This window comes from Chrysiogenes arsenatis DSM 11915 (genome assembly GCF_000469585.1).
In the GTDB taxonomy this organism is placed as follows: Bacteria; Chrysiogenota; Chrysiogenetes; order Chrysiogenales; family Chrysiogenaceae; genus Chrysiogenes; species Chrysiogenes arsenatis.
Map to the genome: position 1 here is coordinate 1 of NZ_AWNK01000014.1, position 48,585 is coordinate 48,585.

General features: G+C 50.1%; 37 protein-coding genes and 1 pseudogene. 10 read left to right on the forward strand and 28 right to left on the reverse strand.

The window, feature by feature from the left end; genetic code table 11:
- Positions 1-65: 65 nt before the first annotated feature.
- The 4 genes and pseudogenes from P304_RS0110100 to P304_RS0110115 form a co-directional block, all read right to left on the reverse strand.
- Positions 66-578, reverse strand: coding sequence for a response regulator (locus tag P304_RS0110100; RefSeq protein ID WP_027390445.1), 513 nt, complete (start codon positions 576-578; stop codon positions 66-68).
- Positions 551-1,462, reverse strand: a complete 912-nt coding sequence (locus tag P304_RS15095; protein WP_051321594.1) for a CofH family radical SAM protein — start codon at positions 1,460-1,462, stop codon at positions 551-553. The genes P304_RS0110100 and P304_RS15095 overlap by 28 nt, the downstream gene beginning before the upstream one ends.
- A 12-nt stretch (positions 1,463-1,474) precedes the next feature.
- Positions 1,475-2,781 (reverse strand): annotated as a pseudogene (gene trmFO, locus P304_RS17635) (methylenetetrahydrofolate--tRNA-(uracil(54)-C(5))-methyltransferase (FADH(2)-oxidizing) TrmFO).
- Positions 2,778-4,346 (reverse strand): tetratricopeptide repeat protein, encoded by a 1,569-nt coding sequence (locus P304_RS0110115; RefSeq protein ID WP_027390446.1) that lies wholly within the window; start codon positions 4,344-4,346, stop codon positions 2,778-2,780. The pseudogene trmFO and the gene P304_RS0110115 overlap by 4 nt, the downstream one beginning before the upstream one ends.
- A 90-nt stretch (positions 4,347-4,436) precedes the next feature.
- Between P304_RS0110115 and secA the strand changes: the two genes are divergently transcribed.
- Positions 4,437-6,956, forward strand: coding sequence for a preprotein translocase subunit SecA (gene secA, locus P304_RS0110120; RefSeq protein ID WP_027390447.1), 2,520 nt, complete (start codon positions 4,437-4,439; stop codon positions 6,954-6,956).
- 33 nt (positions 6,957-6,989) lie between these two features.
- Positions 6,990-7,298: an ArsR/SmtB family transcription factor gene (locus tag P304_RS15105; protein ID WP_034765167.1), complete on the forward strand. Its 309-nt coding sequence runs from the start codon at positions 6,990-6,992 to the stop codon at positions 7,296-7,298.
- A gap of 28 nt (positions 7,299-7,326) precedes the next feature.
- On the opposite strand, the gene surE is transcribed toward P304_RS15105, so the two are convergent.
- The 10 genes from surE to murA all read right to left on the reverse strand — a co-directional run bounded on the left by surE (position 7,327) and on the right by murA (position 19,278).
- Positions 7,327-8,076 (reverse strand): 5'/3'-nucleotidase SurE, encoded by a 750-nt coding sequence (gene surE / locus P304_RS0110130; RefSeq protein WP_027390448.1) that lies wholly within the window; start codon positions 8,074-8,076, stop codon positions 7,327-7,329.
- Positions 8,077-8,177: 101 nt separating this feature from the next.
- Positions 8,178-8,834, reverse strand: a complete 657-nt coding sequence (locus tag P304_RS0110135) for an HNH endonuclease family protein (protein ID WP_027390449.1) — start codon at positions 8,832-8,834, stop codon at positions 8,178-8,180.
- Positions 8,818-10,185 carry an AAA family ATPase gene (locus P304_RS0110140; protein ID WP_027390450.1) on the reverse strand — a complete coding sequence of 456 codons (1,368 nt, stop codon included), beginning with the start codon at positions 10,183-10,185 and terminating at the stop codon, positions 8,818-8,820. Before P304_RS0110140 ends, P304_RS0110135 begins: the two co-directional genes overlap by 17 nt.
- 97 nt (positions 10,186-10,282) lie before the next feature.
- Positions 10,283-12,097, reverse strand: coding sequence for a glutamine--fructose-6-phosphate transaminase (isomerizing) (glmS, locus tag P304_RS0110145; RefSeq protein ID WP_027390451.1), 1,815 nt, complete (start codon positions 12,095-12,097; stop codon positions 10,283-10,285).
- Positions 12,098-12,148: 51 nt separating this feature from the next.
- Positions 12,149-12,886 carry a hypothetical protein gene (locus tag P304_RS0110150; RefSeq protein ID WP_027390452.1) on the reverse strand — a complete coding sequence of 246 codons (738 nt, stop codon included), beginning with the start codon at positions 12,884-12,886 and terminating at the stop codon, positions 12,149-12,151.
- Positions 12,883-14,064: an aminotransferase class I/II-fold pyridoxal phosphate-dependent enzyme gene (locus P304_RS15110; protein ID WP_051321595.1), complete on the reverse strand. Its 1,182-nt coding sequence runs from the start codon at positions 14,062-14,064 to the stop codon at positions 12,883-12,885. The genes P304_RS0110150 and P304_RS15110 overlap by 4 nt, the downstream gene beginning before the upstream one ends.
- Positions 14,065-14,067: 3 nt before the next feature.
- Positions 14,068-15,462 (reverse strand): chromosomal replication initiator protein DnaA, encoded by a 1,395-nt coding sequence (gene dnaA, locus P304_RS0110160; protein ID WP_027390453.1) that lies wholly within the window; start codon positions 15,460-15,462, stop codon positions 14,068-14,070.
- Between the two features lie 41 nt (positions 15,463-15,503).
- Positions 15,504-17,294: a chloride channel protein gene (locus P304_RS0110165; RefSeq protein ID WP_051321597.1), complete on the reverse strand. Its 1,791-nt coding sequence runs from the start codon at positions 17,292-17,294 to the stop codon at positions 15,504-15,506.
- Between the two features lie 74 nt (positions 17,295-17,368).
- Positions 17,369-18,022: an ATP phosphoribosyltransferase gene (gene hisG, locus P304_RS0110170; RefSeq protein WP_027390455.1), complete on the reverse strand. Its 654-nt coding sequence runs from the start codon at positions 18,020-18,022 to the stop codon at positions 17,369-17,371.
- Positions 18,022-19,278, reverse strand: a complete 1,257-nt coding sequence (gene murA / locus P304_RS0110175; protein ID WP_027390456.1) for a UDP-N-acetylglucosamine 1-carboxyvinyltransferase — start codon at positions 19,276-19,278, stop codon at positions 18,022-18,024. The genes hisG and murA overlap by 1 nt, the downstream gene beginning before the upstream one ends.
- Positions 19,279-19,472: 194 nt before the next feature.
- Here murA and dnaE point away from each other — a divergent pair, with 194 nt between their 5' ends.
- Positions 19,473-22,955, forward strand: coding sequence for a DNA polymerase III subunit alpha (dnaE, locus tag P304_RS0110180; protein ID WP_027390457.1), 3,483 nt, complete (start codon positions 19,473-19,475; stop codon positions 22,953-22,955).
- A 91-nt stretch (positions 22,956-23,046) separates the two neighbouring features.
- Here the strand turns inward: dnaE and rpoC are convergent, their stop codons facing one another.
- From rpoC to tuf, 10 genes are all read right to left on the reverse strand, one after another.
- Positions 23,047-27,090 (reverse strand): DNA-directed RNA polymerase subunit beta', encoded by a 4,044-nt coding sequence (gene rpoC, locus P304_RS15115; RefSeq protein ID WP_084417671.1) that lies wholly within the window; start codon positions 27,088-27,090, stop codon positions 23,047-23,049.
- Between the two features lie 43 nt (positions 27,091-27,133).
- On the reverse strand, positions 27,134-31,222 hold the full coding sequence (gene rpoB / locus P304_RS15120; protein ID WP_084417670.1) for a DNA-directed RNA polymerase subunit beta: 4,089 nt from the start codon (positions 31,220-31,222) through the stop codon (positions 27,134-27,136).
- Positions 31,223-31,378: 156 nt separating this feature from the next.
- On the reverse strand, positions 31,379-31,750 hold the full coding sequence (gene rplL / locus P304_RS0110195; RefSeq protein ID WP_027390458.1) for a 50S ribosomal protein L7/L12: 372 nt from the start codon (positions 31,748-31,750) through the stop codon (positions 31,379-31,381).
- A gap of 71 nt (positions 31,751-31,821) precedes the next feature.
- Positions 31,822-32,352, reverse strand: coding sequence for a 50S ribosomal protein L10 (gene rplJ, locus P304_RS0110200; protein WP_027390459.1), 531 nt, complete (start codon positions 32,350-32,352; stop codon positions 31,822-31,824).
- 139 nt (positions 32,353-32,491) lie between these two features.
- A complete protein-coding gene (gene rplA / locus P304_RS0110205; protein WP_027390460.1) occupies positions 32,492-33,193 on the reverse strand; it encodes a 50S ribosomal protein L1 in 702 nt (233 codons plus the stop codon).
- A gap of 10 nt (positions 33,194-33,203) precedes the next feature.
- Positions 33,204-33,629, reverse strand: coding sequence for a 50S ribosomal protein L11 (rplK, locus tag P304_RS0110210; RefSeq protein WP_027390461.1), 426 nt, complete (start codon positions 33,627-33,629; stop codon positions 33,204-33,206).
- A 29-nt stretch (positions 33,630-33,658) separates the two neighbouring features.
- Complete coding sequence (nusG, locus tag P304_RS0110215) at positions 33,659-34,177, reverse strand: transcription termination/antitermination protein NusG (RefSeq protein ID WP_027390462.1); 519 nt, start codon at positions 34,175-34,177, stop codon at positions 33,659-33,661.
- An 11-nt stretch (positions 34,178-34,188) separates the two neighbouring features.
- Positions 34,189-34,368: a preprotein translocase subunit SecE gene (gene secE / locus P304_RS17705; protein ID WP_027390463.1), complete on the reverse strand. Its 180-nt coding sequence runs from the start codon at positions 34,366-34,368 to the stop codon at positions 34,189-34,191.
- A gap of 43 nt (positions 34,369-34,411) precedes the next feature.
- Positions 34,412-34,561: a 50S ribosomal protein L33 gene (gene rpmG / locus P304_RS0110225; protein ID WP_027390464.1), complete on the reverse strand. Its 150-nt coding sequence runs from the start codon at positions 34,559-34,561 to the stop codon at positions 34,412-34,414.
- An 84-nt stretch (positions 34,562-34,645) separates the two neighbouring features.
- Positions 34,646-35,836 (reverse strand): elongation factor Tu, encoded by a 1,191-nt coding sequence (gene tuf, locus P304_RS0110230; RefSeq protein WP_027390465.1) that lies wholly within the window; start codon positions 35,834-35,836, stop codon positions 34,646-34,648.
- 299 nt (positions 35,837-36,135) lie between these two features.
- On the opposite strand from tuf, the gene leuS reads away from it, so the two are divergent.
- The 7 genes from leuS to P304_RS0110275 all read left to right on the forward strand — a co-directional run bounded on the left by leuS (position 36,136) and on the right by P304_RS0110275 (position 44,507).
- The gene (leuS, locus tag P304_RS0110240) at positions 36,136-38,601 is read left to right on the forward strand and encodes a leucine--tRNA ligase (protein WP_027390466.1); all 2,466 of its coding nucleotides are present in this window, start codon (positions 36,136-36,138) and stop codon (positions 38,599-38,601) included.
- Complete coding sequence (locus P304_RS0110245) at positions 38,598-39,065, forward strand: hypothetical protein (protein ID WP_027390467.1); 468 nt, start codon at positions 38,598-38,600, stop codon at positions 39,063-39,065. Before leuS ends, P304_RS0110245 begins: the two co-directional genes overlap by 4 nt.
- Positions 39,066-39,613: 548 nt before the next feature.
- Complete coding sequence (locus P304_RS0110255; RefSeq protein WP_027390469.1) at positions 39,614-39,967, forward strand: DNA polymerase III subunit delta; 354 nt, start codon at positions 39,614-39,616, stop codon at positions 39,965-39,967.
- Positions 39,964-41,304, forward strand: coding sequence for a ribosome biogenesis GTPase Der (der, locus tag P304_RS0110260; protein WP_027390470.1), 1,341 nt, complete (start codon positions 39,964-39,966; stop codon positions 41,302-41,304). The genes P304_RS0110255 and der overlap by 4 nt, the downstream gene beginning before the upstream one ends.
- On the forward strand, positions 41,294-42,964 hold the full coding sequence (locus P304_RS16300) for a lytic transglycosylase domain-containing protein (RefSeq protein WP_051321599.1): 1,671 nt from the start codon (positions 41,294-41,296) through the stop codon (positions 42,962-42,964). Before der ends, P304_RS16300 begins: the two co-directional genes overlap by 11 nt.
- Positions 42,965-42,976: 12 nt before the next feature.
- Positions 42,977-43,828, forward strand: coding sequence for a hypothetical protein (locus tag P304_RS0110270; protein WP_027390471.1), 852 nt, complete (start codon positions 42,977-42,979; stop codon positions 43,826-43,828).
- 10 nt (positions 43,829-43,838) lie between these two features.
- Entirely contained in the window at positions 43,839-44,507 is a 669-nt protein-coding gene (locus P304_RS0110275; protein ID WP_034765175.1) for a protein-L-isoaspartate(D-aspartate) O-methyltransferase, read from the forward strand.
- 68 nt (positions 44,508-44,575) lie between these two features.
- Here the strand turns inward: P304_RS0110275 and P304_RS0110280 are convergent, their stop codons facing one another.
- The 4 genes from P304_RS0110280 to glgP form a co-directional block, all read right to left on the reverse strand.
- The gene (locus P304_RS0110280; RefSeq protein ID WP_269077612.1) at positions 44,576-45,043 is read right to left on the reverse strand and encodes a nucleoside deaminase; all 468 of its coding nucleotides are present in this window, start codon (positions 45,041-45,043) and stop codon (positions 44,576-44,578) included.
- Positions 45,033-46,361 carry a 30S ribosomal protein S12 methylthiotransferase RimO gene (gene rimO, locus P304_RS0110285; RefSeq protein WP_027390474.1) on the reverse strand — a complete coding sequence of 443 codons (1,329 nt, stop codon included), beginning with the start codon at positions 46,359-46,361 and terminating at the stop codon, positions 45,033-45,035. Before rimO ends, P304_RS0110280 begins: the two co-directional genes overlap by 11 nt.
- Before the next feature lie 13 nt (positions 46,362-46,374).
- Complete coding sequence (locus P304_RS15130; protein WP_051321600.1) at positions 46,375-47,238, reverse strand: glucosaminidase domain-containing protein; 864 nt, start codon at positions 47,236-47,238, stop codon at positions 46,375-46,377.
- Positions 47,239-47,244: 6 nt separating this feature from the next.
- Positions 47,245-48,585: alpha-glucan family phosphorylase (glgP, locus tag P304_RS15135; protein ID WP_034765178.1), on the reverse strand; the 1,341-nt coding region annotated here is incomplete at its 5' end.

A 48,585-nucleotide genomic window follows, 5' to 3' on the forward strand; every position in this document is an offset into this window, starting at 1 on the left:
ACAACGGGGTCGATGCGAAAAAACTGGATGATGTCGAATTGACGCTGAGCGTGCGGTAACGTTGATCAGATAAGTTCCGGCCAACGACGGGCGACTTCCCGTGTATAAGCAAGCTCCTGCTGTATAGCTTCAAGCTCGCGCAGCGTCATGGATTCCCCCCGCCGCGCTTTCTGCTCTAGTGCACGCACTTTTTCAAAGGCTTGTGGCGCCTGAAACAGCCCTACCAACCCTTTGAGGCGGTGTAGCTGGAGCGCAACTTCTTCTTGATTACCGTCTGCTATCGCTTGCTGAAGTGCTTGCACTAATGCGGGATAGGTTTCCTGAAAAAATCGCTCCAGCATGGAGTGCCACAGTTCGTAGTCTCCCTCAAAATTATCACTGATCCACTTCCAGTTAAAGACCGACTGTGAGGCAAAATCGCCTGCCGCTGGACGTGAGCAAGCGGGTTGCGGTGCTTGATGCGGCGTATCTGGCCCAAAAAGCGCCCCCAACGTATGCAGCAGATCGACCTTGCGAACGGGTTTGGCCAGATGAGCAGTCATGCCAGCGGCTAAAAATCGCGAGATATCTTCTTCCATAGCGTGACCCAACTGGCCTGAATGTTTTTGAAGTTGTCGAGATAGATACGGCTGACGGCTAAAAGGCGCAAATATTCGTGTGAGGTTTTTTTGATAAAGGCTCCGCCCCGCTGGCGCGAAAACTCGGTATTGTCGGGCTGAAATGGCCATGGAATAAAGGCGGTATAACCTCCGGTCGCCTGCTGGGAAAGACGTAAGCGTTCAAAATGTTCGATCAGGTCGGCGTTGCTTTCGCCAGCGCCGAACATCATCGTGGCGGTGGTGCGAATGCCGGCGTGGTGCGCCGCTTCCATGACGGCAATCCAACGATCCGCACTGATTTTATTCGGTGAAATCGCGCTGCGGAAGTGGTTGACTAAAACCTCTGCCCCTCCGCCGGGAATGGTTCCCAATCCAGCCGCTTTCAGTCGCAGCAGTGTTGCTTCGAGCGAAAGTTGACTCACTTTAGCGATATGATCCACCTCGGGCGCGCCAAAGCCGTGAATATGCAGCGCCGGAAAATCTTCTTTCATCCCCCGCAGCATTGCTTCATAGGCTTCAATCCCCTTGTCGGGATGCAGTCCGCCTTGGAGGAGAATCTGATTGCCGCCCGCGGCGATGGTTTCGCGAATTTTCTGGCGAAACGTTTCGCGATCCAGCCAGTAAGCATTTGGTGCATCAAGATCGGTGTAAAATGCGCAGAATGAGCATTTACACTCGCAGATATTGGTGTAATTGATGTTGCGGTCGATGACGTAGGTGACGTGTTCGGGCGATGCGGCAGCCAGTCGCCGCTGGTGTGCCAGTGCGCCCAGTGTGAGCAAATCACCCTGCTCTAGCAGAGCAATCCCTTCTTCCGGCGTAATTCGTTCGCCCGCGTCAATTTTGTCATATATTTTCTGCATGAAATCTCCTTGTTATCGCAGTGGCTGTTTTGCAAGCCACGCCGGAAACTCTTCCTGCGCACGTTTGCCGTACAGATTTTTGCGATCAAGCTTGCGGTGGCGCGGGAGCGTTTCGAAAAGGCCGAAATTGATATTCATCGGCTGAAAGTTTTTACTCGGCGTCACAATGTGCTGACAAAGGGCGCCTATCGCAGTTGATGGTGGTGGTGGAGTAAACGACTGGTCGTGTACGGCTGAAAGTACCGACCACGCCGCTACGAGTCCGCTGGCGATCGATTCGATATACCCTTCCACGCCGCTGATTTGACCGGCCAGCCACAGGTTTGGCTGCTGCCGCACGCGAAAGTCACTCGTCAAATACATCGGTGCATTGATATACGTATTGCGGTGCATGCTCCCCAAGCGGAAAAACTCAACCTGTTCCAGCCCTGGAATCAGGCGGAAGACGCGCTGCTGCTCGGCATAGGTCAGTTTCGTCTGAAAGCCAACGAGGTTATACATGTTTCCCGTGGCGGTCTCTTTGCGCAATTGCACGACGGCGTAATAGGCTTCGCCGGTGATGGGATGATCTAAGCCAACGGGCTTGAGTGGCCCATAGCGCAAGGTATCGACGCCACGGTCGGCCATTTCTTCGACGGGCATGCACCCTTCGAAGTGGATTTCCTTCTCAAAGTCGCGCGGCTTGACGCGCTCTCCCGTCACTAATGCCTGATGGAAATGGCGGTATTCTTCCTGATTCATGGGGCAATTCAGATAATCAGCGTCCCCTTTTCCGTAGCGTGCAGCGAAAAATGCTTTCGTCATATCGACGGTCGNACGATGGGGGCGATGGCGTCATAAAAGTAGAGGTGTTTGCCAAAAAGTGTTTCCAGCTCAGCGGCGAGAGCGGGTGATGCCAGCGGCCCCGGAGCGAGAATGGTTGGAGCGTTGGGAAGTGCGGCAAGGGTGCGAACTTCTTCGCGTTTGACGGTGATATTGGGGTGTGCCTCTATCTGCGCGGTAATGTCGTCCGCCAGCGCGACACGATCGACGGCTAAGGCGCCGCCAGCCGGAACTTGATGGCGCAGTGCGGCGGCAAAAATGTGAGATCGACCCTGTTCCAGCTCCCATTTCAAAATGCCGGGCGCGCATTCCATGCCTGTTCCACGCAACGAATTCGAGCAGAGCAGTTCGCAGAACTTATCTGTTGTGTGCGCTTCGGTCTGGACGCTGGGGCGCATTTCGTACAGGGTGACGGAGCAACCGGCGTGCGCGAGTGTGAGTGCGGCTTCGCTCCCTGCCAGCCCTGCGCCGACTACCGTAACGGCATAGCTTTTCAAAGTGATGCTCCAGCGTCGCTTTCGCGCAGTTCTTCAAGAAAGGTTGCCAATAAGCCCATCGTGCCATTGCCGCCGAGAACAATCAGGCGGCATTCGGCGGAGGCTTCAGGGCGAAGGTTTTCGCCATGCGCCCAACAGTTGCGGTAGTTAATCGCCAGTTCATTCACCTTTTCGGGAAAGTCGCTATTAATAAGGGCAAGTCCCGATTTAAATCGCTGTATAATGAATTTTCGGAAGGCTTCCATTGATCCCATGAGTTCATGTGGATTGCTTTCTTTCAATGCTTCGAGCACGTTGGCCATCTGTCCGAGCGAAAGGTTGATTTTTCCGGTCATGAAATTTGCCATGATTTTGAATTTTTCGTACTTCGTATCGACATCACCATACTGTTCTTTAAACGGGTAAAATAGGTGTGCTTTCAATTCTTTTTCGAGGACAAAGCAGTATTGAATTCCGGTTAAGCCAGTCGAAAAGTTGGCTTTTTCATATTTGCTTTCAAGGTACAGTGCTTGCAAAAGGAGTTCACGGCTTTCGCTTGCCAGCCGATCCCAATAGATACCCACAATATCGCGTGCGCTCCCTTCGATTTCCTGAAGGACTTGCGAATGGGTTTTGAAGTGCGGTAACAGGCGTTGCATTAAATCGTCAGCCAGATTATCCATTTCGTCTGGCGTTTGTGTCTGCGAGCCGATGCTGCGCAGCGCTTTTTGAAATTCTTTTTGCGAATTTTTTACGATCTTTCCTGCGCTTGTTACATCGTCACTTTGCACAAGATTAAATTCGCGCGCCATTTGCGCGGTGCGCCGTGAGAGTCTAAAAATCAGATTTTCTGCGATATCAACTTGTTGTTCGTAGCGTTGAATTTGCGCCATTGCTTCGTCTAAACCGCCTTGCATCCGTTGGCACCCTGCCAGATACCCCATGAGTTGGTGTGTGTGCACGGCATCTGGAGTTTGTTCGAGCGCTTGCTGCAGCAAGTCTTCTGCTTCTTGATAGTGGCTGGTTTCGATATAAATCAATGCCAGTTTTTGCTTGAGATCAAGGCTGGTTTCGCCATGCGCAATCGCTTGCAAGTAGTGCTCGATGGCACGGGTATCCTCTTCTATCATCATCAGACAGTTGCCAATGGCCTTATGAATTTGAGCCTGGATAGCGTCGTGGTTGATCGCAACTTGTTCGATACTTGTGCCATATCGTGCCAAAAGTGTAATTGCTGTTTGGTATTCGTTGATCGCTAATTCAAATTCATCAAGATTCAGGTAACAATCCCCAAGGAACATATGCAAAATGGGGGAATTGGGGATGGCACGGAGTGCCCGGATCATATGGCGACGACATTCGTCAAAGCGCCCTTGCGCCAAGAGTATCGTCCCCATCCCCATCCATGAACGTATCCAGGAAGGATTGACGCGCGTTTCCTGCGAAAAATACTCTAACGCCACATCATACGATTTTTGCGCGTACGCTGCTTCGCCAAGGGCAAAATACGAAGAGCCTTGAGGTAAAGTATTCTTTGTCGCTAAAACAGTTGCGTCAGTTATTTTATTTGATAGGTGAGTATCCATTTGTTATAACTCCATAAGCCCGATGTTTGGTTTTGTGCACCACAATAACCGCCTCGGGAGAAACTGTCCATCACCAGAGGTTTTACACGAATGCTAAAATATATCGCCAAGAAGATTTTGGGAACTAAAAATGACCGTGAAATAAAACGAATTCAACCCATTGTTGCTCAAGTTGCGGCATTTGAACCAGCACTCCTGACTCTTTCAGATGCCGAACTGGCAGCCAAAACCGTTGAATTCCGTTCCCGCTATCAAAATGGCGAATCGCTCGATGCGCTCCTCCCTGAAGCCTTTGCGGTTGTCCGCGAAGCATCGCGCCGCGTTCTTGATATGCGCCACTACGATGTGCAGATCATTGGCGGTATGGTACTCCACATGGGGCGGATATCGGAAATGAAAACTGGTGAAGGGAAAACACTGGTTGCGACGCTGGCTATTTACTTGAACGCCCTGAGTGGTAAAGGGGCGCATCTGGTAACTGTCAACGATTATCTGGCCAAGCGTGACGCGGAGTGGATGGGGCAGATTTACCGCTTTTTGGGGATGAGCGTTGGCATTATTGTCCATGGCTTGAGCGATGCCGAGCGCAAGGCGGCCTATGCTTGCGATATCACCTACGGCACAAATAATGAGCTTGGTTTTGACTATCTGCGTGACAATATGAAATTTGATATCCAGGACTACGTGCAACGTCCACTGCATTTTGCCATTGTCGATGAAGTTGACTCTATCTTGATTGACGAAGCGCGTACACCACTTATTATCAGTGGCCCGACCGATGATTCGACCGAATTATACTATGTTGTCGATCAGGTTGTCCGCAAGCTCACCAAAGAGGTTGATTTTACCGTCGACGAAAAAGCCCGCAACTCCGTGCTGACCGAAGACGGTGTCAAAAACGTTGAATCCCTGATGAAAATCGACAACCTCTACGATATGGGGAACGTGGCTATCTTGCACCACGTAGGGCAATCACTGCGCGCCCACTGGAACTATCAGCGCGATGTTGATTACATGGTAGATGAACAGGGCAAAGTCGTCATCGTCGACGAATTTACTGGCCGAGTGCTGGAAGGGCGTCGCTATTCAGACGGTCTGCACCAAGCTATTGAAGCCAAAGAAAAAGTGAAAATCGAACGCGAAAACCAGACACTTGCTACCATCACCTATCAGAATTTTTTCCGCCTGTACGAAAAAATCGCCGGGATGACTGGCACGGCCGATACCGAAGCCGCAGAATTCAAAAAGATTTACGACCTTGATGTTACCGTTATTCCAACCAACGTGCCCATGATTCGGAAGGATGCTTCGGATAAAGTATTTAAGACGAAAGAAGAAAAATTTGAAGCCGTGGTGGCGGAAATTAAAGAACACTACGAATCAGGCCAGCCGGTGTTAGTCGGCACCGTAGCAGTTGAAACCAGCGAGTACCTCTCAAACTTACTCAAAAAAGCCAAAATTCCACACAACGTGCTGAACGCCAAAAACCATGCCCGTGAAGCGGAAATTATCCTGAATGCTGGGCAAAAAGGGATGATCACCATTGCCACGAACATGGCCGGTCGTGGTACCGATATTAAGCTTGGCGAAGGGGTAAAAGAGCTTGGCGGCTTGCATATCATTGGTACGGAGCGTCACGAATCGCGCCGGATTGATAACCAGCTGCGTGGCCGTGCTGGTCGCCAGGGCGATCCCGGCAGCTCGCGCTTTTTCCTTTCGTTAGAAGACGACCTGATGCGCATCTTTGGTGGTGACCGCATTAAAACCATTATGGACAAGTTCGGCATGGAGCGCGGCGAACCAATTGAACACAACCTTGTTTCCAAAGCTATCGAAAATTCACAGAAAAAAGTGGAAAACTACCACTTTGAAATGCGGAAACATCTTTTGGAATATGACGATGTCATGAATCAGCAACGCTTGATTATCTACGCCTATCGTCGTGACATCCTCTCGGGTCACCATGTCGACGGAATGGTAGAAGAGCGGATTGACCAAATCCTGAATGACATCTACCAGACGCATATCCCAGACGGGGCATTTTTTGCCGACATTGACCGCAAAGCTGTGAGCGAATCATTCACTTATTTCTTTAATCTGACACCTGATTTTGGCGTGTTTGCGGATAACGAAAAAACCATTGAAGTGCGTGAACGACTTCGTCAGCAGGTGATTGACTCGCTGAAAAGCAAAGAGGACGAAGCCGGAGTGGAGCGTTTTGCGGAACTCAAGCGTCACCTGCTCCTACACATCATTGACACAACGTGGAAAGATCACCTCCTTTCAATGGATCGCATGAAAGAAGGGATCGGGCTGCGTAGTTATGGACAGAAAAACCCGTTAACTGAATACAAGCGCGAAGCCTTTGAGTTATTTGACAAAATGATGCATCGCATTAAAGAAGAAGTTGTCCGCTACATGTTCCGCGTTGAATTCCGTTATGATACGGAAGTTCCAAATGAGACGAACCCATCCGCTACGCGCCAGCAACGCCGCCAGGAAGAGCGACAAAAAGGGAAAGACTCAAAACGCAAAGGGGCAATGGATCCCAATCAGCCATGCTCTTGTGGAAGTGGTATAAAATACAAACTTTGCTGTGGTGCCAATTAGTAGCGTTTGATGAGATAAAGGAGTAAAAAGCCCATGAGTATTGTTCCCGCTAAAGATTACGAGCACATCGCCTGGGTTGCGAAAGCCCTTGCGCATCCGACTCGCTTGTTGATTCTTGAAGTCATATCGCGCGAGCGTCTCTGTGTGCAGGAACTGGTGGCACTTGTTGGGTGCGATCAGTCAACCGTCTCAAAGCACCTTTCCGTGCTCAGTTCCGTTGGCGTGATCGAATATGAAAAAGAGGGACAGAAAATATATTACTCCGTCAAAAACCGCTGTATCCTGAACTTCTTTACTTGTGCGCGGGTGTTTCTGGAAGAAGAAGGTGGCCCACGCCGCTAGGGGTGTGACCACTCTGTTGCGCTTCCACCTACAAAATCACGTTATGTAATCGATAAAAATCTTCCATGTTTGTTAAATTAAACTGGAGCGGAGTAACACTAATATACCCTTGACGCACGGCTTGCCAATCAGTGTCAGGGGATTTTTCATATTGTAAATCGTTGCCTGATAGCCACCAGTATTCTCGGTTTCGCGGACAGTGACGTTTTTCATAAAAGTCGCTGTAGTGCGATACAGCCTGTCGCGTGATTTTTGTCCCCAGAATTTCATCACCATTGCACGATGGCAAATTGATATTGAAGAGCGACGTTGTTGAATCCGCATGCGGCAAAAGCCGCTCAATCAACGGGCGCAAATGGGCATAACACGCCCCGTAATTTGGCTTAGAGTAGTCATCAACGCTGATGGCAAAGGCGCGAATGCCATCGAAAAACCCTTCCGTTGCCGCCGAAACCGTCCCCGAATAAATAACATTGCAACCACAGTTTGCACCCTTGTTGATTCCGCTGAGCACTAAATCCGGCTTAATCTGAAGGCCGCGCAACGCCAGCTTGACACAGTCAGCGGGTGTGCCAGACGTTTTGTAGGCCATAACTGTCCCGGGAAATTCGACCTCCTCCGCCCAGAGTGGCGTTGAAATCGTAATGGCATGGCCGATGGCGCTACGCTCCGTATCCGGCGCAACCACAAAAACCTCATTGTGCGGCGAAAAAATATCAACCAACGCCTTGAGGCCGGAACTGTAAATGCCATCGTCGTTAGAAATCAGTATGCGCATGAAAGCTCCTATTATGTAAAGTCGTTACAGGCCGCCAGCAGACGTTTGCCTGTAGCCTCTCATATGAATAGTCTGCCCATTCTCCTTGATCTTTTACGCTCTTATTTTATCCAATTCCTGATAATATTCACCACGACAGGAGCAAAGGGAACTAGCTTGCTATCTTTTGGAGTAAGCAAATCAGTAATCACTGACCGCAATAGTTCATCGTCTTCCAATCCTTCTTCAGGGTTGACGCCGTTTATCCACAATAAATCCGAAGAAAGTCGTTTGCGCTTTTCAACCAATGCTTTGTTGTTTTGCTCTATATCACCAAGATTCAAAACTCGAATTGCTTCTATCGCTCTGGGTGTTAGCCCTTCAACACGCCCACTGATTTTGAATTTTAACTCATTTTCACACTCTTCCATGAGAGGGGTAAGTGGCAAGGGCTGCCCGGCGTGGGCATTATCGCATCGTCCTTTATTATTGCAGCTTGCGACGATGTTCGTATGATCTAAGCTTCTATGTGGCGCAATCGCCCTTGCCTCAACATGCTCATTTTTGGTGTCAGCCTTTGTTCCCTCTATGCGGTCGCAGCAATAAGCACAGATATAAAATTGTTCTTTTGTATTGTGAAGACTCAAAGCATTTACTATATCCCAATGTTTCTGAATATAAAGTTCCTGAAACCATTGGTTTTCATCTTTACTTTTGGGCTTTTTCCTTACCCAATCACGAAAGCTTATGGGAGGTTCACCCTTATTGATTTTGCGCATTTTTAATTTCCTGCTTGCGCAAAAGAATTTGGGCTTTCACCAGTTCCAGATTATTTGAAGGCAACTCATCTTTCAATGCGTTTAATTTATTTTTTGCCTCTTCGAGTTTTCCATTCTGGATAAGATCCAGTAAATCGCCGAGTTTTTTTGCCACCGTTTCGTTTCTGATATGCGTATCCATTACATCAAGCAATACCGTATTCGCATCCTGACCGTACTGCGAAGAAACCGTTACCAACTCGCCATTTTCTAACGAATACACCATCACGTCTTTACCGTCACTAATCACCAACGGCGAATGTGTCGTCAGGATGAATTGGCAATTGGGGAACGTATCCGTCAATCTTCTAATGACACTGCGCTGCCATGATGGATGCAGATGCATATCGACTTCGTCTACCAAAACAATTCCGTCTCCATGTAATGGATTTTCAAGTCCTGGATTCATCATGGCTAAACGCCTCGCGATATCGCCCACCAACGCCATAAGAGATTTTTCGCCTTGTGATAGCTGTGACACATTGAGTGTTTGGCCATCCTTATCGATAGACATGTGCAAGCGCGGTTTACGACGAACACGCAAGTTACTAAAGCCCGGCATAAAATTGGCGATAGCAGTTCTGACCGCTGTGAGCTGACGATCACGCGAAGAGGCCATAAAATACTGCAACTTATGCCAAATATCACTCTCTATGCTCACCGAAGACAGTAGATTGTCAAGAATGTCTTGAGGTAGACCTGATTCGTTTTCAAAATCCTCTCGCTCACGAAACCACTCGAAGAAGCGCCGAAAGTCTACGCCTTGGTTAAGCGAGTTATCATAGCCATCTAATTGCAAAAAACTGTGCTTGCTTTTAATTTTTAGTGGGATATCCAATACCACCCGCTCAACAGGGTAGAAAGCAATGAGAGGAAGACTCTGGTCTTTACGAGCGGTTAATCCATTGCGGTAGTATTCCGCCAGATGAGTAGCCTCCTGCAAGGAGGAGGTAAGGCTGGCTTTTTTGCCCTTGGCCGTTTTCGCCAGCGTCCAGCAGTAGAGGTGTTCGCTTTCATCGGCATCAGGATTCCCGGACTGACCTTGTTCATCAAACACTTCGATATCAATCATAGCTGAAGCTTGGCCATTGAGTATAACTTCTTCAGGAATATGGCTGCCACTTCCTTTCTCACTACGCAAACGCGCAACAAACCAGCTTAAAATAGTTGCAAGTGAAGTCAAAACCGTTGTTTTTCCCGCTCCATTATTGCCGATAAACACGGTTACGCTCCCCTTGCCCCTTGATGCAAGGTGAGCTTTAAGCTGCTCGAACCGACCTAAATTGGTGAGGCGAAAAGATATAATTTCCATGGCACAACTCTCACTTTGCGTTATGGCAACCGAAATAGAGTTTGCTAGCACATGCACGAAGGCAGAACTGCTCACCATTGATTGCGATGTTCACCACTCACTCCACAGTTACACTCTTTGCGAGGTTACGCGGTTGATCCACGTCGCACCCTTTGAAATCGGCCACGTAATAGGCAATAAACTGCATCGGCACGGCGTTAACAATCGGGCTGAGCATTTCCGGCACTTCGGGAACGCGGAACACGGTGTGGGCTTTTTTGCCCCAGCTGGTGTCGGCATCGTTGACCAGCGCCACCACAATGCCGTCACGCGCGGCGACCTCTTCGACATTAGAAACAAGTTTATCGTACACGGCGCTGGCGGTTGCCACGACGACCACGGGCATTTGCGCGTCTATCAGGGCAATTGGGCCATGCTTCATTTCGCCGGAGGCGTACCCTTCGGCATGTATGTACGAAATTTCTTTCAGTTTCAGGGCTCCTTCCAGCGCAATGGGGAAGTTAAACGAGCGGCCAAGGAAAAGGAAATTCGGGTAATCGTGGAAGGTATGGGCAAAGTTTTTATACTCTTCTTCACGCTCCAGCACGGTTTCGATAACCGCGGGCAGGGCTTCTAGCTGGGCAATGTGTTCGGCGATAGCGGCGCTGTCAAGGCGCTTTTGTTCCTGCGCTATAAAGAGCGCCAGCAGGTAGAGGGCGGCGAGTTGGGTGGTGAAGGCTTTGGTAGATGCCACGCCAATTTCTGGCCCAGCGTTGGTGTACAGCACGCCGTGCGATTCCCGCACGATGGAGCTATCGACCACGTTGCACACGGTGATGACTTTGGCGCCTTCGCGTTTGGCGTCCTTGAGCGCGGCCAGCGTATCCGCCGTCTCGCCACTCTGCGTAATCGGCACCACAAGCGTACTGCTGTCAACGACTTTTGTGCGATAGCGGTATTCGCTGGCAATATCGACTTCCACCGGAATGCGGGCGATTTGTTCAAGGTAATACTTGCCAACCAGTCCCGCGTGCCAGCTGGTGCCACAGGCCACGAGTTGAATACGGCGGATGGAGGCGACTTCCTGCGGGGTAAGGGCTAAGTCGCTGAGTTGGAGCGTTTTGCCGTCGAATTTCCCGCGTAGCGTATCGCGCAATGCCCGCGGCTGTTCGTGGATTTCTTTGAGCATAAAGTGTTTGTAGCCACCCTTTTCGGCGGCTGATGGGCTCCATGAAACGGTTTTGATGGGGCGCTCCACGGGTTGTCCGTGATGGTAAATAGACACGGATTCTGGGGTAATCGCGGCAACGTCGCCATCTTCCAAGAAAATAAAATCGCGTGTATGCGCGAGGAGGGCGGGAATATCGCTGGCGACAAAATTTTCATTTTTGCCAAGACCAATCACCAGTGGTGATTCTTGTTTGACGCATACCAGCGTGTGTGGGTCGCGAGTATCGATGGCGGCGATGGAATACGCGCCGCGAATCATGGGGAGAATCGCAAAAAGCGTTTCCAGCAGCGTTTCACGGCGGTGTACGTGCAGCAGGTGGGCGACCGTTTCGGTGTCGGTTTCGGAGAGGAACTGACTGCCGTGCGCTTCCAGCTCTGTCCGGAGCGATTTGTAATTTTCAATAATCCCGTTATGCACGATGGCAGTGGTGCCAACAACGTGCGGGTGCGCGTTGGGAACTGATGGCTTGCCGTGCGTGGCCCAGCGGGTGTGGCCAATGCCAATCGATCCAGCCAGTGGTTCCTGCGCCAGTTGCTCTTCAAGGGCAATCAGCTTGCCAAGGGCTTTCACATGGGTGAGTTCGTTGTGGTGCAGTGTCGAGATGCCGGCAGAGTCGTATCCGCGATATTCAAGTTTTTTCAGCCCTTCCAGAATAATAGGCATCGCTGCCCGTTTGCCGGTATATCCAACGATTCCACACATACAAATTCCTCCTGAGTAGAGTATCTCGCCTTTTTATTGTGCTGCCGCTATTTATGGCAACAGGTGAATGGTCGCTTCGCCAACTTTTTCCCGTTTGTCAGCCGTTTCGACGACAAACTGAATTTTGTCGTACTGGTTTTGGTCAAAGAAGACCAGCCCAACGGTATAACTATTCGGGGGGACGCTTTCAAGCCATTGAACGCGGTTGACTTCGGTACGAACATGCGCCGGAACATCTTGATATCCCTCCATCGCGCCGTACGCACCGCCTGCCAGGGCGCCGCCTAAGGCACCAACGGCCGCACCGCGTCCCGCAGCGCGCGAGCTATCGCCGACAACGCCACCGACGGCGGTTCCTACAACCGCTCCTAACAGTGCGCCACCGGCGGCTTTGGCGGCGCCTGATTTGAGCACTTCTTTGCCGATAACTTTATCATTCAATGTTTTTATGACTTGCGCTTGGGTAAATGCAATTGCCATATCGCTTTGTGCCGTGACGGCGTACATGCTTCGATTGGAGATGACGAAAGGGGTGTTCGAACGATTGTGCGCCACCAGCTTAACGGCACTCATCCCGGCGTTTGTGATTGTCGTACCAAAAACTTTTTCCAGCTCGATAGAGTCGACAACTTGCGCGGAAACGACGAGTTGTTGCCCCAGATGGTACGCGTGCGTATTTACTCCGGGGTCGCGAAAGGTAAGTTGTGTTGTTTTCAGCTTTGGCGCACATCCAATAAGGCTTAAAGCGATCAATCCAAAAGCAAATGCACGAAAGAGTTGGCGGGTCATACGTCACCTTTTTTAGGAAGTCCTGTGTTGTTGTATTCACGAATAAGGCTAACAATCAGCCTTTCAATAGCTTCTGGCGTATGGTTGGCATTAAGGGCAATGCGCAGTCGCGCTGTGCCGCGTGCCACGGTCGGATAGCGGATAGCAGGGACAAAAAAACCTGCCTGGCGCAATCCGAGCGAAAGATCAACGGCGGTTTCTGCTTCGCCGACGACTATTGGAAAAATGGCCGTTTTCTGCTGCGAAAAATCCCAGCCAGCGCGCGTCAGTCCTTCAGCTAATGCGCGGATGTTGTGCTTGAGTGCGTCAACTTGCTCGCCTTTAGCAAGCATTTGCACCGCAGTGCGATTGACATGGGCAATGCCGGGTGGAAAGGCGGTACTAAAGATATAACCCCGCGCCATGTTGCGCAAGTAGTCAATCTGGAGTTGGGTTCCGGTCGCGTAGGCTCCCATCGAGCCGAGTGCTTTGCCAAACGTACCAAAGGTCAGGAGGTGGTCGGGATGGGAACCGAAAATTTCTGTTACCCCCTGCCCGCGCGCGCCCAGCACACCGGTAGAGTGCGCTTCGTCGACAACGAGTAACGCGTTATGGCGTTTGGCTAACTCCAGCAGCGCTACCAGTGGGGCAACATCGCCATCCATGCTGTAGACCGCATCGGTGACAATCGTCCGCAGCCCATTGCCCACATGCGCGACGAGGAGCGATTCAAGGTGCTCGATATCATTGTGTCGGTAGACGTGAACGGTGCCGCGTCCCAAACGGCAGCCATCAATAATACTGGCGTGGTTAAGGGCATCCGAAAAAACTTGATCGTGCGGGGAATGGAGCAACGCACTCATCAGCGCCACATTTCCTTGGTATCCTGCGGGGAAGAGCATGGCATCTTCCACCCCTTTCCAGTTGCATAACTCACGGACAAGCAGGTGGTGTTCTTCCCAAAACCCATTGACTAACGGGCTGGCAGTCGCTGAAGTGGCCGAACATGAGGCCGCCCGCGCTGCGGCGAGTAACGTTGGGTGAGTGGCATAGCCGAGGTAGTCGTTCGAACTGAAAAGCACCAGCGGTTCGCCATCGACTTCGGCGTGTGAACCGGTGTAGTGGCGAATTGTCCGCAGTTGGCGAAACAGCCCCGCATTGCGAAGCGTCTCAAGACGTTGCGCTAAGATATGCTGCATGGGCTAACTGAGGATTCGCGCTTCGATGGCTTGCAAGTCATTCGAGAAGGTTTCATCGCTGATAATCCGTTTGTCGATGGTTTTAATGGCATGCACAACCGTTGAGTGATCGCGTCCGCCGAATTCGCGGCCAATCTGCGGTAGTGACATATTCGTAAGTTTACGACAGAGGTACATCGCTGTGTGGCGCGCGGTTATGTATTCGCTGGAGCGGCTTTTTGATTTCATGTCGTTGACTTTCACGTGGAAAAAATTCCCGACTTCCCGTTGAATTTCGTCGCAACTAATGATTTTATCAATGTCACGCACAATATCCTTCAGCATAAGCTTGATTAAATCAAGGCTCAGGTCAACGCCTGTCAGTTTCGAATAGGCACTGACGCGAATCAGGCACCCTTCAAGTTCGCGAATGTTATTTTTGATCGCTTTTGCAATATAGAGCGCGGCGTCGTTCGGGAGGTTCACCCCTTCCGATTCGGCTTTTTTGCGTAAAATTGCGAGCTTGGTTTCTAAGTCAGGCGGTTGAATGTCGGCAATCAGTCCCCATTCAAAACGCGAGCGGAGCCGTTCTTCGAGGTTCGTAATTTCACGGGGGAATTTATCGCTGGAAATAACGATCTGTTTCTTTTCACGGTGGAGCGTGTTGAAGGTGTGAAAAAACTCTTCCTGTGTCCGCTCTTTGCCCGCAATAAATTGAATGTCGTCGATAATCAGCACGTCGACGTGCCGATAACGCTGGCGAAAGTCTTCTATCTTCCCGTTTTTCAGAGCGTTAATCAGTTCGTTGGTGAATTTTTCACTGTCGTTGTAAACAACACGGGCGTTCTGCTTCGTTTTCGAAATCATGTTGCCGATCGCCTGAATCAGGTGCGTTTTTCCGAGTCCAACCCCGCCGTATAAAAAGAGTGGGTTATACGTGATTCCCGGCACCTGCGCGACGGCCAGCGCGGCGGCGTGGGCGAATTGGTTCGAAGAGCCGACGACAAAAGCATCGAAATTATACTGTGGCGACAGCGAGTCGTTCGCCACTGGCACTTCTTTAATTGCGGACGGCGGCAATGAATTGCGTGGTTTCAGGGGGAGAGTATCTCGAGTTTCGCCTTCCGGAGTGCTGGCGTCATGGTCAGACTGCGCTTCGTTTCTGGTGGCGGCATCTTTGTCGATAACGAGGCGGACACGGCACGGCGCACTTTCAAGTTGTTCGACGGTTTCCTGGATTTGCGCCAGATAGCGTTCTTCAACGATGTCTTTCATGAACTTTGATGGCACCGCCAATTGTAGGTATTCACCATCCCAGCCTAAAAATTCAATGGTTTTGATCCAAGTATAAAAATTCTGTTCCGATATTTTGGCAGACAGCATTCCCAGAACATTTATCCAAAGATCGTTTGACGACATAAGTACCTCTTGTGTTTTATTATAGTGAATCGGCGTACGCATTATCCTTGACGAAGCGCCAGCTTTTGCACTTCCCGATTATAGGCTTGCATAATGTCGCGGCGCGATATCATTCCGTCGAGTTTTCCGTCTTTATCCACCACTGGCAGATGGTCAAAGTCGCGGATGCCAAATTTTTCCAGAGCATCCTGCAAGTTATCATCAATTGATACGGTGACAACATCGGTGGTCGCCAGATCTTTTGCGACCAGAATATCGTCAAGCCCCTCTTCAAACATTACCTTGCGGATATCTTGAAAGGAGAGGATGCCAACTAGCTTTCCATCCGTGTCGAGCACAGGAAAATCCATTTGTGAACTATGGGCAATCAGCATTTGAATTTGCTTAAATGACATAGATTCGGCAATAGCGTCGCAGTTTTTCGTTTCAACATTGGCCACTTTCAGCCGTTGCATAATCGTGAGGTCTTTGCCACCGGCTAAACGATAACCACGCCTGATCATTGGGATGGTATCGATCGATTCTTGCCCCATCATTTTCACTAGCGAGGTGCCAATCATACACGCAAACATAGTGGGGAGCACGATGTTAAAGTCCCCTGTGATTTCAAAGAGCAGGAAAATAGCCGTCAGCGGTGCGTGGCTGGCGGCGGCAACCATTGCTCCCATGCCAACCATCGCGTAGGATGGGGCGTGAATTTCAAAGGGAAAAATCATATTACACCCGATGCCAAAGGCCGATCCCAGCATCAGTCCGATAAACAGTGAAGGGCCAAATACGCCGCCAGAGAGTCCACTTCCCAGCGTGACGCCCGTCGCAACCATTTTCACGAAAACGAGCGCTAAGAGCAGGTAAATCGAGATTTCACCAAGGAGTGCATCGTTCATCCAGCGATATCCGACTCCCATCACCTGCGGAAACGCAACCCCCATCACACCAACCAGAAATGCACCAAACATTACTTTGCGCCACACTGGCCATGGTGATGCCTGAAAACGGTCGTAAATATTATAATAAACACGGATGAAAATCATCGCCACAACGCCAACCAATAAGCCCAGAATGGCGTAAAGGAAGTATTCCTGCGCGCTGGCCATTTCAAATGCGGGCGTAACTATTTCAATGTCTTTTTCAAAAATAGCGCGCGACACCACGGCTGCAACCGCTGCTGAAATAACAATCGGGCTGAAACTGAAAATCGCGAGGTCGCCCATCAGCATGATTTCCAGCGCAAACATTGATCCCGCAATGGGCGCATCAAAAGCCGCTGAAATGCCACCGGCGGCACCACAGGCCACGAGCACTTTCATGCGTGCCCCACTCATCTTGAGAAACTGACCCAGCATCGAACCAATTGCGGCACCTATCGCGACAATCGGCCCTTCGCGCCCAGCACTTCCCCCACTGCCAAGCGTAACCGCGGTGGTTATTGTACGCAGAAAAATAACGCGAGGGTGAATTATGGCGTTTTTGAAAATAACGTTTTCTAGCAAGCTTGGCATGCCATAACCGCTCGACTCTTTGGGATATTTCAGGAGCAAGGGTAAAATGATGAGCGCCCCAGCAATGGGAATGATGATGAGCAGCAGTCGACCCGGAAAATCATACGATACGCCAAGGTAGTGAAAAGCATCTTCAAAAAATAGCTTTTCCATGGCGCTAATCGATATCCGAAAAAGGGCGTTAAACAGCGCACTGGCTACCCCGATAATGGCAGCCATAATGATAAGAAAGGTGTTGTCGTTGATCCGCAGCAGCGATATCAACTGCAAAAAACGGACGTGCGCGGTGGCAAGTCCTTTAATGTACTTACGTTTAAAACGGCTAGGCATAACACTCTTTCTCTGTTGAAACGGGTACATAGCATCGGACGTTGATTCAGGGCAGCCGTGCAATGGTGCGTGTGTTACCCTGTGGGCGCGTTGCTCACAATCATGGCACGCAATTGCTCGATAAGCTGCTGTATGCGGTCAAACTTGGTCTTCATGCTGGTGCGATTGACCACCACGCGGCATGATGACGTAAAGATTTTTTCTTTGATGATTAACCCGTTTTGCCGAAGGGTCTCACCCGTTTCGACAATATCGACAATACGCCCTGAAAGGCCAACCAGCGGTGCAAGTTCAATGGAACCGTACAGCTTAATCAGTTCAACATCAACCCCTTTAGCGGCAAAGAATCGTTCGGCAATATTCACGAATTTCGTGGCGACAACCGTCCCATTGTATCCCGGCACTCGCTCGGAAAAACCGGCTGGTTCGGCGACAACAACATCGCAGACACCAAACCCAAGGTCGAGTGGTTCACATAGGTCGTAGCGCGTTTCTTCCAGTGTATCTTTCCCGCAAATGCCGATATCAGCCGCGCCGTGATGGACATAGGTTGGAACGTCCGTCGCACGAACCGTCATAAAACTTACCTGTAAATCGTCGCGCGTAAAAATGAGTTTGCGCGATCCGGAAAACATCTCGGGACAACCCCAGCCGATTTTTTCGAGCAGAGCCATGGACTCTTCCTGAATTCTCCCCTTTGGGAGTGCGATCATCAGTGGCTTTGCCATTATGACGATACCCTTTCTATCTGCGCGCCAAGCGCGGCAAGTTTTGTTTCTAGCTGTTCATATCCACGATCAAGGTGATAAATTCGTTGCACTTCGGTTGTCCCCTCGGCGGCGAGCGCAGCTAAGACCAATGAGGCGCTGGCACGTAAGTCGGTGGCCATCACCGGTGCTCCCTTGAGTTGCGCCGCTCCGCGCACCACGGCGCGTGGTCCCTGGATCTCAATTTGAGCACCCATGCGGCGTAGCTCGGCAACGTGCATAAAGCGATTTTCGAAGATGGTTTCTTCAATACTACTTACCCCTTTGGCGCGGCACATGAGCGCCATGTATTGGGCTTGCATATCGGTCGGAAAGCCGGGGTAGGGGCTGGTTGTAACGTCTCGGCTGATGATGCCATTGCCGATTACGCGTACACCTTGCGGTGTGCTTTCAATTTTGACCCCGCAGTCGCGCAGCTTGATAATCACCGAGTCAAGCAGTGGGGCAATATCGCCAATGACGTGCACATCGCCGCCGGTAATCGCGGCCGCTACAATTAAGGTTCCCGCTTCAATCCGATCCGGCATAATCGAATACGTTGTCCCTTGCAGGGCCTCGACGCCTTCAATCGTGATGGTGTCTGTTCCTGCCCCCTCAATGCGTGCTCCCATCTGAATCAGGCAGTTCGCTAGATCGCGCACTTCTGGTTCGCGCGCAGCGTTGCGCAGAATCGTTTTTCCCTGAGCCAGTGTGGCAGCCATCATGATATTTTCGGTGCCCGTAACTGTGACCGTGTCAAACCAGATTTCCGCCCCCTGCAACCGATCGCATTCGGCCAGAATATATCCATCCGCAAGGTCGATTTTTGCGCCCATTTTTTCGAGTGCGCTCAGGTGAAGATTTACTGGACGTGCTCCAATGGCACAGCCGCCAGGCAGACTGACTTTTGCCTTGCCGTAGCGCGCCAGTAAGGGGCCAAGCAGCACAATACTCGCCCGCATTGTCCGCACTAAATCATAATGAGCCAGACATGGGCTGGTGGGGGAAGTTTGCACGCAAAAACGTTTTTCGTTGCTTACGTAGTGGCTTTCAGCACCCAAAGAAAGTAACAAGCGACGCATGGTATCAATATCGCGTAAATTCGGCACATTCAAAAGGCATGTCTCTCCCTCGGCAAGCAACGTTGCTGCTAACAAGGGAAGTGCCGCATTTTTTGCTCCGCTGACAAAAACATCTCCCCGTAAAACCTGACCGCCAGTAATCAGTAATTTATCCATCATTTTCCTCGCGTATGAACAGCTTATAGAGCGTATTTTTATCGTGCCGATAATACACGAATACTGCAAAAAAAACACTTGCGACACGATTTTAACGGCAATTTTCTGCGTTTCATCAAGGCGTTATACGGCGCGGTAGCCGCGACTATGTATCTGTGGTAGTATGAGCAGACCTTGCGGAAGGAGCACCTTTCATGGACTTTGTTCACTTGCACTTACATACACAATACTCGTTACTTGATGGTGCGATAAAAATTAAGGAACTCGTCAAAAAGTGTCAGGACGAGGGGATGAAATCAATTGCCATTACTGACCATGGCTGCATGTTTGGTGTGTTGGATTTTTATAAGCAATGCACCAAGGGGGGGATTAAGCCCATTCTTGGCTGCGAAGTGTACGTTGCCCCTGGCGGTATGCTGGAAAAGCGCAACGCCGAAGGGGTGTACGAAGGAGCCTTTCACCTTGTTCTGTTAGCCGAAAATGAGGTGGGATACCGGAACCTGATTTATATGGTTTCTGAAGCCTATATGAAAGGTTTCTACTATAAGCCGCGCGTAGACAAAGAGTTACTTCGCCAGCACTCCGAAGGGATTATCGCCCTTTCGGCCTGTCTTGGTGGCGAAGTGCCAAACTTATTGTTGGCGGGTAAGCGCGATGTGGCGCGTCAGTCGGCGCTCGAATATAATTCGATTTTCGGGCAAGGGAATTTTTTCCTCGAAATTCAGGAAAACGGGATGGAAGCGCAGCGCGATGTCAACCTGCAGGTGATCGCGTTGGCTGACGAACTGGGTATTCCGCTGGTTGCGACCAATGATTGCCACTACTTGCGCCGTGAAGATGCCAAAGCGCATGATATTCTGCTGTGCATTCAGACGCAGAGTGCTTTTGATGACCAAAAACGCTTCCGCTTTGATTCCGACCAGCTTTACGTGAAAAGTCCGGCCGAAATGCACCGCGATTTTGCCGCATACCCAGAAGCATTAGCCAATACCGTCAAAATTGCGGAGCGGTGTAATGTAACGTTAGAGTTCGGTCAGGTGTATCTGCCGAAATATCCCGTTCCTGAAGGACACGACCTCAACTCGTTCATCCGTCATATGTCGCGCGAAGGGCTGGCGGAGCGTTTCGAGCAGTTTGAAACGCTGAACATTACAGTCGATAAAGAGTTGTATCGTGAGCGGTTGGAGCTGGAAATTGACGTAATTATTTCGATGGGTTTTCCCGGCTATTTCGTCATAGTAGCGGACTTTATCCAGTGGGCGAAACGCAACGATATTCCCGTGGGTCCAGGGCGTGGATCAGCTGCGGGAAGTTTGGTCGCCTATGCGCTGAAAATCACCGACATCGATCCAATTCCATACAATTTGCTTTTTGAGCGGTTTCTGAATCCTGAGCGGGTTTCCATGCCCGATATCGATATCGATTTTTGTATGAACCGTCGCGGCGAAGTCATTGAGTACGTGCGTGAAAAATATGGGCGCGAAAATGTCTGCCAAATCATCACGTATGGCGCCTTGCTTGCCAAAGGGGTGCTGCGCGATGTGGCACGCGTGCTTGGTCTGCCGTATGCTGATGGCGATAAGCTGTCCAAGCTGGTTCCCGATAAACTCGGCATCTCACTTCGTGAAGCGATTGATATGGAACCAAAGCTTGCTTCGACGGCGGCGGCGATGCCACATGGCGAAAATTTGATGCAGTACGCGCTGGCGCTTGAAGGGCTGTATCGTCAGGCAGGGATGCACGCGGCTGGAGTCGTCATTACCGATGAGCCCATTCACACCTACGCCCCACTCTACCGTGGCCCTGAGGGCGAAGCAATTTGTCAGTTTGACAAAGATCAGGCGGAAAGCATCGGGTTGGTAAAATTCGATTTTCTGGGATTGAAAACCCTAACTGTTATTGATGATGCCTGTCGCTTAATCGCTCAGACACAGAAGTTACCACAGAAGTTTGATATTGCTGCGATTCCGATGGATGACCAGAAAGCCTACGATTTACTCTGTGCCGGAAAAACCACCGGTGTGTTCCAGCTTGAATCTGGCGGGATGAAGAATCTGATTGTCAAACTGCGGCCTTCGACTTTTGAAGATATTATTGCGTTGGTCGCGCTCTACCGTCCAGGGCCACTCGGTTCGGGCATGATTGATGACTTTGTTAACCGGAAGCACGGAATAGCCGAAGCAACCTATTCGCTCTCTGCACTGGAACCGATTCTGAAAGATACGTACGGCGTTATTGTGTATCAGGAACAGGTTATGCAGATTGCGCGCACCCTGGCAGGGTACTCGCTGGGGGGAGCGGATTTACTGCGTCGTGCAATGGGAAAAAAGAAGGCTGAAGAGATGGCCAAGCATAAGGAAATATTTCTTTATGGTGATGGGAAGAGTACGCCGGGGGCGCAGGCGTTAGGCTTTGATGTAAAAAAAGCCGAGGATATTTTCGATTTGATGGCATTCTTTGCGGAATATGGTTTTAATAAATCGCACTCCGCAGCTTATGCTTTGATTGCCTATCAGACCGCTTATCTAAAAGCCCATTATCCATCAGAATTTATGGCGGCACTTATGTCGAGTGAAATGGATAATACGGATAAAGTTGTACACTTCATTAACGAATGCCGCGAGATGGGGATTCTCGTACAGCCACCCGATGTCAATAAGTCGGGTCGTTCGTTCAGCGTTGATGATGATGGTCAGACAATTATCTTTGGGTTGACGGCGATTAAGAATGTTGGCGGCAAAGCCGTCGAAGAGATTATCCACGAGCGCGAGACGGCAGGCATGTATCGCTCGCTCTACCATTTCACAGATCGTATTGATTTGCGCAACGTGAATAAGCGGGTTGTGGAAAACCTGATTAAGTGTGGTGCGTTTGATGCACTGCATGCCAATCGCCGCCAAGCATTTGAGGCCGTAGAATCAGCTTTCTCACGTGGGCAAGCCGTTCAGAAAGAGCGTGAATCAGGCCAGTTATCACTCTTTGCCGTTGAAGAGGAAACACACAGTTGGGATGAGAGTGGCGAAGAATACGCCGATGTTCCCGATTGGGACGCTTCACAGCGCTTAACCGCGGAAAAAGAAACACTCGGATTTTATATCACCGGCCACCCGTTGCAACGCTACGAAAAGCACCTGCAATGCTTTACCACATCTATTGCCGCACTTGATGAAATGGAAGCGGAACAGAAGGTTCGTTTGGGTGGGCTGCTCAGTTCGGTGCAAATCAAAATGACGAAAACAGGGAAAAAGATGGCAGTGCTTATCGTAGAAGATGTTAGCGGTAAGTGTGAAGCGATTGTTTTTCCAAAAACTTATGAACATATTTATGAACATCTACATGTCGATAATATACTGATTTTCGAAGGTAAGGTAAACGCACGAGATAACGGTAAAAACATTGCAATTGAAAAGGTTTACACGCTAAGTGACGCCCAGAAAGCATTTACCAAACGTGTAGAACTTTCGATAGACACAGAACGGTTTTCCACAGAGTTATTCACACAACTTAAACAGGCTGTTGAGCAATACCGTGGGGAAAAGCCTGTTATTGTCCGGCTTCACCATGAACCAGAGTGGGAAGCAATTTTTCAAACCAACCTTGCTATTACACCCAATACGGATTTGCTGATTCGGCTTGAAGAGATGCTTGGTAGCGATGCCATTGCTTTTACGGCATAGATGACTACACAGTATTCCACTTTCACAAAACGAAAAACCCCCAGCGGCTTTAGGCCACTGGGGGTTTTTATTTCATTGAAGTTTACAACAATTAGACGCGCACGTAGTCAACTTCGCGGTTACACTTCACGCCTGTTCCGGCTGGGATCAAGCGACCCATCGTAACGTTTTCTTTCAGGCCACGCAGGGTATCAATTTTACCACTGATACTGGCTTCTGTCAGAACGCGAGTCGTTTCTTGGAAGGATGCGGCCGAGATGAATGATTCAGTTGACAAGCTGGCTTTGGTAATCCCTAGCAGCATATGGTCGAACTTCGCGGTCAACTTACCTGCCAACTCAAGCTCACGGTTTACGTGGCGGACAGTGAGGTGGTCAAGTTCTTCGTCAAGCAGGAATTCGGAATCGCCCGGATCGGTAATGCGCACTTTACGCAACATCTGACGGATGATGACTTCGATGTGTTTATCGTTAATGCCAACCCCTTGCAGACGATACACTTCCTGTATTTCGTTGACCAGATACGCGTGTACCTTTTCAACACCCATAACGCTCAGAATATCGTGTGGGTCAAGCGCTCCATCGACCAGCATTTCGCCAGCGCGAATAAAGTCGCCATCAAGACAGTTCAGATAACGGTTCCGAGGTATCGAGTAGGTACGCGAGTCGCCCGTATCATCATTTCTGACAATAACTTTCCGCATGCCGCGCACGAGGCCGCCAATTTGAACAATACCGTCGATTTCGGCAATAATTGCCTGATCTTTCGGCTTACGAGCTTCAAACAGTTCCGCAACGCGTGGCAGACCACCGGTGATATCTTTGGTTTTGCCGGCTGCTTTCGGGATTTTTGCAATAACGTCACCAGGGAGCACTTCTGCCCCTTCTTCGACAAGGATAGTGGCACCATTCGGTAGAAGGTAACGACGAACCGTTTCCCCATGGCCATCTTTAATCGAAACGCGTGGCTGACGACGTTCTTCCGTGTGTTCGAGAACGGTACGACGAGCGATACCGGTAACGGCGTCTACTTCTTCGCGGACGGTCATCCCGTCAACGATGTCGCCGTATTTTGCCAAGCCGCTGACTTCAGTAATGATGGAAGCGGCAAATGGATCCCATTCCATCAACTTATCGCCTTGTGATACGGTTGCACCGGCTTCTTTGAGCAGCGTGGCACCGAAGACAACTTTATAGCTGTCGAGTTCGTGGCCTTCGTCATCCTCAATAATGAGCAGACCATTCCGGCTCATGGCGATAATACGTCCTTGGCGGTCGACGACAGAATTCAAGTCAACATAGCGCAGTGTACCCGACGCTTTTGTATGCGCGGTACTGGCTTCTGCCACTTTCGACGCGGTTCCCCCAACGTGGAAGGTACGCATAGTAAGCTGCGTGCCAGGTTCACCGATTGATTGGCCGGCAATAATACCAACCGCTTCGCCAATTGATACCAAGCGACCGCGCGCAAGGTCGCGACCATAGCACAACGCACAGACACCGGAAGGAGACTGGCAGGTTAATACGGAGCGTGCTTTGACGATTTCAACGCCCGCTAGTTCAATGGCAGACGATTGCGATTCGTTAATGAGATCGCCAGCTTTGGCAAGGAGGTTCCCTTCGGTATCAAGTACATCCTCGAGAGCGGTACGGCCAAGAATGCGCTCTGCAATCCCTTCGACGATATTCGACCCTTCGATGAGTGCCGAAATCCGTACCCCTTCGCGCGTACCACAATCATGTTCGGTAATGATCATATCCTGCGCAACGTCAACGAGGCGGCGGGTGAGGTATCCGGAGTTCGCCGTTTTCAGTGCGGTATCGGCCAGACCTTTACGCGCTCCGTGCGTAGAAATAAAGTACTGTAGAACGGTTAGACCTTCGCGGAAGTTTGCCGTAATTGGCGTTTCGATGATCGAACCATCCGGTTTGGCCATCAGGCCGCGCATACCAGCAAGCTGACGCATCTGCTGACGCGAACCACGAGCACCGGAATCGGCCATTACGTAGACTGAGTTAAAGTTTCTCGCACGGCGTTCTGTGGCGGAGGCATCGCCGCCTTCGCTTCCAAGTTCCACCATCATGGCATCGGCAATTTTTTCGGTAGTTTCCGACCAAATGCCAATAGTCCGGTTGTATTTCTCGCCTTGCGTAATAACCCCTTCCTGATACTTGATGGTAACATCGGCAATTTCAGCAAGCGCTCTATCAAGCAGTGACTGCTTGGCTTCTGGAATGCGCATATCATCAATACAAACAGAAAGACCAGCTTTCGTCGCGTTGCGGTAGCCCAGTGATTTGAGGTCATCAAGGAACCGAACTGTCTCCGCGTTCCCGCATTTGTGGAAGGTCTCTTCGACAAGGTTGAGCAACACTTTTTTATTCAACACGCGGTTCGCTGACGCAAAGCTGAGTTGAGCAGGGAGAATTTCCGAAAACTTGACACGGCCAACTGTCGTCTCGTAGCGTTCACCACGAACACGGCAGGTGATTTTCGCGTGAATATCGACCAATCCCAGCGAGTGGGCGGTTTCAACCTCTTCAGGCGAACTGAACTTCATCCCTTCGCCTTTAGCGTTTTTCTTTTCACGCGACATATAGTAGCAACCCAGTACGATATCCTGTGTAGGAACGGTGACTGGCTTACCGCTGGCCGGTGAAAGGATGTTATTCGACGCGAGCATCAGCACGCGACATTCAAGCTGCGCTTGGGTAGAAAGCGGTACGTGTACCGCCATTTGGTCACCGTCAAAGTCAGCGTTAAACGCGGTACATACCAAGGGGTGAAGCTGAATCGCTTTTCCTTCGATCAGGATCGGCTCGAATGCCTGAATGCCGAGACGGTGCAGCGTTGGAGCGCGGTTCAACATTACGGGATGCTCTTGAATAACCTCTTCAAGGACGTCCCATACTTCCGTGCGATTTTTTTCTACCATTTTTTTAGCGCTTTTGATGGTAGAGGCAAATCCCTTCATCTGAAGCTTGTTATAGATAAATGGCTTAAAGAGTTCGAGCGCCATTTTCTTTGGCAACCCGCACTGCCACATTTTCAGTTCAGGCCCCGCAACGATAACGGAACGACCGGAGTAATCGACCCGCTTTCCAAGAAGGTTCTGACGGAAACGGCCTTGCTTCCCTTTCAGCATATCGGAGAGCGATTTGAGAGGACGCTTATTTGGGCCACGCAACACGCGGCCACGTTTGCCGTTGTCAAAGAGCGCATCGACCGCTTCTTGCAACATCCGCTTTTCATTGCGGATGATAATATCAGGCGCCGAAAGCTCCATCAAACGCTTCAAACGGTTGTTACGGTTGATAACGCGGCGGTAGAGATCGTTCAAATCTGACGTCGCAAAGCGACCGCCATCAAGTGGTACCAGCGGGCGAAGTTCAGGTGGAATAACAGGGATAACTTCAAGAATCATCCACTCTGGCTTATTCCCACTTTTACGGAAGGCTTCCGCAACACGCAAACGTTTGGTCAATTTTTTTATCTTTTGTACAGAGGTCGCTTCGGCCAGATCCTGGCGCAGCTCAATCGTGAGCAGGTCGAGATCGAGTCCCGCGAGCATTTCACGAATCGCTTCTGCGCCCATTCCGGCGATGAATGAACCGTAGCCGTACTCTTCAATAGCCTTGTAGTAGGCTTCTTCGTTCAAGAGCGTCCGTTCACTCAGGGGAGTTCCCATGGCATCCAGGACAATATATTCTTCGAAATAGAGTACTTTTTCCAGATCGCGCAAAGTCATATCGAGAATCGTCCCGATGCGGCTTGGCAATCCTTTAAAGAACCATACATGGCTCACTGGACAGGCAAGTTCGATGTGACCCAGCCGTTCGCGACGTACTTTTGACTGAATAACTTCGACACCGCACTTTTCGCACACGATGCCACGATGTTTCATCCGTTTATATTTACCGCAGTTACATTCCCAGTCCTTGACGGGGCCGAAAATTTTGGCGCAGAAAAGGCCATCCTTTTCCGGCTTAAACGTACGGTAGTTGATGGTTTCTGGCTTGGTTACTTCGCCAAAAGACCACGAGCGAATTTTTTCCGGTGATGCCAGACTGATTCGCAATGCATCAAATGAAATCGGTTCTACCGACTCCGGAGCAAACTTATGAATTTCCAAAATGCCCTCCAGCACTATGCACGTTCAAAAAGCGATACCAAAATGGTTACTCACCATCAGTTTCCGTTGGTGTCTCAGGCGCTGCCGCTGCTGCAGGAAGCTGTGGTGTCCGGAGGTCTGGCAAATCGTATTTCGCCGCAACCGCCTTGGTGCCATCAGCATTGAGTAGCTCAAGATCCAGACACAGCGACTGAAGCTCTTTCACCAGAACGTTAAATGACTCAGGCATACCGGCCGTGAGGATATTCTCCCCTTTTACGATAGATTCGTACATTTTGGTTCGGCCAGGGACATCATCCGATTTCACGGTTAAGAGTTCTTGCAAGCAATGGGCGGCGCCGTACGCTTCGAGTGCCCATACTTCCATCTCTCCAAGTCGCTGACCACCAAACTGAGCTTTACCGCCAAGTGGCTGCTGGGTTACCAGCGAGTATGGGCCGGTTGAGCGGGCGTGAATCTTGCTATCGACCAAGTGGTGAAGCTTCAGCATATACAACACACCAACCGTGACTTCCTGATCGAACCGTTCGCCTGTACGACCATCGTACAGGACGGTTTGGCCACTTTCGTCAGCAAATGCGGCTTGCAGTAGGTCTTTAATGTCGCGCTCAGTTGCTCCATCAAATACTGGTGTAGCCACATGCAGGCCAAGGGCTTTTGCCGCCCAGCCGAGGTGCGTTTCCAGAATCTGCCCGACGTTCATCCGTGAAGGAACCCCAAGTGGATTCAGCACGATATCAACCGGCGTACCATCTGGCAGGTACGGTAAATCCTCAACGGGAAGAATGCGCGAGACAACCCCTTTGTTCCCGTGACGGCCAGCCATTTTGTCACCGACTTTCAGCTTCCGCTTCACGGCAACATAAACTTTGACCATCTTGAAAACACCTGGTGGCAGATCGTCGCCCATGTTCACACGCGATTTACGCTCGGTATACACGGTGTGCGCCGCTTCAAGTTGTTCTTCAGTAATTTCACGAATAGATTCGGCTGTTTTTACGTAATTACTTGCGCTTTCAACCGGAACATCAAGCAGTTCGTTGAGGGTGAGGCGGCCGATCATTTCGGCAGTGATGGTATCGCCTGCATCGCCGACAATAACCCCTTCGCTGAGCAGTTGATCGGCAAGTTTTTTTCCGATCAGCAGTTTGCGAATTTTATTGAGACGGTCGCGACGGATCAACGAACATTCGTCGTGATAGTCGGCGTCTAGTTTCTTGAGTTCCTCGTCTTCAATCCCTTTTGTCCGCTCATCTTTTTCTGAGCCACGGCGGGTAAAGACTTTAACGTCGACAACGGTTCCTTCGATGCCTGGTGGAATGGTGAGCGAAGCATCGCGGAAATCGCCAGCTTTTTCGCCGAAAATGGCACGAAGCAGCTTTTCTTCCGGAGTAGGTTGTGTTTCCCCTTTCGGAGTCACTTTCCCTACCAGAATATCGCCAGCCTTTACTTCGGCACCGATGCGGATAATACCGGAGTCGTCGATGTTGCGCAGGGCATCTTCGCCGACGTTGGGGATATCGCGCGTGATCTCTTCGGGGCCGAGTTTCGTGTCGCGAGCTTCTACATCGAATTCTTCAATGTGAATCGAGGTATAGACATCTTCGTTGACAATCTTTTCTGAGATCAGAATCGAATCTTCGAAGTTGTAGCCCATCCACGGCATGAAGGCGACGACGACGTTTTTCCCCAAGGCGAGTTCACCCTGTTCGGTAGCAGGGCCATCTGCTAGCACGTCGCCAGCTACTACCGTCATATCAGGATACACGATAGGCTTTTGGTTAATACAGGTGTTCTGGTTTGAGCGACGAAATTTTACGAGTGAGTAAATATCGACGCGTCCTTCGCCTTCGCGAATTTCAGACTCATCAGCGTGTACGATGATTTTGTCTGCTTCGACACTTACCACCTTACCACCACGGCGAGCAACAACTGCCGCACCGCTATCGGTTGCGACTTTGCGCTCCATCCCTGTCCCTACCAGTGGTGCCTGTGCGCGCAACAGTGGTACGGCCTGACGCTGCATGTTCGAACCCATCAGGGCGCGGTTGGCGTCATCGTTTTCAAGGAATGGAATAAGGCCGGCGGCTACAGAAACCATTTGAACTGGTGCAACGTCCATATAGGTGATGTTTTCAGGCGATGTCATTACGAATTCACCTTCGTCACGAGCCGAAACCAACTCGTTAACAAAGTACCCTTTTTCGTCCAATGGTGCATTCGCCTGAGCAATTACTTGCCCCGCTTCGTCAATGGCGCTGAGGTAATGGATTTCGTCGGTAACTCGTGAACCTTCAACTTTACGGTATGGTGTTTCGATAAAGCCATACTCGTTGATTTTCCCATGGGTTGCCAAAGAAGTGATCAAACCAATGTTTGGTCCTTCCGGCGTTTCAATGGGGCAAATCCGGCCATAGTGCGTTGGGTGTACGTCGCGCACTTCAAAACCGGCCCGTTCACGAGTAAGACCGCCAGGTCCAAGGGCGCTCAAGCGGCGTTTGTGCGTGATCTCTGCCAGCGGGTTGGTTTGATCCATAAATTGCGAGAGCTGTGAGGAACCGAAGAACTCTTTGATCGCGGCTACGATTGGCTTGGCGTTCAAAAGATCCTGCGGCGAGAGCTCTGCCAGATCCTGAATACTCATCCGCTCTTTTACCGTACGTTCCATCCGCACTAAACCAATACGGAACTGGTTCTCTAAAAGTTCACCAACACTCCGGATGCGGCGGTTGCCAAGGTGGTCGATATCATCGACTTTCCCTTTCCCGTTTTTGATGTCGTTGAGGGTTTTTACTACCAGCATGATATCGTCCCGCGTGAGGACACAGATGTCCATTGGCACGTTGAGCTTGAGGCGACGGTTAATCTTTAATCGACCAACCTTGCTCAAGTCGTAGCGTTTTGGATTAAAGAACATGTTTTCGAAGAGTTGCGTAGCCGCTTCGATAGTCGGTGGCTCGCCTGGGCGCATCTTACGGAAAATTTCGATCAACGCTTCTTCGGGCGACGTGATTTTCGTATCAAGTGCCAGGGTGTCGCGCATGGAGCTATCAGACTTGATGTTATCAATAAAGAGCAGGTTAAACGTCGTGATGCCACGCTCAAGAAAGAGATCAAAAAGATCATCAGTCAGCGGCTGATTCAATGCAGCAAGTTGCTCGCCACTGTGCGGATCGTAAATGTCTTCCCCAAGGAAAGCCGTGTCACGCAGCACTTCGAGGCGATCAATTTTAATTTTTGATATATTGGCATTGACTAAGCGACGGATGTTGCCGCGTGATATTTTATGACCCGCCCGTACCAAAATATCGCCGGTTTCGGGGTTTACAATATCGTTCATCAGCTTTTGGCCGTACAGGTTTTCCAGTGCGGTGATTTTATAGATCGTGCCATTTTCTTCGACGTGAATTGATTCACGGTCATAGAAGAAATCAATAATTTCCTTTTCCCGATATCCGAGAGCTTTTAGGACGACCGTTGCAGGAAACTTCCGTTTTTTATCGATACGAACGTAGAGTATATCTTTCGCATCGTACTCGAAGTCTATCCATGAGCCGCGATACGGAATAATTCTTGATGAATACAATACTTTTGCGTTGGTGCTGTTTTTGCCGCCATCGTCTTCGAAAAAGACACCCGGTGAGCGGTGCAGCTGACTGACAATAACCCGCTCGATACCATTGATAATAAAGGTACCTTTGCTCGTCATGAGTGGCAGTTCGCCAACATACACTTCCTGCTCTTTTACATCACGAACGAGTCTTTCGGCAGCACTGCCGGAGTCATCCTTTTCAAAAAGCACCAAGCGCACTTTAATGCGCAGAGGAGCGGCAAAAGTTGCTCCCCGATCCTGGCACTCATCGACGCTGTATTTCGGTTCGCCCAGTGTGTACGAAATGTACTCCAACTGTGCTGTAGAGTTATAATCTTCTATAGGAAAGACGCTTTTAAAGACAGTCTCAAGGCCTATTTCTTCATCGTTCTGGTGATTGGCAAACTCCAGATTAAGAAACTTCCGGTAGGAATCTTTCTGAATCGCGGTTAAATCGGGAATATCGAGAATAGACGGAATGCGAGAAAACGACTTACGCTCACGCTTTTGTGCCCGACTGTTATGCGAATGTGCTAAAGCCATTGTGACTCCCTGCAACGTTCATTATCAGTGTAAAATCGGTATCGTTGCTCATTGCGGGGCAAACAATACGGTACGAAAAAAGAAACACAAACAGGCACAGGGGGATGGAAAAACCAATCCCCTGTGCCGTAAAATGCCGGTTATGTGAGCGAATTATTACTTCAGCTCTACTTTAGCGCCAACTTCTTCGAGTTTTGCTTTCATTGAGTCAGCTTCCTCTTTGTTAGCTCCCTCTTTTACGGCTTTTGGAGCCGCTTCAACCAAGTCTTTTGCTTCTTTCAAGCCAAGACCGGTGAGTTCACGTACTACCTTGATAACGTTGATTTTCTTCTCGCCAGCATCCGCAAGGATAACGTCAAAAGAAGTTTTTTCTTCAACAACAGCAGCTTCACCAGCAGGGCCAGCAACCATTGCTACGGCAGGAGCAGAAGCGCTAACTCCGAACTTCTCTTCAAGTTCTTTAACAAGGTCAGCAAGCTCAAGCACGGTCATGTTTTCAAGGTACGAAATGAACTGTTCTTTAGTAATAGACATGAAAATCCTCCAAATATTATGCTGAAAATCTAAACTGGCAAAAATAATGCAGTTGGTTGGTCAGCTTACGCTGCGCCACCCTGTTGGTCTTTCCGTGCGTTAAGCAGATAAAGAAATTTGCGCGGAACTGCGGCAAGAACGCCAACGAAGTTCGTCACAGGAGCGTTCATGCTGCCAAGCAAACGTGCAAGGAGCACTTCGCGTGGTGGCAGGTCGGCAATTTTCACAATGTCGCTCGCGCTCAGGACGTTTCCGTCAAGAATTCCGCACTTAATATTCAGTGCTTCATTGCTGGTTTTGACAAACTTCGTGGTGTATTTTGCTACCGCTGCGAGGTCGCTTCCCACAAATATCACACCTGTTGTACCATGAAGGTACTGATCAAGCCCTTTGGCTTCAGAAAATGCGCGGCGAATCATCGTATTCTTGATGACTTTGTACTCAGCGCCAAGTTTACGGAGTTCAACACGAAACTCGCTCACTTGCGCTACCGTCAACTTTTGGTAGCTGCACAAAATGACAGCTGACTGCTCAGTAACTTTCGTTTGCAGTTCGTTGACAAGTTGTTTCTTTGCTTCTAATACTTGCTGGTTCAAAAATTACTCCCCACGAAAATACCCCCAAAGAAATCTCAGGGGGCATCGGTCGATTTATTTTCGCATCTCCCTCGGCCGCTTGCGCATTTAAGTAAACACCGAGTTCTTTGATACCCTATTCAGTTGTATGCTCGGTTGATTACAGGCTCTGCAAGACCGATTGAACATCAATACGAATGCCAGGACCCATGGTTGAAGTCAGGGTGATGGCTTTCACATACGTTCCTTTTGCGGCAGCAGGCTTGGCTTTCACCAAAGCTTCGAGAAGAGCTAACACATTCTCGCGAAGCTTGTCAACTTCAAAAGCGACTTTCCCGACAGGAGCGTGGATAATACCGGCTTTATCGGTACGGTACTCAATCATCCCGCTTTTGAGGTCTTTTACCGCTTTTGCAACGTCGAAGGTTACGGTGCCGAGTTTCGGGTTTGGCATCATGCCACGCGGCCCGAGTACGCGGCCAAGTTTACCCACAACGCCCATCATATCTGGAGTTGCAACGGTTTTATCGAAGTCGAGCCATCCGCCTTGAATTTTGGTAGCCAGTTCATCGCCACCAACATAATCGGCGCCAGCGTCAGCTGCTTCTTTTTCCTTTTCGCCTTTGGCAAATACCAATACGCGAACAACTTTGCCCGTGCCGTGTGGTAGCCCAACTGAGCCACGTACGATCTGGTCTGCGTGCTTAGGGTTAACCCCAAGGTTTACTGCGACATCCATACTTTCAGCGAAGGTAGCAAAAGAGAGGGATTTGCAAAGTTCTATTGCTTCGTCAAGTGTATATTGCTTTTCGCGATCTACTTTCGCAAGAGCGCTGGCGAATTTTTTGCCGTGTTTTGCCATGATTTTCTCCTTATTCCACGATCTCAAGACCCATACTGCGGGCAGAACCTTCGATGATCGTCATGGCGACATCAACGGTATAGCAGTTAAGATCAGGAAGTTTTAACTCTGCAATTTCCCGGATTTGTTGACGGGTAACCTTGCCACACTTGTTGCGATTCGGCTCGCCAGATCCCTTTGGGATACCAGCAGCTTTCATCAAGAGCACAGCAGCAGGCGGAGTTTTGGTGATGAAGGAGAATGAGCGGTCTTCATAAACAGTGATGATAACAGGGATGATAGTCCCTTTTTGTGCTTCCGTGCGAGCGTTAAACTCTTTCACGAACGCCATAATGTTGACGCCCTTTTGACCCAATGCCGGACCGACTGGGGGTGAAGGGTTCGCTGCCCCAGCAGGGATTTGCAGCTTGATCTGTCCAATGACTTTTTTAGCCATGCTTTCCTCCGTGTAGCCCTATGGACTACTTATATCTTTTGAATTTGGGTGTATTCGAACTCCACTGGAGTTTCGCGCCCAAAAATACTGACGTTTACCTTAATGCGACGGCGCTCGCTGTTGACTTCAGTCACCACGCCATTGAATCCGTGGAATGGCCCTTCTACAACGTCAACCCGATCACCTATGGCGAAAATGACTTTCGCTTCTACGAGGCGATTGTCACTTTCGATCAGCTTTTGCACTTCGCTGTCCGGAATAGGGACAGGCTTTGTGCCACCGATAAAGCCGGTAACTTTAGGGATGTTCTTGACGACGTGCCATGTAGTTTTATTCATTTCCATCTGGACGTAGATGTAGCCAGGATAGCGTTTGCGGGTGATAATTTTCTTTTTGCCACCCTTGTATTCGGCTACGTTTTCCGTCGGGATAAGAATTTGCGTCACTTCGTCATGCAAGACCAAGCTGTTAACTCGCTCTTCAAGCGCTTCTTTTACTTTGTTTTCATACCCCGAATATGTGTGAACTACATACCAAGCCAAAGACATAAGCCCCTCATTTACCCGAGAAGTGACTGCACAGCGCGTGACAGGGCGGTATCAAGTACAAAGAAGTATACTGACATAAAGGCTGTCAGTATGAGCACAACCGCCGTCATTCCCTTTACTTCGTCTTTTTTAGGCCAGACTACCTTCCCAAATTCCGTCTTAACACTTTGCAAAAACTCAACAGGCTTCATTGTTTTAACCTTTGCACCAAACTCACGAAAAGTTCGATAGTAATTACTTCATTTCCTTATGCAGGGTGTGGCGTTTGCAGAACTTACAGTACTTTTTCAGTTCAAGTTTCCCTGACATGGTCTTCTTGTTCTTTGTGGTGCTGTAATTCTTGTTCTTGCACTCTTCACAGCCCATTTGAATGATGTCTCTCATGATTGTCTCCAGCTCACAAAAAAATGGAGTGCGCCGATTTCTATCGACGCACCCATAAGATATTTAAATCGTCAAAAGGGTTTATTACGCAAGAATCTTGGTAACAACACCAGCGCCAACAGTTCTACCGCCTTCACGGATAGCGAAGCGCAAGCCTTCTTCCATTGCAATTGGGTGGATCAGCTCGCCAACAACTTTTAGGTTGTCGCCAGGCATAACCATCTCGGTGCCTTCTGGAAGCGTTACGATCCCAGTGATGTCAGTTGTTCTGAAGTAGAACTGTGGACGGTAGCCAGAGAAGAATGGAGTGTGACGTCCGCCTTCTTCTTTGGTCAGTACGTATACTTCTGCTTCAAAGCGAGTGTGTGGCTTGATAGAACCTGGAACTGCGATAACCTGACCGCGTTCAACATCGTCACGCTTCGTGCCGCGAAGCAGAAGGCCAACGTTGTCGCCTGCTTGACCTTGGTCGAGCAGTTTACGGAACATTTCTACGCCCGTAACAATTGTTTTCACGGTGTCGCGAATACCAACGATTTCAACTTCCTGTTGAACCTTAACGATACCGCGCTCGATACGACCAGTAACAACCGTACCGCGACCTGAAATTGAGAATACGTCCTCAATAGGCATAAGGAGTGGCTTCTCGATATCACGCTCAGGGGTTGGGATGTACTCGTCAACGGCCTTCATGAGCTCGTGGATTTTGTCGGCCCATTCACCGCTGTTTGGATTTTCGAGTGCTTTCAGTGCTGACCCAACGATGATCGGAGTGTCGTCTCCAGGGAAGCCGTACTCGGTAAGGAGTTCGCGGATTTCCATTTCAACGAGTTCGATCAGTTCAGGATCGTCAACCATGTCGGCTTTGTTCATGAAAACTACCATCTTCGGTACGCCAACCTGGCGGGCAAGCAGGATGTGTTCACGAGTCTGTGGCATTGGGCCGTCAGCAGCAGAAACAACCAGAATGGCTCCGTCCATCTGAGCGGCACCAGTGATCATGTTCTTTACGTAGTCCGCGTGACCTGGGCAGTCAACGTGAGCATAGTGACGGATTGGGGTTTCATACTCAACGTGAGCTGTTGAAATAGTGATCCCGCGCTCTCTTTCTTCAGGAGCCTTATCGATAGAATCGTAGGCCATTGCAGCCGCGCCACCGATAGTAGAAAGAACTGTTGTGATTGCAGCAGTTAATGTAGTTTTTCCATGGTCAACGTGACCAATAGTACCAACGTTTACGTGCGGCTTGTTACGCTCAAACTTCGCTTTTGCCATAACTAAAAAATCCTCCTCGAATATGAATAGATACCGAATAAACGACNCCGCCGACCTCGTCCTTACCAAGGACGTACTCTAACCACCTGAGCTACTTGGGCGTTCGCAAAAAACAGGCGACTTATATAACACGGCTCAATTCGCTGTCAACTACTTTTTCAAAAGCATCCAGGCCTTTTCGTGCCCATCTCTCTGTTGTGATCTTATTTTTCATATCGCATTACCTATCCGGTAGTGCTCCTCTTTTTTTTCTGCTATATATGGATAGTTGAACAATTTCTGATGAGGTTTCCTGTAACATGTCTGAACCCAAAAAATATGATTTTCAGCGCATTGAAGCTGAATGGCAAAGCACATGGAACGCCAATAACGCGTTCCGCGCACTTCCCGACCCTTCCCGACAGAAGTTTTACTGTCTCGAAATGCTTCCCTATCCCTCAGGCAACATCCATATGGGGCACGTGCGCAACTACGCTATTGGCGATGCTATTTCGCGCTTTCAGCGGATGCGTGGATTTAATGTCCTCCACCCGATGGGATGGGACGCCTTTGGTCTCCCAGCGGAAAATGCTGCTATCGCTCATAATCGCGACCCTGAAGAGTGGACATGGGCGAATATTCAACATATGCGCCAGCAGTTGCAGCGCCTCGGCCTTAGCTATGATTGGGAGCGTGAAGTGGCGACGTGCTCTGAAGAATATGCGGCCTTTGAACAGCGGCTCTTTTTGGAAATGTACGAGAAAGGGCTCATCTACCGCAAAAAAGCTGAAGTAAACTGGTGTGATGAATGTAAAACCGTCCTCGCGAATGAACAAGTAGAGGATGGCTTGTGTTGGCGCGATAAATCAGTTGTGGTCAAAAAAGAGCTTGAACAATGGTTCTTTCGCATTACCGCGTACGCCGACCAGCTCTTGGACGATATGGCTCAGCTGGAAGCAGGATGGCCGGAGCGCGTTTTGACGCAGCAACGCAATTGGATCGGTAAGTCATTCGGTGCCGAGATCATTTTCGATATCCCTGCGATACAGCAATCTGTCACGGTGTTTACTACGCGCCCTGATACCCTTTTTGGCGCTACCTTTATGTCGCTGGCGCCAGAACATCCACTTGCCCTTAGCTTATGTCGTGGCAAAGCGGAAGAGGGCGACGTTGTTGCCTTTATCGAAAAAGTACGCAAACAGGACAAAATCACCCGCACGAATGATCGCGAAAAAGAGGGTGTTTTTACTGGCTCATATGCGCTGAATCCTATCAATGGGCGTGAAATACCAATATATCTTGGTAACTTCGTGTTGATGGACTATGGAACTGGCGCAGTCATGGCCGTACCCGCGCACGATCAGCGTGATTACGAATTTGCCGTCAAATACGCTATCCCGATGATTGAAGTCATAGAATCAGAGGTTGGGATTGCTGACGCTGCGTGGACGGGTGAAGGAAAGCTTATTAACTCCGGTGCATTCGATGGCATGCCAAATGAGGCCGCTAAAGAAGCTATCGTCACGGCACTCGCAACCAATAATAAAGGGAAAGCTACCATTAACTTTCGCCTGAAAGATTGGGGAATATCGCGTCAGCGTTACTGGGGAAATCCTATCCCCGTGATTCATTGCACTGATTGTGGCGTAGTACCAGTTCCAAGCGACCACCTGCCGGTTTCGCTCCCTAAAGGGGTAAAGCTGATTGGAGCGAACGAGTCGCCGCTGGCCACAGTTCCTGAGTTTGTGAATGTGGCCTGCCCAGCCTGCGGTAAGCCTGCCCGCCGCGAAACCGATACCATGGATACCTTTGTCCAATCAAGCTGGTACTATCACCGCTACGCTTGCCAGGAAGACACGACCACGCCCATCAACCGTCAGATGATGAACTACTGGATGGATGTGGATCAGTATATTGGTGGCATCGAGCACGCCGTTATGCACCTTTTATATGCGCGCTTCTTTCACAAGGTTCTCCGTGACCTTGGCTATGTCGGCACCGATGAACCGTTTCGCCGTCTCTTAACGCAGGGCATGGTATTGCTTGGTGGTCGTAAAATGAGCAAATCCGTTGGGAATGTCGTCGACCCAGATGCCCTCATTGCTCGTTTTGGATGCGATACCGTTCGGCTTTTTACTCTCTTTGCGGCTCCACCTGAAAAAGACCTTGAATGGGTTGAATCTGGCGTTGAAGGGGCATACCGCTTCCTCGGTCGCCTCTGGCGACTCGTGCACGAAGACCCCCAGCGCTACCTCGGTGCTGGCGATGGAAACACCCCATCTGCTGCCGTGCGCGAACTCGAACAAAAATTACACGCCACTATTAAAAAGGTTACCGATAATATGACGGGTCACTACCACTTTAATACGGCCATTGCCGCCGCTATGGAGTTGGTTAATGTCATGACGCCTTTCGAAGACCGTTCGTCTGACGGAAAGCAAGTATATAATGATGCGTTGCGTGCTCTTCTGAAAATCCTCTCCCCGTTTGTGCCGCACATCTGCGAAGAACTCTGGCGTGATCTTGGAGAAACCACGCTGCTCGCTGTCGAACCATGGCCTGTTTTTGACGCATTGTTGGCGACTGCTGATACGTACGAGCTGGTGTTCCAAGTAAATGGCAAAGTGCGTGCCAAAGTTGATGTTGAGCGTGGACTCGCGCGTGATATGCTCGAACAAATGGCGTTTGCCAATGAACGGGTACAGGAATTCATCAAAGGGATGACTATCGTAAGAGTTGTGGTGGTTCCCGATAAACTGGTCAATATCGTCGTGAAGCCGCAATGAGGCATGCGTTTTATTTCATCGCCGTCAGTGTGCTCTTGGTGTCTATCAGCGGCTGTGGTGCTTACCGTTTGCAGCCATCAGGAAGTGTCGCCACGCCCTGTGGGAGCACTGTCGGCGTTGCTCCCATCGAAAATATGACCCCGTATCACGAACAAGGGGCATTGATTCGGAGTGCGCTCATTGACGCCGTCGGAAGTGTCACCACCGCGCGTTACCAAAGCGATGCGGCATGTGTGCTTCAATGTCGATTGGATGCGTATGCCAGCGAAGTGGAACGGCGCGATACCAACGGCAATCCCCTTTCGTACCGCGAACGCTTTACTCTGAAGTGTGCGCTGGTGCAGGAGCGTTTTACGGTCGTACACGAGCAGCGTATCGACTATACCGATGCGCCGTTTGTGAGCATTGACCATCGAACGGCGCACGAAAGGTTAGCCCGTTATATTTGGAAGAGTTTTGAGTAAACCTATGACGACGAAGCCGCTGCTATTGATCGCCGAAACAGAAGACGAAGCATTGGAATTCTGGAGTGAAACAGCCTCGTGCGATGTCCTTGATTGTCGTGGCCAGCAACCGCTGGAAACACTTGCTTCACTCACGCAAGCAACCTTTTTTGGCGAAACAGCCGAGCGGATATTCGTCACCGGTCTCGAACCGATTGGCGCACGGCAGGCACACCAGATTGTCGAAGCGGCGCTTGCCGCATGCGAGAGTGGTTCTTTTGCGCTCGCGTTTTATCTCAGTAAAGTGAATTCGCCAAAGCAACAGAAAAAGTTTGAAAAGATTCTCTTGGAACAGTGCACGAAACGGCAGATCAAACCACCCACTCTCGCCGAACTTTCACGCCAAGTGGTTACGTGGGCTGCGGAACGTCAAGTAGTTCTCCGTAAAGATCTTGCGGAGCTTCTTGTCGAGCGGATAGGGAACAATCCGCGAGTGCTTCGGCTCGAAATTGATAAAATGGCACTCGGCGGTGNCGATTGCTTCATTGCGGCGTTACGATATATATCCTATGGTGCGTAACATTCTGGAAGGAAAAAAGCTGGAAGTGCTCCGTCAGATTCAGCAAATGGAACTTTCTGAGGATATGTTTACCATCGCAAACGCCTTTGTTTACGAATTGGCGCGTCTGTATATGGTAAAGCTCCTTGGCACTCGTGCCGATTTTCCAACCGCAGGCATAAGCCCGTATTCTGTGCCGCAGTACAAAAGCTGCACCGATGCCTTGAGCTTTGCTGCCTGCGAAGCACTCATGGAAGAAGCTGCAACATTAGATTACACACTAAAAACGACCAGTATAGGGTATGAACAAATTTATCTGCTGGTTGAACGTATTGAATATCTCACAAGGAACACAACTGCATGAAAAAGCCTATGGTTTGTATCGTCGGTCGCCCGAATGTCGGCAAGTCAACACTCTTTAATCGTATTGTCCGCAAACGAGTTGCGATTGTCGAAGATATCCCCGGAGTCACCCGTGACCGCAATTATCACGATGTCGAGTGGGATGAGAAACCTTTTACGATTGTCGACACCGGTGGCTTTGAGCTGCACAGTCGCGAAGATATGAGCACTGCTATTGTCGAGCAAACCAAAGTCGCCATAGAAGAAGCGGATCAGATTATTTTTCTGCTCGACGCCAAAGATGGGATTACTCCCGACGATTTTGCCGTGATGGACTTATTGCGCCGCCGTGAAAAAAACTTATACGTGGTTATCAATAAAGTTGATAACGACAAGCGCGAGCAGCAACTGCTCGACTTTTATCAACTTGGCATCGACAAGTATTACGCTATCTCTGCTACCCACGGACTTGGTGTAACCGATTTAATGAACGACCTTACGGCTGATTTTTGCACGAACGATGAACGGGAACAGGACAACGCCATTCGCATTGCCATTATTGGCAAGCCGAATGTAGGGAAGTCGAGCCTGATCAATAAAATATGCGGTAAAGAGCGCGTGGTTGCTTCACCCATTGCAGGAACGACTCGCGACACCACGCACACTCGCCTGACCTATAACGAACAAGATTACATCTTGCTCGACACGGCGGGTATCCGTCGTAAGTCAAAAGCGTACAGCGAACACCTTGAGAAATATAGCGTTTTACGCAGTTTGAATGCTATTGAAGAATCGCATGTCGTTGTGTTGGTGATAGATGCGCAAGAGGGGATTACCGATCAGGACCTTAAAGTCGCCTCATACGCATGGGATGCAGGAAGGCCAGTCATTATTGCGGTAAATAAGTGGGATTTGGTCGAAAAAGAGACCATGACTTACCGCGAATTTGAAAAAGATATCGACGCGCGCTTTAAGTTTTCGTCAAAGCCGGAAATTCTTTTCCTTTCTGCGCTTACCGGGCAGCGCGTACGCAAAATTTTCGATCTTGCGCGCGACATGTATCACAAAGCTTCCACACGCATTTCGACCTCGCAGATCAACGAATTGATTCAAGGTGCGATTGCCAAACACCAGCCGCCCGTCCATACCAATGGACGACGGATTAAGTTTTACTATGGCACTCAAATTGCTACGAATCCCATGATCGTTGTCCTGTTTTTTAACTATCCAGATGCCGTCCACTTTAGTTATGAGCGTTATCTGACGAATACGATACGAGATGCCTACGACCTGTACAATATTCCAATCGTCTTAAAAATACGTCAGCGAACGGGAGGGAACAAAGAGCATGAGGCGTAACCACATCCTCTTCCTTGTATCACTTGCTTCAGCCGCGGCCCTGTCGGGCTGTTCAGGTGCCTTGCATCAAGCAGAAACACTGCGTCAGCCGTTCTTGCCGCAAGATGAACTCTATAAAGGGTGGAATGCACAACAAGCACCGCCTGACTATCTTGCGCGCAGTGCTTCATGGTACCGTCATCCGATCGGATCGCGCCCTAGTGTCAGCGTAAAGCCTGAGACCAAGGTTGCCTATGCTATCTCATCGCTGAAGCTCCCCCAAGGAAATCGTGCTATTGGCGAGTCGATTGTCTATTCTGACAATGATCTCCGTCATGGCTCCGGCATTCCCCTTGTTATGAACGAGCAAGTCGAACGGTTTATTCAATTTTATACCCGCAATAACCGTGGCACCGAGCGTCGCCTTGAGCTTGGCCTGTACTACTTACCGATGATCCAAAAGATTTTTCGCGAAGAAGGTGTTCCCGAAGAGCTCGCCTATCTCGCGATGGTTGAAAGTGCCTTTAACCCTGCCGCCGTTTCACGCGTCGGAGCAACTGGCATGTGGCAATTCATGAAAGCGACTGGTGAACACTACAGCATGGAAGCGAGCTGGTGGGTAGATGAACGGCGCGATCCGGTAAAAAGCACTCGCGCTGCTGCACGATACTTGAGCGACTTGCACGGAATGTTTAACGACTGGTATTTGGCGATGGCCGCTTACAATTGTGGCGAAGGACGTGTGCGACGCGAAATTCGCCGCTCCGGCAGCCGTAATTTCTGGGCGCTCACCAACCTCCCCGCCGAAACCCGTAATTACGTCCCTTCTATTTTGGCGGTGATCATGATAGCGAACGATCCGGCTAAGTATGGCTTGAGCGTTGCCGCTCCCAAAGAGACATATCAACCTGACCTGCTGAACGTTGCGCAACCCACTAGCCTGCGCGTTTTGGCCGACATTACTGGCCTAACGCTTAACCAGCTTAAAGAGCTTAATCCTGAGCTAAATGGGTTTGTTACTCCACCAAACTCGCAGTACCATCTCAAGCTCCCTGCCGGATACTCCCAGCGTGTCGCCAGCGCGTTGCAGGATATCCCAAGTCATCAGCGTGTTGCGTGGGTACGCCATACGGTTAAAAGTGGCGACTCGCTCCATGTACTCAGCCGTCGCTACACCTCATCAATTGCCGAAATTCGCAAAGCGAACAATATGAAGGGCGATCTCTTGCGTGTCGGTCAAGTTGTTTTGATCCCATCGCTTGCCGAACCAGGGAGAGCTTCCTCAACTGCTGCAGTGGCATCTGCCAAGGCGGCTCCTTCCAGTGCAACGCATGTAACGGCACCATCAAAGAGTGCCCCAAAAGCACCCGTAACCAAAGTGGCCGCTGTACAAACTCCCAAAACGGTAACCCCTGTTGCCGCAAAGCCCACATCGAATACCACATCCAAGCAAGTCGCAAAAGCAACAGTGGCGCCAGCACGAACAAAGCAAGCCACACCGACAGCAGCTTCCGTGAAACAACCGTCCAAAGCAGCCGCAGTTGTGAAGTATGAGGTGCGCCCTGGCGATTCACTCTACCAGATAGCGCAACGTTTTGGCACAACCGTTAATAATATCCAGAAGGCGAATAACATTGGCACACGTATCACACCAGGCCAAGTGCTGACCATTGCAAATTAAGCGGAGTTATCTATGCGCCAGTCGAATCTCCTTAATTACTATCAGAAAAGCTATCAGGAGATTGTTGATTCTGCGCTTGGCGAGAAAGAGCCGTTTTCGCTAAAAAAGTTTTTACAGCGCTATGTGTATCCAGAGTGGCACAAGGCGTTTCTTGCGGCGTCTACGAGCGAAAAAATTGCCATGACCGTACGGCTTTTCCGGCAACAGCTCACGCGCGTTGCTCTCAGTGCCGCAGCGCTTGGGATCATCTTCGGCGTACTTTTATCAGGTGGAAAAAAAGTTCCTGAACTGCCGCAAGGGATTACTATTGAAATGGTTGAGCAAGTGCATCGCTCACAGGAAATAACGTCGTCAATAGGCGAACCGGTGGGGAGTTTTGCCCTCGTCGCCCGCGAAGATCCATATCTCCCTACGAGCTCGTTACCACATGAAGTGCCAATCGGTACACGGCTACAGATTTATTTTGCTTTTGATCGCTCCAAGGCCGCCGCGGTTATCGATGAAATTGCCGCTGTTTTTGGCTGGCGACTGCAAGTTCAGGAGACTCTTAGTGATCGCTTTGGATATCGTGTCATCGTCGATGGCTATGCTACCGGTCAGATGGCGGAAAGTGTGCGCGAAAAACTGCTGCTCGACCATGTTGTCCGTATTGAAGACAAATACTATCCTGCTAGTTCGATTTTTTTTGATAAAGAGCGCGCCGCCGACCTTGCTCGTTCTATCCGCTACAATCGTGTTAAAATCATTTCCGACTACGATACTTCGGTCGTCTACGCCGTGATTACCCCAACGTTAGAGAGTACTGAACTCGAAACCGTTGCCAATCGACTGAAACTCCTTGGCTATAATCCATTACGAATTTAAAAGGGATAGGATGTTCCAAACCGCGTGCCAAAACCTGATCCGCCGCTACATTATTCCTGCCGGAGTGCATGACGCGCGTGTGCTTGATGCCCTCGCCACGGTTCCTCGTCACCATTTTGTTGACCCTGCGCTTGACAGCCGGGCGTACATGAATATCCCGCTTCCGATTGGATTCGGGCAAACTATCTCGCAACCGTCGATGGTGGCGTTGATGACACAAGAGCTGGAACTGACTGGAGCCGAGCGCGTGCTGGAAATAGGGACGGGAAGTGGATATCAAGCCGCTATACTGGCGAAACTCGCTGCCGAAGTGTATACCATTGAACGGATACCGGAACTTGCGTGGCGCGCTATTGCCAACTTGAGTGCGCTTGGTGTGGAAAACGTTTCTGTTAAGATAGCCGATGGCACGAAAGCGGCTGATGAAGCCATGCGGTATGATCGGATTATGGTTACCGCCGGCGGGAATCAACAACCTTTTTCGTTGTTACGCCAACTCGCTCCTCATGGGATTTTGCTGATCCCTATCGGAAACGAAAATGAACAAACTCTCTATAAATATCGTAAGGTAGCAGATGGACGGTGCGAACGGAGCGAAGTAAATCGCTGCTCGTTTGTGAAGTTGATTGGTGAAGAGGGGTGGACCAGTGAGGCAGAAGCTCTTTTGACTGGTCGCTGAAAGCTCTCGTAGCGTTCACTTGCCATCTCGAACGGAGGAGACGCGGCAGCTATTACGGACTTAGACGGTTACTGCCGCTTTTGCTGAAAGAATCGCTCCAGTGGTTCGCGGCATTGCGCTTCCATTAACCCCGTCCGCGTATCGACCGCATGATTTAGGCGACTATCCATACACATTTGATACAACGATACCGCGCCATAGGCTGGATCGTGACACCCGTAATAGAGGCGCGGTATCCGCGCCCCGATGATTGCTCCACCACACATTAAACATGGCTCCAGCGTTACGAAAAGATGGCACTTGGCCAGCCGCCAACTCCCGAGCACCTGACTCGCCGCACGCATGACCACGATTTCGGCATGAGCAGTTGGATCGTTCCACTCTTCCCGCCGGTTCCCATCAGCCGCAATCAACCGATTTTCTTGCACTATCACCGCCCCGACGGGGACTTCGCCCCGTTCATAGGCTTGCCAAGCGTGCTGGATTGCTAGTTCCATCCAGTGTGACTCGTCGGGCGTAAAGTATCTACTCGTCAATAATATGCCCCAATAAATCGTATGGCAGTGCTTCAGTAATTTCAACCATCACGACATCTCCGATTGCGGCGCGACCATCGTTGATCAATACTTTCCCATCAACCTCTGGCGCTTGAAAGGGAGCCCGCCCTTGCAAGAGCAAATCGGTTTCATCGCTCAACCCTTCAATCAGTACCGGATAGCGGCAGCCCACATGGCGCTGATTCCGAGTGGCGCTTACCACTTGTTGGAGCTGCATCAAATGAGTTAGCCGTTGTTGCGCGGTATTTGGATCTACCTTGCCACGGAGTTTGCGCGACGCAGCATGTTCTTCGTCGGAATAGGCGAACACGCCGACATGGTCAAATGCCCCTTCGTTAACAAAGTCGGCTAATAGCTGAAAGTCAGCTTCGCTCTCTCCCGGAAAACCAACCATCAAGGTGGTGCGGAGTGAAACGTCAGGAATCTCCGCGCAGAGCGTCTGGAGCAAGCGCCGTATGTCGTTCCCCGTGATATTCCGCCCCATCCGCTTCAAAACGGTATCACTCATGTGTTGAATAGGAATATCTAGATATTTGCAGATTTTCGGTTCATCGCGGATGGTCTGAATCAGCGCTTCATCGAAATGGTTGGGGTAGGTGTAGAGGACGCGAATCCACACGAGCCCATCTATGGCGCACAGTGCTTTCAGAAGGGTGGCCAATGAGCGTTTGCCATACAGGTCAATGCCATATTCGATTGAATCCTGGCTGATGAGCACCAACTCCCTAACACCCGCGGCCACAAGTGCTGTCGCTTCATCAACCAGCGATTCTAGCGGCACGGAACGATAGGCACCACGAATTTGCGGGATGACGCAGTAGGTGCAGAGATTGTCGCACCCTTCGGCAATCTTCAGGTACGCCGTGTACTCCGGTGTGGTCAATAATCGCCCACCGGCGGGTGCCAGCGTATGGCGTTCAGGATCGGCGCACAGGTGGGGGAATTTCTGTTCAATAAACATCCCGATTTGTGCCATTTGATCTTCGCTGGTGTCGATGAAAATATCAACTTCGGGAAGCTCGATGGCGAGTTCATCGCGATGCAATTTCACAAGGCATCCCGCAACAATCAATATCTGGCAGACACCATCTTGCTTATACTGAGCGTGCTCAACGATAGCATTGATGGATTCATCTTTCGCATCGTTGATAAAACCACAGGTATTGATAAAAATAATATGCGCCTTTTCCGGCGTATCAGTAATGGTCAATGGATAGGGGATCAAACGTGCGAGCATCCGCTCGGTATCGACCAGATTCTTCGAGCACCCAAGGCTTACTACGTAAAGCTGATACAATCGATCCTCCTCGTTATTCCCACTCGTGCTGGGCGCCCGCTAGCAAACGGAGCGGATCGTATCCCTGGAAATTATTGTAGTCGATAATGCGTTGCACCATTTCGACGTACTCTTCACCGAGTTCGGAATAACGACGTAAATGCTGTGCCAGTTCGAGCGGATTGCGGGTCACTTCGCGCGCTTCGCGAAATTCCTTGTACGCCCGATTGGTGTTCAGGTTGTAAAAATACGCTTGAACAGAGTCTTCGAGTGATTCAAAAATGCGCAATTCATGGGATTTTCCTCCTTCGCGCCCAGCGGGAACCATCCCTTGACCGACAAGATACGTCCAGTGACCGAAGATGTTATTCCCTTCCATCGCAAAGCGGCTGGTTCCCCAAGCCGACTCTATGGCTGCTTGCGCCAACACGAGGCTCACCGGAATGGTGTCAACCCGCCGCAATAGCTTTTCTACCCCGTCATCTGGGTTGAGTTTGAACTCTTCATACAAGGAATCATCAAATATCCCGTGCTGAATTTGTTCGCGTAGCAAGGCGTATTGCTCGTTCGCACGCAAAATTGGCGGCAACAAAAGCTTAATGAACGCCTCTTTTTTCTGCGGAACGGGTAGCAACTCAAGATTTGGTGGGAGACTTTCCATTGTTAGCGGTGGAACGACCCCGCTTTCCAGATCTATCATCGCCAAATACTCATCGGCATCAGGGACAACGCGCAAGGCTGGCGGAGCAACAGTGCCCGCCAGCATATCGTCGTTACTCTCGCCAGTCGCCAGCGTCTTACCCACTGGCGACGTAAATACAACCCAACATAATACTGCGATCAACGCCGCGCTTATCGTTGCGACACCGATCCACTCAAAACGAGATTCTCTACCCATACCCTATCACCACCAAATTAATGGAGCCACATCGAGACGACGAATATCAAGCGGTGAATTATTCAGCACACGGACGGTACAACCAAAGCGACCGCTCCGATCACACGCCAATGTGCCGGTAAAACGATACCGACCATCTCCAAGGGACTCAACGTTACTCAACCACTCACTCTTACCATGAATGATATTTCCAGAATATTCTACCTTACCATAATACACTTCGACAATGATGTCAGTCGGCGCCAACGTACCCAGCGATATTTCCGCTGTAATTTTGGCCGATTCACCAACGCCCAGCGTGTCGTGTGTATGTTCGACTTTGACATCGGTTACGCACACTTCATGCCAATGTTGCAGGACACGTTGGTGCCACGCCGCAACAGCTCGCGCATGGGCAAAATTATCGTATTCGCACTGGTTCCAGTTGATGCTGGCATTGAGATAAAAATGGTTCGTGTAATTTTCCACCATGTGGTTCGTATTGAACACAGGGAGCAATTGCGTCATGGCTTCTTTCACGAATTGAATCCAGCGGCGCGGAATGCCGTCGGCCGAACGATCGTAGAACGTCGGCAGGATCTCTTTTTCAAGGAGAGTGTAAATGGCGTTGCTTTCTACTTCATCCTGATATTCCGGGTCGTCGTAAATTTCGGGTACGCCAATGGCCCAACCTACTTCAGAGTTATACCCTTCTTCCCACCAGCCATCAAGAATACTCATATTTAGGCCGGCATTCGGTGTAACCTTCATGCCCGACGTTCCGCATGCTTCGAGTGGGCGGCGCGGATTATTCAGCCATAAATCAACGCCAGCGACCAGTTTCCGCGCAAGGCTGATATCGTAATCTTCTAGGAAAACGATTTTATGCCGGAAGTCGGCATCACGAATTGTGTGGACGATATCTTTGATGATATTCTTGCCGCCGTCATCGCGTGGGTGCGCTTTCCCCGCAAAGATAAACTGCACAGGGCGATCGACATCCATCAATATTTTCTTTAGCCGTGGAATATCGCGGAACAGCAGGTTGCCCCGCTTGTACGTGGCAAAACGACGAGCAAAACCGATAGTTAGGGCTGAAGGGTCAAGTACCTCGTCCGCAACGGCCAATTCGCTTTTTGACATTCCCCGCTTTTCCATCGACTCGCGCAAACGGCGACGCGCATATACCACGAGTTGACGCCGCAAACTTTCGCGCACATGCCACAGTTCGGGATCGGGAATCCGTTTCACTCGCTTCCATAAATCACGGTTATCCGGCGCTTCCACCCACCGTTCGCCCAAGTAACGCCCAAGTAAATCGCGCATATCTTTGGCGAGCCATGAGAGAATGTGAATGCCGTTGGTGAC

Bases quoted from the DNA above. Each gene is read 5' to 3' on its own strand.
- murA (WP_027390456.1), bottom strand. From the start codon at position 19,278: ATGGATAAATTACTGATTACTGGCGGTCAGGTTTTACGGGGAGATGTT.
- P304_RS15130 (WP_051321600.1), bottom strand. From the start codon at position 47,238: ATGGGTAGAGAATCTCGTTTTGAGTGGATCGGTGTCGCAACGATAAGC.
- nusG (WP_027390462.1), bottom strand. From the start codon at position 34,177: ATGTCTTTGGCTTGGTATGTAGTTCACACATATTCGGGGTATGAAAAC.
- P304_RS15095 (WP_051321594.1), bottom strand. From the start codon at position 1,462: ATGCAGAAAATATATGACAAAATTGACGCGGGCGAACGAATTACGCCG.
- tuf (WP_027390465.1), bottom strand. From the start codon at position 35,836: ATGGCAAAAGCGAAGTTTGAGCGTAACAAGCCGCACGTAAACGTTGGT.
- dnaA (WP_027390453.1), bottom strand. From the start codon at position 15,462: ATGTCGTCAAACGATCTTTGGATAAATGTTCTGGGAATGCTGTCTGCC.
- P304_RS0110115 (WP_027390446.1), bottom strand. From the start codon at position 4,346: ATGGATACTCACCTATCAAATAAAATAACTGACGCAACTGTTTTAGCG.
- P304_RS0110140 (WP_027390450.1), bottom strand. From the start codon at position 10,185: ATGGAAATTATATCTTTTCGCCTCACCAATTTAGGTCGGTTCGAGCAG.
- secE (WP_027390463.1), bottom strand. From the start codon at position 34,368: ATGAAGCCTGTTGAGTTTTTGCAAAGTGTTAAGACGGAATTTGGGAAG.
- P304_RS15110 (WP_051321595.1), bottom strand. From the start codon at position 14,064: ATGCAGCATATCTTAGCGCAACGTCTTGAGACGCTTCGCAATGCGGGG.
- P304_RS0110270 (WP_027390471.1), top strand. From the start codon at position 42,977: ATGCGCCAGTCGAATCTCCTTAATTACTATCAGAAAAGCTATCAGGAG.
- P304_RS16300 (WP_051321599.1), top strand. From the start codon at position 41,294: ATGAGGCGTAACCACATCCTCTTCCTTGTATCACTTGCTTCAGCCGCG.
- glmS (WP_027390451.1), bottom strand. From the start codon at position 12,097: ATGTGTGGAATCGTTGGATATACCGGCAAACGGGCAGCGATGCCTATT.
- rpoB (WP_084417670.1), bottom strand. From the start codon at position 31,222: ATGGCTTTAGCACATTCGCATAACAGTCGGGCACAAAAGCGTGAGCGT.
- P304_RS15105 (WP_034765167.1), top strand. From the start codon at position 6,990: ATGAGTATTGTTCCCGCTAAAGATTACGAGCACATCGCCTGGGTTGCG.
- P304_RS0110255 (WP_027390469.1), top strand. From the start codon at position 39,614: ATGGTGCGTAACATTCTGGAAGGAAAAAAGCTGGAAGTGCTCCGTCAG.
- P304_RS0110135 (WP_027390449.1), bottom strand. From the start codon at position 8,834: ATGCGCAAAATCAATAAGGGTGAACCTCCCATAAGCTTTCGTGATTGG.
- P304_RS0110150 (WP_027390452.1), bottom strand. From the start codon at position 12,886: ATGACCCGCCAACTCTTTCGTGCATTTGCTTTTGGATTGATCGCTTTA.
- P304_RS0110245 (WP_027390467.1), top strand. From the start codon at position 38,598: ATGAGGCATGCGTTTTATTTCATCGCCGTCAGTGTGCTCTTGGTGTCT.
- leuS (WP_027390466.1), top strand. From the start codon at position 36,136: ATGTCTGAACCCAAAAAATATGATTTTCAGCGCATTGAAGCTGAATGG.
- rplA (WP_027390460.1), bottom strand. From the start codon at position 33,193: ATGGCAAAACACGGCAAAAAATTCGCCAGCGCTCTTGCGAAAGTAGAT.
- secA (WP_027390447.1), top strand. From the start codon at position 4,437: ATGCTAAAATATATCGCCAAGAAGATTTTGGGAACTAAAAATGACCGT.
- dnaE (WP_027390457.1), top strand. From the start codon at position 19,473: ATGGACTTTGTTCACTTGCACTTACATACACAATACTCGTTACTTGAT.
- der (WP_027390470.1), top strand. From the start codon at position 39,964: ATGAAAAAGCCTATGGTTTGTATCGTCGGTCGCCCGAATGTCGGCAAG.
- rplK (WP_027390461.1), bottom strand. From the start codon at position 33,629: ATGGCTAAAAAAGTCATTGGACAGATCAAGCTGCAAATCCCTGCTGGG.
- P304_RS0110275 (WP_034765175.1), top strand. From the start codon at position 43,839: ATGTTCCAAACCGCGTGCCAAAACCTGATCCGCCGCTACATTATTCCT.
- P304_RS0110100 (WP_027390445.1), bottom strand. From the start codon at position 578: ATGGAAGAAGATATCTCGCGATTTTTAGCCGCTGGCATGACTGCTCAT.
- rpmG (WP_027390464.1), bottom strand. From the start codon at position 34,561: ATGAGAGACATCATTCAAATGGGCTGTGAAGAGTGCAAGAACAAGAAT.
- P304_RS0110165 (WP_051321597.1), bottom strand. From the start codon at position 17,294: ATGCCTAGCCGTTTTAAACGTAAGTACATTAAAGGACTTGCCACCGCG.
- surE (WP_027390448.1), bottom strand. From the start codon at position 8,076: ATGCGCATACTGATTTCTAACGACGATGGCATTTACAGTTCCGGCCTC.
- hisG (WP_027390455.1), bottom strand. From the start codon at position 18,022: ATGGCAAAGCCACTGATGATCGCACTCCCAAAGGGGAGAATTCAGGAA.